Source organism: Ensifer adhaerens (genome assembly GCF_002007205.1).
GTDB lineage: Bacteria > Pseudomonadota > Alphaproteobacteria > Rhizobiales > Rhizobiaceae > Ensifer > Ensifer adhaerens_D.
In genome coordinates this window covers 343,168-400,713 of sequence record NZ_LAZS01000014.1, presented here as the reverse complement: position 1 = coordinate 400,713, position 57,546 = coordinate 343,168, and the positions used below count along the sequence as shown (strand labels likewise).

The following is a 57,546-nucleotide window of genomic DNA, read 5'->3' as shown; positions in this document are numbered from 1 at the left end:
TCAATCCATTCCATAGCCAGCTATCGGAGCCAATACATGCCGACGCCGATCGTGCAATTCGGAACGAGCCGCTTTCTGCAGGCGCATGCCGATCTCTTCGTCAGTGAGGCGCTGACAAAAGGAGAGGCTTTAGGACCGATCACGATCGTGCAAACGACAGGGTCGAGCGAACGGTCCGGACGCCTGGCGGCGCTTGCCCGCCCCGATGGCTTTCCCGTTATCGTCCGGGGCATCCAAGGCGGAGAGCGGATCGACACAATCCAGCGGGTGACCAGCGTGGCGCGGGCACTTTTGACCGCCGAAAGCTGGAGCGCCGTCCGTGAGATTGTTGCCGAGGAGGCCGAGGTCCTGATCTCCAACACCGGTGACACGGGCTACCAAGTCGGCAACGACGATCGGATAACGGACATTCCCCGTTCTTTTCCGGGCAAGCTGCTCCTGCTGCTGCAGGCACGCTTCGACGCCGGCGGGCGTCCCCTGACGATCCTTCCCTGCGAGCTTGTGTCGCGCAATGGCGATGTGCTGAAGGCGGTGATGCTGGGGCTCGCGGCAGAACGGGTAAAAGACAGCGCCTTTGCCGACTGGCTGAACAAGAGTGTCGTCTGGGCAAACACGCTCGTCGACCGCATCGTCTCCGAGCCGCTGGAACCTGCCGGTGCGATTGCCGAACCCTATGCGCTCTGGGCGATCGAAAATCAGCCCGGCTTGCGGCTGCCGTGCATCCATCCCTGCGTGAAACTGGTTGATGAGCTGGCGCCTTACGAGAAACTAAAGCTTCACATCCTCAATCTCGGTCACACGGTGCTGGCCGAACTCTGGCTCAAGGCGGGCCGCGATGCGAACGAGACCGTTCGGGAAATCCTGGCCGATGCCGACCTCTCAGCGCGCCTCGACCGCATCTATCGGTCGGAGGTGATCCCGGCCTTCGCTGCGAAAGGCCTGGAAACTGAAGCGGTAGACTATGTGGCCGCGACGCTGGAGCGCTTCAGAAACCCATTCCTCGACCACCGCCTAGGCGATATCGCCAACCACCACCGCGAAAAAATCGAGCGTCGCATCGGCGATTTCCGGCGCTGGAGCCCGAACGTGGCGATGCCCGAGCTCACGGCGATCTGCGATCAGTAGCCGGATTCCTGTTTTTTCGGAGCCGCAGCAGTCTCGCCGAGAAATTCCTGCCTCAGCGCCGTCGTCGCACGCACGAGCGAGGTAACATCCGTGCCAATCGCCATGAAATCAGAGCCCATCTCGCGATAGTCGCGCGCCTGCTCGAGATCGAGCGTCATGATGCCGCGCGCCTTGCCGGCTTTCTTGATGCGCTCGAATGCGTCGGCGATCGCCGCACGCACCTCCGGGTGGCCCGGCTTTCCGAGATAGCCCATGTCGGCCGCGAGATCGGAGGGGCCGATGAACAGGCCGTCGACGCCATCGAGTGCTGCAATCTCATCGATCGCGGCGAGACCCGCCCGGCTTTCGATCTGCAGGATCAGGCAGATTTCGTCGCCGGCGGTCTGCAGATAATCGCCGATACGGCCGAACTGAGAAGCCCTACCGAGGGCGGCGCCGACGCCGCGAATACCATGCGGCGGATAGCGGGTGGCGCGCACCAGCTGCTGCGCCTGCGCCAGGCTCTCGACCATCGGGATCAAGAGGGTCTGCACGCCGGTATCGAGGATCTGCTTGATCAGCACGGTATCGCCGACTGGCAGCCGAACCATCGGGTGGCTGGCCGATGCCGAGACGGCGCGAAACTGCGCCGACAGCAAAGGAATGTCGTTCGGCGCGTGTTCGCCGTCGATCAGCAGCCAGTCATAGCCGCTGCCGGACACCACTTCGGCCGCATAGGGACTGGCAAGCGCCACCCAGAGCCCAAGCTGGAAGCGGTTTTCGCGGATAGCCGCTTTAAAGGGATTCTTCGGTGCCGGCATGCCTATTCTCCTTAACCACGGTCTCGCCCCTCATCCGCCTGCCGGAACCTTCTCCCCGCAAAATGGGGAGAAGGACGATGCCGCGCCGACCGAAAATTCCCTCTCCCACATGCGGGGAAATGGATCGCGGGGGGCAAACCTCACGCCATCAATAGATTCGACCGCGAAGACTACCGACTTGCCGGCAAAAGAAAACCGGCCAAAGCAATGGCCGGTTTGGTCTAGTCTGGAATTCCGCCTGTTTCAGGCAACGCCGCCAAGGCAGACATATTTGATCTCGGTGAACTCCTCGATGCCGTAGCGAGAGCCCTCGCGGCCGAGACCGGAAAGCTTGACGCCGCCGAACGGTGCTTCCGCCGTGGAGATCAGGCCGGTATTGACGCCGACCATGCCGTATTCCAGCGCTTCGGCGACACGGAACACCCGGGCGAGGTCCTTGGCGTAGAAATAGGAGGCAAGGCCGAATTCGGTGTCGTTTGCCTGCTCGACCACGTCCGCCTCGTCGGTGAAGCGGAAGAGCGGCGCCACCGGCCCGAAGGTTTCTTCGCGCGCGACCGCCATCGCCTGGGTAACATCGGCGAGAACCGTCGCCTCGTAGAAGGTGCCGCCGAGCGTATGCCGCTTGCCGCCCTGGATGACACGCGCGCCCTTCGACGTCGCATCGGCGATATGCTCTTCCACCTTCTCCAGCGCCGCCTTGTCGATCAGCGGCCCGAGGATGACGCCTTCGTCGAGGCCATTGCCGATCTTCAGCTTGGCGACCGCCTTGGCGAGCTTGTCGGAGAAGGCGTCATAGACCTTGTCCTGCACATAGATGCGGTTGGCGCAGACACAGGTCTGGCCATTGTTGCGGAACTTGGCGATCAACGCGCCTTCGACCGCGGCATCGAGGTCGGCATCGTCGAAGACGATGAACGGCGCATTGCCGCCCAGCTCCAGCCCGAGCTTCTTGATGGTGGCAGCGCTCTGGCGATAGAGCTCGGCACCCACCTCGGTCGAGCCGGTGAAGGTGAGCTTGCGCACGACGGGGTTCGAGGTCATCTCGGCACCGATCTCGCGGGCGGAACCGGTGATGACGCTGAAGAGACCCTTCGGCAGGCCGGCGCGTTCGGCCAGAATGGCGATGGCGATTGCCGAGAACGGCGTCTGGGCCGCCGGCTTCAGAACCATGGCGCAGCCGGCCGCGAAGGCCGGGCCGGCCTTGCGGGTGATCATCGCATTCGGGAAGTTCCAGGGCGTGATCGCCGCGACGACGCCGATCGGCTGCTTCATCACAAGGATGCGCTTGTCGGGCTGATGGCCGGGGATCAGGTCGCCGTAGATGCGGCGCGCCTCTTCGGCGAACCACTCGACGAAGCTCGCACCATAGACGATTTCGCCGGTCGCTTCGGCCAGCGGCTTGCCTTGCTCCAGCGTCAGGATGCGGCCGAGATCCTCCTTGTTCTCGATCATCAGCTCGAACCACTTGCGAAGCACACCGGCGCGGTCCTTGGCCGTGCGCGCTGCCCAGCCCTTCTGGGCGACGCGCGCTGCCTCGATCGCGGCCTTGGTTTCCTTGGCGCCAAGCTTCGGCACCCGGCCGATGATCTCACCCGTCGCAGGGTTGTTCACCTCGATCGCGTTTGCCGCGTCCGCCTCGATCCACTCGCCTCCGACGAGGGCTGCCTGGCGAAACAGTGATGGGTCTTTAAACGACATGATCCGTCCTCTCTCGAAATCTACAGAACTTATACAACTTTTTTCTTGGAAACAGCAATGACCCAAGCGGCCGTTTCTGAACTTTCGTTTGTCTGGCCTCGGCAGAGGCGCTCACGTTTCCGTGGCCCCACCCCGTTTCATCGACATCGGTCCTCATGTAGCGTTCGAAACGAATCGGACCATGGGCATGCGGCGGCCGCCGATCCGGCCCAAAGGATTCCGGAGATTTTGCGATACCATTAGAAGAGGCCTGTGCATGACGGCGACCGACAACAGAAAAGCCGACCATCCCATTGATGCCATGTTCATCGAGCGCTGGTCGCCTCGCGCCTTCACCGATGAGGAGATCGAGGAAAAGACGCTGCTTTCCTTCCTCGAAGCCGCCCGCTGGGCGCCCTCCGCCAGCAATCGCCAGCCCTGGCGGTTCGTCTATGCCCGTCGCGGCACGGAACATTTTCCGGTGCTGCTCGATACGCTCGACGAGGGAAATCAGCGCTGGGCGAAGAATGCCGCAGCACTTCTGATCGTGATTTCAAGGACGCATAACCAGGCGCAAAACGGCGAGATGCGGCACGCCTATACCCACGCCTTCGACACGGGCGCTGCCTGGTATAGCCTTGCCCTGCAGGCTTCACTTGCCGGTTGGCACACCCATGGCATGGCGGGCATCGATCGCGACAAGGCGATGCATGCCCTGAACGTTCCCGAACACCATCGGGTCGAGGCCGCCATTGCGATCGGCCGGCTCGCCGATCCCGCGACGCTGCCGGACGATCTGCGCGCACGCGAAATCCCGAGCCAGCGCAAACCGGTCAGCGAATTCGCCTTCGAGGGCCAGTTCAAGGGCGAATGAAGCACCAATAAAAATCCCGGCTCCCAACAAAAATCCCGGCTCAGGGCCGGGATTTTTCTTTTCTCTGCAAAGCCTCGATCAGATGTCGAGGTTGGCGACGCTCAGCGCATTTTCCTGAATGAAATCGCGACGCGGCTCGACCTCGTCACCCATCAGACGCGAGAACAGGCCGTCGGCATCGGTGGCGTCGGTAACCCGGACCTGCAGCAGCGAGCGGACGTTCGGATCGAGCGTCGTTTCCCAGAGCTGTTCGGCGTTCATTTCGCCCAGACCCTTGTAGCGCTGCATCGACAGGCCCTTGCGGCCGGCGGCGAAGATCGCGTCGAGAAGCGCACGCGGGCCGCTGACCTCCTGCGCGCCGTCACGGCGACGCAATACCGGCGGTGCCGAGTAGATCTCTTTCAGCTTTGACGCCAGTTGGTCGATGTAGCGGGCATCGGACGAACCGATCAGCGCCATGTCGAGTACTGCAACTTCCTTGACGCCGCGAACCATGCGTTCGAACCGCAGCCCGCCTTCGGTGGTAACAGTACCAGTCCAGCCGCGCTCGGTTTCCTCGGCGATCACGTCGAGACGACGGGCAATTTCGGCGGCGGTCTTTTCGTACTCGTCGCGCTGCCCGTTGAGCTCGACGTTCAGCGCGCCGGCGATGGCCGCCTGCTCGACGATCGCCCGGTTGTAGCGCGAGTGAAGCCCGTTCATGAGGTTACGCAAGCGCAGCGCGTCGGTGATCACCTCACGCAGGTCCTGGCCGGCGCGGACTTCGCCCGATTCGAGCTGCAGCGTCGCTTCCTCGAGACCCATCGTGATCAGGTAATCTTCGAGCGCCTGCTCGTTCTTGAGATATTGCGCCGACTTACCGCGCGTTACCTTATAGAGCGGCGGCTGGGCGATATAGATATGGCCGCGCTCGATCAGTTCCGGCATCTGGCGGAAGAAGAAGGTGAGCAGCAGGGTGCGGATATGGGCGCCGTCGACATCGGCGTCCGTCATGATGATGATCTTGTGGTAGCGCAGCTTGTCGGCGTTGAACTCGTCCTTGCCGATCGACGTGCCGAGCGCGGTGATCAGCGTACCGATTTCCTGGCTCGACAGCATCTTGTCGAAGCGCGCACGCTCGACGTTGAGGATCTTGCCGCGTAGCGGCAGGATCGCCTGGTTTTCGCGCGACCGGCCCTGCTTGGCCGAACCACCCGCCGAGTCACCTTCCACCAGGAAGACTTCGGATTTGGCCGGGTCACGTTCAGAGCAGTCCGCCAGCTTGCCGGGCAGCGAGGAAATGTCGAGCGCGCCCTTGCGGCGGGTCAGTTCGCGCGCCTTGCGGGCGGCTTCGCGGGCAGCAGCCGCTTCGACAACCTTGCCAACCAGGATCTTCGCTTCGGTCGGATGCTCCTCGAACCACGTGCTGAGCGCCTCGTTAACGAGGCTTTCGACCACCGGTCGCACTTCCGACGACACCAGCTTGTCCTTGGTCTGCGACGAGAACTTCGGATCGGGAACCTTGACCGAGAGCACGGCCGTCAGGCCTTCGCGGCAGTCTTCACCCTGGAGCGTGACCTTTTCTCTTTTCGTGATGCCGGACGTATCGGCATAGGACGTGACCTGCCGGGTCAGCGCGCCGCGGAAGCCCGCCATATGCGTGCCGCCGTCGCGCTGCGGGATGTTGTTCGTGAAGCAGAGCACGTTTTCGTGATAGCTGTCGTTCCACCACATCGCCACTTCGACGGTGATGCCGTCCTTCTCGCCGCGGATCGATACCGGCTTGTGCACCAGCGGCTTCTTCGCGCGGTCGAGATAGGCGACGTAGGCCTCAAGACCGCCCTCGTACATCATCTCGTCCTGGCGGATGTCCGAATGGCGCTTGTCGGTGAGGATGATATGAACGCCTGAGTTCAGGAACGCGAGTTCGCGCAAGCGGTGCTCGAGCGTGTTGTAGTCGAACTCGGTCTTGGTGAAGGTCTCGCTGCTCGGCAGGAACGTCACCTCGGTCCCGGTCGCATCGCCGGCGTCGCCGGTAACGGCGAGAGAGCCGTCAGCGACACCGTGGGTGAAGCTCATCTCGTGGATCTTCCCTGCGCGCCGGATCTTCAGCTTGAGCGAAACCGAAAGCGCATTGACCACCGACACGCCAACTCCGTGGAGGCCGCCCGAAACCTTGTAGGAGTTTTGGTCGAACTTACCGCCGGCGTGCAGCTGGGTCATGATGACCTCGGCCGCCGAGACGCCCTCTTCCTTGTGGATGTCTGTCGGGATGCCGCGACCGTTGTCGGTCACGGTTACGGACCCGTCGGGATTGAGCGTCACCGTGACGATGTCGGCGTGGCCGGCAAGCGCCTCGTCGATCGCGTTGTCCACGACCTCGTACACCATGTGGTGCAGGCCGGAACCGTCGTCGGTGTCGCCGATATACATGCCCGGCCGCTTGCGCACGGCATCCAGGCCCTTCAGCACCTTGATGGAGTCGGCACCATATTCGGCGCTGGCGCCGGTTTCGGTCTCAGGATTGTCGGTCATTCGGCTACGGGTCTTTCCAGGTTCTTCGGACATGGTGATTCGTTGCGAATCACGTCTCGGACGCCTCGTGGACTATAGAAAATTTGTCCAGGGTTCCAAATCCCGGTCCGCCGGGCGGCGGCCGGAAACAAGCGTTCATCCCCTGTCATTATCAGGAAATGTGGCTTTTTCCAAAACATCTTGCAGCTTGCGGATCGTCTCCGGAGACAAAGCGCGAATTTGTTCGCTCAATCGGTTTGCAAACGCCGTGTGCTCCGGCGTCAGACCCGACGTGTCGAGCACCGTTTTTGGCGAGGAGACGTTGGCAATGCGGAACAGATCCTCCGCCTCGTCCCAGATGACGTTGAAGTAACCGGTGACGCGCTGGAGGAAATCGAAGCTCGGCGCGCCGCGCTTTCCGTGCTCGAGCGCGGACAGATAGGCGGCAGAAACGCCGATCGCCTTTGCCATCTCCTTCTGCGACACGCCCTTGCGGCGCCTGAGTTCGCGCAGAGCCTGGCCAAAAGGCGTCATAGCGCGCTACCTCTCACCCGTGCCAGGCGAACATAGAGTGCGCCGTCGCCGCCATGATTACGAGCGGCGGGCTCATAGGACGAGATCAGCGGCCGGAATTCGGGAAGCGAGAACCAGAGCGGCACGGCTCGCTTCAACGCGCCGTCGCTGCCGAACGAGGTGCCCTTGCCGGTAATGACGAGCACATGCCGCAGCCCCCGCTCGTGCGCCCTCAACAGAAACTGCAGAAGAAGACCGTGCGCTTCGCTCTGGATCATGCCGTGAAGGTCGATCCTCCCCTCGAGCACCAGATGCCCCTTGGCCAGCTTGCGCTTGACCGGGCGTTCCAATGGATGATGCACTTTTTCGCCGGGCTTCTTCGTCAGCGCTATGCCGGGCTGCTCGGGGGCCGTTGACGGTTGTTGCCGCTGCTGCTTGCCCTTCGCCTCTTCCGGAGGCTTTGGCTGATCGTCCTCAGCCAGAATGTCCATCAGGTCGGCGAGCCGACCCGGCATCGGTCTCGCCGAACGGGCAACCTTGCCCCAGAGAATGCGATCCTCGGCCGAGAGCTTCTTGTCCTTAGCCATGGCCGTAACGGGCCGCGGCCGCCTTGGGAACGAAGACGTAGAAGTCGGCCGCGTTGCGAACCGCTCCGGCCCTTTCGCCGGCCTCGAAACCGGACCCGGTGAAGATATCGCCGCGCGCCGGGCCGACGATTGCCGAGCCCGTATCGAGCGCCAGCATCAGGCGCTGGAAGGGCTTTCCATCATCGAGGCGCGTCAGGCTCTCGCTCGCGATAAAAAAGGGAACGCCGAAGGTGTGGATCAGACGATCCACCGCCAACGACCGGTCCGGTTCTAGCGAGACCTTGGCGGCGGCAATCGGCCCCAGCCGCTCGTCCTCGACGTCTGCCTCGCGGAAGAAGATAAACGACCGGTTGTGCCAGAGAACCTCATCGACCTCATCGGGATGCGCTTCCAGCCAGTCGCGAATGCTCATCATCGAGACGGTGGCGGCGTCGATCTTGCCACGCTCGATCAGCAATTTGCCGACGGCTGAGAAATAGTGCCCGGTCTTGGCGGCATAGGTGACGCGCCGACGGGCGCCGTCCGGAAACCGGAGCCGGGCCGCACCTTGCACATGAACGAAGAAGACCTCGACCTTGGACTTCGCATAGGCGATCTCCAGGCCACGGCCGGCAAGATAGCCCTGCTCGATCGCTTGCCTGTCCGGATACTCACGGACCCGACCACCCTCGGAAAGTCCGAAGGCGAAATAGGGATCCATGCCATCGGGCCGATTTGCATCGGTGATATCCACCAGCTCATCCGGACGGCGGTACAGCGGGTAACGGTAGATCGCGTCCGCTTCGGCGCGAACATCGATCTCAGGCTCATAGAAGGCGGTGACAAAACCGGAGCCCGTTTCAGTGACGATCCGGAAGGGGACGAAATGTTCTTCGAAGAACGCCCTTGCGTTCTCGCCGCTACCGCCTTGCTGCTCAGAGGCGGAAAAGGCCGGCGAAAGATCGTCGACCGAAATCCCGAGAGAACCCGTGCGATAGGGTTTGACCGTCGAGACATGCTGATGACAGCGGCGCATCGCCTCGATCACCGCGGTCGGATCATCATTCTGCCAGCCCGGAAGCTCGGAGAAACGGGCTGGCTCAAGTCGATAGGACATCGGTACCGCGTCCGCTCAGTTTTCGGATTCGGTGGCGATCAGCTTCCAGTTCGGATCCCGCGAACGAATGTCGCGCGCGAAAGTCCAGAGATCGTTGACCTCCGCAACCGACTCAGCGTCGCCGTCGATCAGACCGCCCTGCTTGTCATAGGTCGCGGAAATCAGCTGGCTGACGATGCGGACGGTGATGTTTTCTTCGCTGTCCTTCACTTCGGCGTGAATGATGTCGGCCTTGTCGATACCGACGAAGGTGGACTTCACCACTTCACCCTTGCGCTCGCGATCGGTGATCGCCGCGTCGAAGCCTTCGTAGACCTCGCGGGACAGCAGATTCTTCAGCGTCTTGCGGTCGCCGTCCGCAAAGGCCATGACGATCATCTCGTAGGCCATCTTGGCGCCGTTGACGAATTCCTTGGGATCGAAACCCTGATCCGCATCGCTCAGCGCCCGCAGCTGGGTGTTCAGCGTCGTTCCAGTCTTGGCGAAGGCATCGATCGTTTCGTAACGGTTCGCCTCTTCGTCCGCAGTCTCGCGGCGCGGCAACTGCACGACCTTGCCCTTGTCGCCGTTATCCGGCCCCTGGCTCATGTCGCGCGGCGAATAGGGATCGAACGGCGGCCGCTCGTTCCCGGTCCGGCGGCCCAAGACGCTGCGCAGTTGCAGGAAGATGACCACCGCGGCGATCAGGAAAAAAAACGTGATGAAGTCGAAAGAGCCCATTTCCACCCGGAACCGCTGTTAGAATTTCTCGTGGTTATTCCATATAGTCCGCAAGAATAGATCATTCAAATGGCGATGTCGCACCCTTAGACGGGGATGTGACACCAAGCTTCATTTTCGGGCAGCATCAATGCGTTCATTTCTTATCCCCCTTGCCATTCTTGGGCTTCCGCTCGCCGAGATCGCCGGTTTCGTCGTCGTCGGTCGAGAGATCGGCCTCCTGATGACGCTGCTGCTGGTACTGCTAAGCGCAGTTGTCGGCGTTATCCTGCTGAGAGTCCAGGGATTTACCGTCATTCGCCGGATGCAGGACGCCACCCGCAACGGCAGCGACCCGGGCCGGGAGGTGCTTGGCGGCGCATTGCTGTTTGTCGCGGCCATCCTGCTCGTGGTGCCGGGCTTCGTCAGCGATGTCATCGGCCTCCTGCTGTTTCTGCCTTTTGTGCGCAATGCAGTTGCCGGTTTCCTGCGCAAGAGAATGACAATCGTGACCGCGGCATCCGGTGCGGGCTGGACACAGTCGCGCGAACCGCGTCCCTCGCCGCGGGTCATCGATCTCGAAGAGGGCGAATTCTCGCGGACCGACGACGAGGATCCGCCGCAGGTCGGCGACCGCCGCCGGCCTTAACTCGATGCATCGATGGGAGAATGCGCGAACGGCACTCTCTCGCCCACATTCCGGAGCATGCTTGCCGCTGTCCGCGCTGGAGCGGAAGCCCGCGCGCCGGCTGGAAAGCGCCGGGCCCGCAGGGTTGTAAGCCCTAGGCCGAAATGCTAGATGGCCTCACCTATTTTTGTCGAGGAACCCTTATGACGACTGATACCGCATCCAACGGCAACGGCAGCGCGCAGCAGAGCCCGACGCTGAACATCCTCGCCCAGTATATCAAGGACCTCTCCTTCGAAAACCCGGGCGCGCCGCGTTCGCTGCAGGCCCGTGACAAGGCGCCGTCGATCAATATCAACGTCAACGTCAATGCCAATCCGCTCGCAGAGAACGACTTCGACGTCGTCCTCTCGCTGAACGCAGAAGCAAAGGATGGCGACCGCGTTCTCTTCAACGTCGAGCTCGCCTATGGCGGCGTATTCCGCGTTGCCGGCTTCCCGCAGGAGCACATGCTGCCGCTGCTCTTCATCGAGTGCCCGCGCCTGCTGTTCCCGTTCGCCCGTCAGATCGTTGCCGACGCGACCCGCAATGGCGGCTTCCCGCCGCTGATGATCGACCCGATCGATTTCGCGCAGATGTTCGCCCAGCGCATGGCCGAAGAAAAGGTCCGCGCACAGGTTTCGAACGAAACCGCAAACTGATCGAATTTCAGATCGCTGAAACGAAAAGCCCGGCCAATGCGCCGGGCTTTTTCGTATCTGCCTTATTCCTGGGGTTCGTATTTTGCCCAGATCGCCTTGGCGCCGATCTTTGCGATCAACGCCGCATGGGCAGCCAGATCCGCCTCCGAGAGCCGGTTCGGCAAGGGGCGCGGCCGCTGGCCGATAAGGATTGGCGCGTCGTCGAGTTCGATTGCCTGGTCGGTCGATTTGCCGTGCACAAGGCCGAGCGCCGCCTGACGGCCGCCGATCATCTCGATGTAGACTTCCGCCAGCAGTTCGGAGTCGAGAAGCGCCCCGTGCTTGGCACGGTGCGAATTGTCGATGCCGTAGCGACGGCAAAGCGCATCGAGCGAGTTCGGCCCCATCGGGTTTTTGCGGCGGGCGAGCGCCAAGGTGTCCGTCACCCGATCAATGGCGATCGGCGGCATGCCCAGACGCGCGAACTCGGCGTTGATGAAACCCATGTCGAAGGTGGCGTTGTGCGCGACCCAACGCGCATCGCCGAAGAACCCGAGGATATCTTCGACCACCTCGGCAAAGGGGGGCTTGTCCTTCAGGAAGTCATCGGTAATCCCGTGGATGGCGAGCGCATCCGGATGAACCTTGCGGCTGCCGGGATTGATGAAGATATGCAGCGTGCGACCGGTCGGAAACTGGTTCTCAAGCTCGACGCCGCCGATTTCGATCACCCGGTCCTCGCGATTGTCGAGGCCCGTCGTTTCCGTATCGAAGATGATCTCACGCATCCGCGTCTCCGTTGCTGGCTGCGAGTTCGTCGACGACGGCCTTCACTTGGGCCCGGGTGACGTCGAAACTGTCGCTGGTATCGATGATGAAGTCGGCGCGTTTACGCTTTTCGCTGTCCGGCACCTGCCGCGCAAGGATCATCGCGAGTTTTTCCTCGGTCATCCCAGGGCGTTTCAACGCGCGCTCTCGCTGCAGTTCGGCCGAACAGGACACGACGACGACGCGGTCGACCCGCTTTTCCGCGCCCGTTTCAAACAGGAGAGGAATGTCGAGGACCACAAACGGCGCGTTGGCGGCACGGTTTTCCGTGAGGAACTCCTGCTCCTTGCCGCGCACCAGCGGATGGACGATCGCCTCAAGTTCACGCAATCGCTCCGGCGCCTGCATCAGCTGGCGCGAGAGTTCCGTGCGATCGACCTTTCCATCTCTCGTGCTTCCGGGAAAGGCCGCCTCGACCGGCGCCACCGCCTCGCCGCCATAGAGCTGATGCACGACCTCGTCGGCGTCGTTCACCGCCACGCCGAAGTCGCGAAACATCTGGGCGGTCGTCGACTTGCCCATGGCGATCGATCCGGTGAGTCCGAGGATAATCATCAGTGCCCGTCCATGTCGTCGATGATGCGTTGTCGAAGATCGGCATCCACCGTCGGCCGACAGCCGAACCAGAGCTCGAAGCCGGGTACCGCCTGATGCAGCAGCATGCCCAAGCCGTCGACGATCGCAAAACCTTGCGCTTCTGCCTGCGCCAGGATCGGCGTCTTCAGCGGAACATAGACAATGTCCGTAACGACGGCGCTGGAAGCCATGACTGAGAAGTCGATCGCCGGTGCTTCGCTACCGTCCATGCCGAGCGAGGTGGTGTTAATAAACAGGCCTGCACCGGTCATCACCTCCTTGAGCGCGCCCATCGGATGAGCTTCGACCGCCGGGCCGAACCGGTCAGCGACTTCCTTCGCGCGCTCGACAGTTCGATTGACGACATGGATCGTCTTGATGCCGCGGTCGCGAACCGCCTGGATGATCGCGCGGCTGGCACCGCCGGCGCCGAGAATGACGGCGGTCGAGGTTCTGTCCCAACCGGCCGTCCGTTCGTCGAGATTGGCAACAAAGCCGCGGCCGTCGGTGTTGGTGGCGTGCACCTTTCCGTCCTGAACCCACAGAGTATTGGCAGCGCCGAGTTCCTGGCTGAGGTCGTCCGGCCGATCGGCCAAGCGACAGGCCGCTTCCTTGTGAGGGATCGTGACATTGCCGCCGCGGAAGCCGGAGGTGCCATCCTTGAGACTGGAAATGAAGGTGGCGAAGTCTTCCGGCTTGACCTCATGGGCGCGGTAGCTGCCGGGCAGACCGAGCTGTTTCAGCCAATAGCCATGGATCAGCGGCGAACGGGAATGCTTGATCGGATAGCCGGTGACAAAGGCGTGGTTAACAAATGTTTCACGTGAATCACGCATCGATCGTTCCCAGTTCACGAAGTTTGGCCAGCAGCGGCAGCATCGGAAGGCCGAGGATGGTGAAATAGTCACCCTCGATCTTTTCGAAGAGTTGAATGCCCTCGCCTTCCAGCTGGTAGGCCCCGACGCTCGATAGAGCCTTTTCGCCTACACGCTGCAAGTGGCGCGCGACGAACTCGGTCGTTAGCGGTCGCACGGTCATGTGGGCGGAAGAAACATGCCGCCAGACGACCTCGTCACCACGCAGGAGCACAATCGCACTGTTTAAACGGTGGGTTCGGCCTGAGAGCGACAGAAGGTGCTGAGCCGCCTCTGCCATATCCTTCGGTTTGTGATAGACCCTTGTGTCCAAAGACATGGTCTGATCCGAGCCGATCACCAGCGCGCCGGCGAAATGCCTGCCAACATCGCGCGCCTTTGCTTCCGCCAGCGCCAGGGCCACGGTTTCAGGTGCAGCACCGGCGTCTTCGAGCGGCTTTTCCAGCGCACGTTCATCAATTTTGGCTGCCTTCGCCTCAAAAGCGAGGCCGGCATTTTCCAGAAGCGCACGGCGAAACGGGCTTGCCGAGGCCAGGACGAGCGAAGCATTCATCACGCAGGTTCCCGTATTGTTCGAATCGGTCTAACGCAGACGCGGACGCAGGGCAACGATGGCCGCCGCGGTTTCCTCGATCGAACGGCGTGTGACGTCGATGACCGGCCAGTTGTTACGCGCGCAAAGCGAGCGGGCATACTTTAGCTCTTCGGTGATCGAAGCCTTGTCCGTGTACTGATCGCCGTGAAACCCTTGCGTCGTTCCAAGCACCCGGTGCTGACGCACCTGCGAGATTCGGTCAGCCGTGGCGATCAGCCCGACGACGAGCGGCTTTGTCGCCTCCATCAGTCGTTCGGGGAGCGGCACGCCCGGGACAATCGGGATGTTGGCGGTCTTGATGCCGCGATTGGCGAGATAGATGCTGGTCGGGGTCTTCGACGTCCTGCTGATGCCGACGAGAACGACATCCGCCTCGTCGAAATCGGCGGGCAACTGTCCGTCGTCATGGTCCATGGTGAAATTGAGCGCGTCGATGCGGGCGAAATACTCCGCATCCATCACGTGCTGGGCACCCGAGCGCCGCCGCGACGGCGATCCCAGATAGGACTGGAAAAGGTCGATGATCGGATCGAGCACCGAGACACAAGGCACGCCCATCTCGCGGCAACGGCGATCGATGATATCGGCAAGGTCTCGATCGACGATCGTATAGAGCACGATGCCCGGTGCGCCGTCGATCGCGTCGAGCACCTGCAGCAGCTGCTTGCGGTTGCGGATCAGCGGATAGACGTGCTCGAGCGCATGCGAGCTCTGAAATTGGGCGGCTGCGGCGCGGCCAGCGGCGATCAGAGTCTCGCCCGTTGAGTCCGAAATCAGGTGAAGGTGGAAGTAGTTTTTCTTGTTCTCCACGCAATTCTCCTGCTGCTGTTGATAAGCCGGGATGAATGACAGCTAACGACGGGGCGCAGACCCAGGCAAGTGGAAAACCGCCGAGTTATTCACAATTGGCGCTGTCGCGGAAAGTCATCCGCGGCAAATGTGGAAAAGACTCGCGGAGACGACAAAGTGTCACGCGTATCAACTGCTTCTCCACAGGCCCACCAAAAACCGGACGCGAACTAAGGATCTGATTCAGAAAGCCTTTTCTTGATTGACCACGGAGTTTTTCCAGAGATCGATCTCATTGTCCTCTCAGATGGACCTGTGATCTGCGATCGTGGACAAGTCGGTGGGTTGTTTTAATCCTTGATACCCACCGACTCTAAGAAATAGAAACCTTCTAAATATCTTTGATTTTAAATTGGGAGAGACGATCCGTGACCGAAACGCGCAGAAAGGTTCTGGAAGTTTTGGCAGGGAAGACGGTATCACCTCCTCCGGTCTGGCTCATGCGCCAGGCAGGCCGTTATCTGCCGGAGTACAGGGCAACGCGCGCCGAGGCCGGGAGCTTCCTCGATCTCTGTTACACACCCGATCTCGCCGTCGAGGTGACGCTGCAGCCGATCCGGCGCTACGCCTTTGACGCTGCCATTCTCTTCTCCGACATCCTGGTCATTCCCGATGCGCTGAAACGCAATGTGCGCTTTGAGGAAGGTCATGGGCCGCGAATGGATCCGATCGACGTCGACGGTATCCGCAGGCTGAAGCCTGAGGGCATCGCTGAGCACCTCCAGCCCGTCTTTGAGACGGTGTCGCGTTTGCGTTCCGAACTGCCCCTCGAAACAACGCTGCTCGGCTTCTGTGGGGCGCCCTGGACGGTTGCGACCTATATGATCGCCGGACAGGGGACGCCGGACCAGGCCCCTGCCCGTCTCTTCGCCTATCGCAATCCTGAAGTCTTCGACCATCTGCTCTCGTTCCTGGCGGATGTGTCGGCCGACTATCTCGTGCGGCAGATCGATGCCGGCGCCGATGCGGTGCAGATCTTCGATTCCTGGGCGGGCGTTCTCGGCGAGGAAGAATTCGCCCGCTACGCCGTCAAGCCGGTGCAGCGGATCATTGCCTCCGTTCGGGCGCAGCGGCCGCAGGCGAAGATCATCGCCTTTGCCAAGGGCGCAGGGCAGCTCTTGAACGGATACCGGCAGGCGACGGGTGCCGACGCCATCGGCCTCGACTGGACCGTTCCCCTGTCCTTCGCAAAGGATCTGCAGAAGGAAGGACCGTTGCAGGGCAATCTCGATCCGATGCGGGTCGTCGCCGGCGGACTGGCGCTGGAACAAGGCATCGACCGTATCCTTGACGCACTCGGCCATGGACCGCTGATCTTCAATCTCGGGCATGGCATCACGCCGCAGGCCGATCCGGAACATGTGTCCGCGCTCGTCGCCCGTGTTCGCGGAGCGCGCTGATGGCTGAAAAGCAGACGGATCAGGCGCCAGGCAACAGGGCGGAGTTGAGAGCGGCGATCGCGATCGGCGCTTTCGCGGCACTGCTTGCCGGTCTGTTCGTCTGGCGGCCGGACGATTTCTATCTCTGGATCAAGGCGCTGCACGTCATCGCGGTGATGTCGTGGATGGCGGCGCTGCTCTACATGCCGCGGCTCTTCATCTACCACACGGATGCGGAACCCGGCTCCCCACAGTCGGAGACCTTCAAGATGATGGAGCTGCGGCTCCTGAAGGTCATCATGAACCCGGCAATGATGATCTCCTGGGTGCTGGGGCTCTACCTCGCGTGGAGCGTCTATGGCTTCCAGGGCGGCTGGCTGCATGCCAAGCTTTTCTTCGTGGTGCTGCTGACGGGCGTCCACATGCGCTTCGGCCGCGCCGTGCGCGCCTTCCAGCGCGACGAAAACAAGCACGACGCGCGTTACTGGCGGTTGATGAACGAGGCCCCTACGCTCTTGATGATCCTCATCGTCATCATGGTCGTTGTGAAGCCATTTTGAATTTAATCGATTTGCGGCTTGCGATAGTCGTTTCTAATTTTCGACAGCCCCTTGCGGGGTTTCACGTGAATCGCTATTTTCTGCCATCTCCTCTTCATGGCTTGTGACAAAGACAAGAGCCTGCCCCTTCCAGCCGCAGCTCCCCAACGAATACTCGCCATCTCCCCACTACCCATACCAAACATGGATCCTTCATGGCTGAAATGAAGCTACAAGAACTCAAGAACAAGACGCCGACCGATCTGCTCGCCTTCGCCGAGGAGCTCGAGGTGGAGAATGCCAGCACGATGCGCAAGCAGGAGCTGATGTTCGCGATCCTCAAGATGCTCGCAGCTCAGGATATCGAGATTATCGGTGAAGGCGTCGTTGAAGTGCTGCAGGACGGCTTCGGCTTTCTCCGCTCGGCGAATGCAAACTACCTCCCGGGCCCGGATGACATCTACATCTCGCCTTCCCAGATCCGCCGCTTCTCGCTGAAGACCGGCGACACGGTCGAGGGCCCGATCCGCGGACCGAAGGAAGGCGAGCGATACTTCGCCCTCCTCAAGGTCAACACCATCAACTTCGACGATCCGGAAAAGATCCGTCACAAGGTTCACTTCGACAACCTGACGCCGCTCTACCCGAACGAGCGCTTCAAGATGGAACTCGACGTCCCGACGTCGAAAGATCTTTCTGCCCGCGTCATCGACCTGGTGGCGCCGCTCGGCAAGGGCCAGCGCGGCCTGATCGTCGCGCCGCCGCGCACCGGTAAGACCGTTCTCCTGCAGAACATCGCCCATTCGATCACCGCCAATCATCCGGAATGTTACCTGATCGTTCTTCTAATCGACGAACGTCCGGAAGAAGTGACGGACATGCAGCGTTCGGTGAAGGGCGAAGTCGTATCCTCGACCTTCGACGAACCGGCGACGCGCCACGTGCAGGTCGCTGAAATGGTGATCGAAAAGGCCAAGCGCCTCGTGGAGCACGGTCGCGACGTCGTCATCCTGCTCGACTCGATCACCCGCCTCGGCCGCGCCTACAACACCGTTGTTCCGTCGTCGGGCAAGGTCTTGACCGGTGGTGTCGACGCTAACGCGCTGCAGCGTCCGAAGCGTTTCTTCGGTGCCGCCCGTAACATCGAAGAGGGCGGCTCGCTGACGATCATCGCGACGGCGCTCATCGATACCGGCAGCCGCATGGACGAAGTCATCTTCGAAGAATTCAAGGGTACCGGTAACTCGGAAATCGTGCTTGACCGCAAGGTCGCTGACAAGCGCATCTTCCCGGCGATGGACATTCTCAAGTCCGGTACGCGTAAGGAAGACCTGCTCGTTCCGCGCCAGGATCTGCAGAAGATCTTCGTGCTGCGCCGTATTCTTGCGCCGATGGGCACGACCGACGCGATCGAGTTCCTCATCGACAAGCTGAAGCAGACGAAGAACAATGGCGATTTCTTCGACTCGATGAACACGTAAGTCGCGTTCATCTGCAAAGTTCCAGAACCGGTCGACGACGCGTCGACCGGTTTTTTCGTTTCCAAACCTTAGCCGGATTCATTCCTGACTTCGATTCGGTTTCGCAACAATCTCCGACTACGTCCGCGATCAGCGCCACACCGCTTCTGCTGATTCACGTGAAACACGCGGTCGTCGGGAACTATGGGGATGCAGCGAGGCCTTGAATTTTCGGCATTCTTTCGGCATAAGCACGCCGACCCTTTGAGATACTGTTCCGCTCCGCGTGAGCGTGCTCCGCGAAACGGAACGATCCGGTCGGGAACTTCGACGATGCCCATTGTTTCGACCATCGAGGCCTCCAGCGCGCCCGCGGTCCTTTCAGGTGAGCCCATGACAGCGACGCACACGATCTATGCGCTTTCCAGCGGCGCCTTGCCCGCCGGCGTCGCAGTCGTGCGTATCAGCGGCGGGCATACAGAGGCAGTACTCCAGACGTTGTGTGGTGGCGTGCCGGCACCACGGACTGCGGCATTGAGATCGATTCGGTCTCGTAACGGTGACGTGATCGATAGCGGCCTTGTTCTTTATTTTCGCGGCCCGGCCTCCTTCACGGGAGAAGATTGCGCCGAGTTCCAGATCCATGGCGGCCGTGCCGCGGTGAACGCCTTGCTCGGGGAGCTCTCCAGGCTGGACGGCCTGCGCCATGCGGAAGCGGGTGAATTTTCGCGACGTGCCTTCCAGAACGGCAAGCTCGATCTGGTCGAGGTCGAGGGCCTTGCCGACCTGATCGTCGCCGAGACTGAAATGCAGCGCCGTCTTGCGGTCGAACATTCCGGCGGCGGACAATCAAAAGTCTATGCCGGCTGGGCGAAGCGCTTGACCCATGCGCGGGCGATGATCGAGGCCGAGCTCGACTTTGCCGACGAAGACGATGTCCCGGGGTCGGTCAGCGAGCGTATCTGGCAGGACATGTCTCTGCTATCCCAGGAGATCGCAGCACATATCGCCGATGCGCCGATCGCGGAGATCATCCGAGATGGGCTGAAGATCGTCATCGCCGGTGAGCCGAATGCCGGCAAGTCGAGCTTGCTCAATGCGCTGGCGCAACGCGACATTGCGATCGTCACCGAAATCGCCGGTACGACCCGCGATGTCCTTTCCGTCGATCTTTCCTTAGCCGGATTCTCCGTGAAGCTCTACGATACGGCCGGCCTGCGGGAAACCAACGAGAAGGTCGAACAGGAAGGTATTCGTCGCGCACGAGAAATTATCGAGCGAGCGGATCTCGTTCTGCTGCTGGCCGACACTCCGGACGGATTTGAGGTCATCTCGGACTTCGCATCCGCGAAGACTCCGGTCTTGCGCGTGGGAACGAAGCTCGATCGCGGCAAAGACTGGCGCAAAGGTTCCGCCGATGTGTTGGTTTCGACGAAAACCGGCGAAGGCATGGAGCGACTGCTGGACGCGATCGCGGCGCACTTGCCGGATCTCAGCGGGCGCACCTCCTTGTCGCTGCCTTCGCGGCGGCGTCATGTGGATAGCTTGCGGCAGGCGCAGCGGGCCATCGCGGACAGTATGGCAAGGCAGGACCTGGGCTTGGATATCCGCGCGGAACTGCTGCGCCTTGCTGGCGACGCAATTGGACGGATAACCGGCCGCGTGGATGTCGAGAACCTTCTCGATGTGATATTTTCTGAATTCTGTATCGGGAAATAACTTATAGACCGCGGTGAATACAACGTGTGCGAGTCCTTCGTTGTGTTTCACGTGAAACGATTCGTGCCGGGGTCAACCCCGGAGAAGAGGCAATGATGCAATTTGACGTAATCGTCATTGGCGGTGGCCATGCCGGCTGCGAGGCCGCCGCGGCGGCTGCGCGTTTGGGCGCCAACACCGCGTTGATCACGCACAAGGCATCGACGATCGGCGTTATGTCCTGCAATCCGGCGATCGGCGGCTTGGGCAAGGGACACCTGGTCCGTGAGATCGACGCGATGGACGGCCTGATGGGACGCGTCGCCGATGCCGGCGGCATTCAGTTTCGTTTGCTCAACCGCCGCAAGGGCCCAGCAGTGCGCGGTCCGCGTACGCAAGCCGACCGCCGCCTCTATCGCGAAGCCATGCAGCGGGAGATCGCTGCCATCGAGAATTTGACGGTTATCGAGGGCGATGCCTTCGACCTGTTGGAAGAACAGGGCCGAATCAACGGTGTCGTCATGAAGGACGGCCGGAGCTTTCAAGCCAAGTCCGTCGTTTTGACGACGGGCACGTTCTTGAAGGGCCTCATTCACATCGGCGACCAGAAAATTCCGGCCGGACGTGTCGGCGAAGAACCGTCCGTGGGGCTCTCCGGAACCTTGCTGCGGTTTGGCTTACGGCTCGGCCGCCTGAAGACCGGAACGCCCGCCCGACTGGATGGTCGCACCATCGACTGGGCGCGTGTCGGCCGCCAAGGCCCGGACGAGGATCCGGCGCCCTTCTCGTTCATGACCGACCGCATCCTCAACCGGCAGATCGACTGCGGCGTGACGCGGACGACGGAAGCGACACATAAGATCATTGCCGATAATATCGGCAAGTCGGCGATGTACTCCGGGCAGATCGAGGGTGTTGGGCCGCGCTATTGTCCATCGATCGAAGACAAGATCGTACGCTTTGGCGAACGTGATGGTCACCAGATCTTCCTGGAACCGGAAGGGCTTGATGACGACACGATCTACCCGAACGGCATTTCGACGTCGCTGCCGGCCGACATCCAGGAAGCCTTCATCAAGACGATCCCCGGATTGGAGAATGTCGCGATCCTGCAGCCAGGCTACGCTATCGAATACGATCACGTCGATCCGCGCGAACTGAATGCGACCCTTGCCGTCAGGAAGATGCCGGGGCTTTTTCTGGCTGGGCAAATCAACGGCACGACTGGCTATGAAGAAGCGGGAGCGCAAGGTCTTGTTGCCGGCCTGAATGCTGCCTTGGTCGCGACCAACCGTCCCGAAATCGTGTTCAGCCGAACGCAGTCCTATATCGGTGTCATGATCGACGACCTGACGTCGCGGGGCATCACCGAGCCCTATCGCATGTTTACCTCCCGCGCGGAGTATCGATTGTCGCTCCGGGCCGACAATGCCGATGCGCGCCTGACTCCGCTTGCGATGGAACTCGGTTGCATCTCGGATGCTCGCCGCGATCGTTTTGCCGATTGGCGTGCGCGTTTCGACGAAGGCCGCGCTCTGCTGAAGAGCCTGTCGGTAACGCCGGCCGAAGGAAACCGTCATGGCCTCAAGCTCAACCAGGATGGCCAACGGCGCACTGCTTTCGAGATCCTGTCCTATCCCGATCAGTCGATTGCCGGCTTAGAGCCACTCTGGCCCGAGCTGTCGTCGATTGGTCCGCGCGTCGTTGAGGCGCTTGAGATCGACGCGGTCTATGCGGTCTATATGGATCGTCAGGCAGCGGATATTGCCGGCATTCAGCGCGAGGAAAACCTGGTCATCCCCGACGGCTTCGATTTTGATGCGCTCTCGGGTCTTTCCAATGAGTTGAAGCAGAAGCTGAAACAGCAGGCGCCGCGCAATCTGGCCCAGGCGATGAAGGTTGACGGTATGACACCGGCAGCCGCGTCGCTGATCCTTGCGTGGTTGAAGCGACAGAACCGATCCGTAGAACGTGAAGAAAAGGCCGGCGTACAATGAAGGCGAGTCCAATCGATGTGTTGAACGGACTGCGTGTTTCACGTGAAACGAATGAACGGCTCGAGCATTTTGCCAAGCTCTTCCAGAAGTGGGCGAAGTCGATCAATCTTGTTGCGCCGTCCACGATCGAAGATCTTTGGCGTCGGCACATTGTCGATAGCTTGCAGCTCGCGAAGTTGTCGCCAGGCCCGAAGACCTGGGTCGATCTCGGCAGCGGTGGCGGCTTTCCAGGTGTCATCACGGCGATCTATCTCGCCGAGTTTGGCGACGGTTGGGTCCATCTTGTCGAAAGCAACAATAAGAAGGCTGCATTCTTGCGTGTCGCATTGGCAGAAACCGGCGCGCGCGGCTCGGTTCACCCGGTTCGAATCGAAGAAGCAGGTGCATTGATTCCCCGCGCGGACGCTGTTTCGGCGCGCGCGCTCGCGGATTTGACCCTGCTGCTCGACTATTCTGCGCCGTGGATGACGGCGAAGGAGCAGAAAGCGGTCGCCTACTTCCATAAAGGGCGGGATTACCAGCGCGAAATCGACAAAGCCGTTGGCCGCTATCAGTTTGATCTGGTAAAACATCCAAGCGTGGTCGAGCCGGATTCTGTCGTGCTCGAGATCGCAAATCTGGCGCGCAGGGCCCAGTGATCGCGAGCGGAAACATGTTTGGTGGCAAAAACCGGATCATCACAATCGCAAATCAGAAAGGCGGCGTCGGCAAAACCACGACCGCCATCAATCTGGCAACCGCATTGGCGGCCATCGGCGAACACGTTCTGATCGTTGATCTGGACCCGCAGGGCAACGCCAGCACCGGCCTGGGCATCCAGCGCCGCGATCGTAACCTGTCATCCTACGAGCTGATGATGGGGTCGCACGGGATCGGTGAGATCGCTCAGCAGACAGCCGTTCCGAACCTCTCGATCATTCCATCGACCATGGACCTTCTCGGTGTCGAGATGGAAATTTCGCAGGAACCGGATCGCGTCTTCCGTTTGCGCAAGGCCTTGGTCAGCCCCGCGGCGATGGAGTATTCCTACGTGCTCGTCGATTGCCCGCCGTCGTTCAATTTGCTGACGATGAACGCGATGGCTGCGGCGCATTCCGTGCTCGTGCCGCTGCAGTGCGAGTTCTTTGCGCTCGAAGGCTTGAGCCAGTTGTTGGAGACCGTGGATCAGATTCGCCGGACCGTGAATCCGAGTCTGGATATCCAGGGCATCGTGCTGACGATGTTCGATTCCCGCAACAACCTCGCACAGCAGGTTGTTAGCGACGTACGGACGCATCTCGGCGATAAGGTTTACCACACCTTGATCCCGCGTAATGTTCGCGTCTCGGAAGCGCCGTCCTATGGCAAGCCGGCCATTCTGTACGATCTGAAGTGCGCCGGCAGCCAGGCCTATCTGCAACTGGCCTCCGAAGTCATTCAACGCGAGCGCCAGCGCAAGGCGGCATAATCATTTCGGTAGCGTAATTTAACTCGGGTGACGATATGAACGACGATAGCTCGAAGAGACGGCTCGGGCGCGGACTGGCCGCGTTGATCGGCGAGATGGATCAACCGTTGCAGACCGGCGCGGCCGCCCCTGCCCCGGTCAATCCGGATCGACGAGTGCCGATCGAGTTCGTATCGCGCAACCCGCGTAACCCGCGTCGGCAATTCGACGAGGCAGAACTGCAGGATCTCGCCAATTCGATCCGGCAGCATGGCATCGTCCAACCCGTCGTCGCGCGGACGATCGGGGTCGATCGCTACGAGATCATCGCCGGTGAGCGTCGCTGGCGGGCAGCGCAGCTGGCCGGATTCACCGAAATCCCGGTCATCATTCGCGACGTCGACGATCGCACGGCGCTTGAAATCGCCATCGTTGAAAACGTCCAGCGTTCCGACCTCAATCCGCTCGATGAAGCGCTCGGCTACGAGCAACTGATTGCCGAGCACGGCTATACGCAGAACGATCTCGGCGAAATCATCGGCAAGAGCCGAAGCCACGTGGCCAACAGCCTGCGCCTGCTCAAACTGCCGGAGCCGGTTCGCGACATGTTGTCGGAAGGTGCGCTTTCGGCTGGACATGCGCGCGCGCTCATTCCGACATCGGATCCGGCCACCCTCGCCCGGACGATCATTGCCAAGGGTCTCTCGGTGCGTGACGCCGAGCGCATCGCGCAGAACGATATTCGCGCGCAGAACGATCCCAACTACGGCAAGACCGCCCGCCGCGACGAGAAGGATGCCGATACGCTGGCGCTCGAGCGCACGCTGTCCGATAGCCTGGGGCTTGAGGTGACCGTGAACCACAAGGCGTCCGGCGGCCATCTGCGCATCGCTTACAAGACGCTCGATCAGCTCGAAGAAATCTGCCGGTTGCTCGAACGGCGATAAAACGCCCCTGAAATTTCACATTCACGTATTGATGGCGCGCCGCCCCTGTGGAGCGGCGCGCCTAATTGTTTGATATAATGATGTTTTCCGGCGGTTCGTTGAGCTTCGGCCGGTGATTGAAGCAGCCAAACGACCTCCGGCAAGCACGCCGAAGACCCGTCGCGGGACCGAACGTTAGGCTGCAAACACGGGAACGAGCCGCGAGAGACAGCTCAGCGGCGGGCCGATTGCACTGCGATCGCCATCAGGTTCTGCAGCACCAGGCTCTCTTCCAGGCTCGCGCGGCTGCGGCTCTGAAAGATGGTCGTCTGCAGTCGGTTGAGTTCACGGCGGATAGCCGGGCTCGACCAATGTTTCAGGGCTGCCTCGACGATCGGCTTGCGGCGAAAGTGCAGGCCGCGTCCGAGCGTTGCGATCACCTGGCTGGCCTGCTGACGGCTTAAATCCATCTCCGCCCGCATCACATCAAGCTGCTGAAACTGTCGCAGGCACGCCTGCAGCACCAGAAAGGCCGGCGTCTTGGAGGTGGTGATCTTCTGCATGGCGTGCAGCAGCCCATCAAGGTCGCCCTTCAGCACGGCATCGACCGCATCGTCGACGGAGATCGCGCTGGCATCGCCGACGATATCGAGAACGTCGCCTTCGTCCACCGTCGACTTGCCTCGGCAATAAAGCGCAAGTTTGCGCAGCTCGTTTCGTGAGGCCAGACGGTCGCCGCCGAGCGCCTCGAGCAGCCGCTGCCGCGCCGCCGGGCTGATGCCGAGCTTCTCGTCGCCAAGTTCCTTGTCTATCAGCGCCTGCAGGCTGCGAGCATCATCGCTGTAGCAGGCGATGCAGGCGACCGACCGGGCGCTTTCACCGACCTTGCGAAGCGCCGCGCCCTTTTTCAGGTCGCCGGCCTCGACGATCACATAGCTTCCAGTCGGTGGCTCGGAGGAAAGGATCTGCAGCGCATCGACCAAGGGCTTTTCGTTGGCCGCGCCACGGACCCAGACGAGCTTTTCTCCGCCGAAGAGGCCGATCGAGTTTACCTCGTCGAGCAGGCGCCCGGGCGATTGGGTCAGCTCGCTGACGTCGAGTTTCAAGAGGGAAAAGGGATCGTCGAGCGGCACGCCGCAACGCGCCGCGATCGCAGAGGCGCGCTCGGAGACGAGCCCGCGATCGGGCCCGTAGAGGATGAAAAGCCGGTAGACCCCGGCGGACTTCTGGAGAAAGGAGTCGAACTCGTGCGACTTGACCTCGCTCATGTCGGCACCGGTTAGCGGCTGAGAGCCGCGGCGATGTCGGCCCGGATCAGTTCGGCCAGTTCCTTGGCCGCGCGGTTTTCACCATCGCGAACGGCCCGCACCTTGGCAAATTCCTGGACCGGGAAGTCGACGAGCGCGACCGCGGTACGGTTGCCGGACTTGATGGTCTCGCCCGTACCGATCTTCGTTAGGTTATAGTCCGCCTTGACGACGATACGGCCGGCGCCCGCCCGGTCCTTGGCCTGGTCGTAGAGCACGCCCATCGACCGGTGCGTAACGTTGAGCGCCAGGTGGTATTGCGGGTTCACGGGCTCGCCCTGGCCGCCTGCAGCCAGGAAGATCAGGGCGTTGCGCACTTCCTGCTCGACACGATCGTCGGCTTCGGAAATCTCGATCGCCGCAAGTGCGGTCGAGGTGCCGACGGGATCGGAATAGAGCGGCCTGACCTGGCAGCCGGCGAGCGCGGTCAACATGAGCACGCCAGCCAGAACCGGAATCGACCGGATACGGAAACCAGCTCTATCAGACAACGACATTGACGATCCTCTGGGGCACGACGATGATTTTCTTGGGGCTGCTGCCGTTGAGTGCGGACTTGACGGCATCGAGCGCCAGGACGGCGCTTTCGATCGCACTCTGATCCGCATCGCGGGCGATTGTCAAATCGGCGCGCTTCTTGCCGTTGATCTGCACCGGCAGGGTGATTTCGTTCTCGACGACCAAGGCAGGGTTGAACGTCGGCCAGCCGCGTTCCGCGATCAGCCCCTCGCCGCCGATTTCGCGCCAGCATTCCTCGGCGAGGTGGGGCATCATCGGTGCAATCAGGTTGATCACGATCACCGTGGCGTCCTTGACAGCACTCGCCAGTGCTGCGTCGGCCTTGCCGGCGGCAACCTGGGTCAGCGGTGCGGCAAGCGTGTTCACGAGCTCATAGATGCGCGCCACGGCCTTGTTGAAGGCGAGCTTGTCATAATCCGCCTCGACCGCGCGCAGCGTCTTGTGCGCCGCCTGAGACACCGAGAGGGCCTCGCCCTCGAGTGCCGGTGCGGCTTCGATCCCGCGCAGCTTTTCGGCCGCTTCACCGATCAGACGCCAGACGCGCTGCACGAAGCGATGCGATCCTTCAACACCCGCTTCCGACCAGATCACGTCTCGATCCGGAGGTGAGTCGGAGAGCACGAAGAAGCGGGCGGTATCGGCGCCGTAGGAGGCGATGATGTCATCCGGATCGACAACGTTCTTCTTCGACTTCGACATCTTCTCGATCGAGCCGATGGTGATGTCCTCACCGGTCTCGATCAGCGTCGCGCGGCGGCGCCCGTCGATCTCCTCGATGCGGATCTCGGCCGGAGTTACCCATTCGCGCTGCGCGCCATCGCCGCGGCTATAGGTCTCGTGCACGACCATGCCCTGGGTGAACAGTCCCTTGAACGGTTCGTCGACGGCGACGTGGCCGGTTTCCTTCATCGCGCGGGTGAAGAAGCGCGAGTAGAGCAGGTGCAGGATCGCGTGCTCGATGCCGCCGATATACTGGTCAACCGGCAGCCAGTGGTTGGCAACCTTGGGATCGGTCGGATTATCTTCCCACGGCGCGGTGAAGCGCGTGAAGTACCAGGACGAATCGACGAAGGTGTCCATCGTGTCCGTCTCGCGGCGGGCGTCCTTGCCGCAATGCGGGCAGGCGACATGGCGCCAGGTCGGATGACGGTCGAGCGGATTGCCAGGCTTGTCGAAGGTGACATCAGGCGGCAGCACGACCGGCAGGTCTGCCTTCGGAACCGGCACGACGCCGCAGTCCTCGCAATGGATGACCGGGATCGGGCAGCCCCAATAGCGCTGGCGCGAGATGCCCCAGTCGCGCAGGCGGAAGTTGACCTTGCGCTCGGCACGCGGCGCGCCAGCGAGCGTTTCCTTCTCGAGCCTGGAGGCAACGGTCTCGAAAGCCTCTTCGGTCGACAGGCCGTCGAGGAAGCGCGAATTGATCATCACGCCGTCGCCGATATAGGCCTCGTCACCGATCGCAAAGGTCGCGGCATCGCCGTCCTTCGGCATGACGACAGGTACGACCGGCAGATCGTATTTGCGGGCGAAGTCGAGGTCGCGCTGGTCGCCGGAGGGGCAGCCGAAGATGGCGCCCGTGCCGTAGTCCATCAGCACGAAGTTTGCGACATAGACCGGCAGCTCCCAGCTCGGATCGAGCGGGTGCTTGGCCCGGATGCCGGTGTCGATGCCCTTCTTTTCAGCCGTTTCGAGCGCGGCGAGCGAGGTGCCGGCGCGGCGGCACTCCTCGCAGAAGGCATCGACCTCCGGATTGGTCGCTGCCACCTGTCTTGCCAGCGGGTGGTCGGCGGCGATCGCGAGGAACGAGGCGCCGAAGAGCGTGTCCGGGCGGGTGGTGTAGACGGTGAGTTCCGTCGCGTCACCGGCGGTACCGTCGACCAGTTCCCAACGCAGCGACAGACCTTCCGAGCGGCCGATCCAGTTCTTCTGCATCAGGCGAACCTTCTCGGGCCACTGATCCAGCGTGTCCAGCGCGTCGAGCAGTTCCTGGCTGAAGTCGGTGATGCGGAAGAACCATTGTGTCAGTTCGCGCTGTTCGACCAGCGCGCCCGAGCGCCAGCCGCGGCCGTCGATCACCTGCTCGTTGGCGAGCACGGTGTTGTCGACCGGATCCCAGTTGACCTTCGACTGCTTGCGATAGACGAGGCCCTTCTCCAGGAAATCCAGGAACAGGTGCTGCTGGCGCTGGTAATAGGCCGGGTCGCAGGTGGCGAATTCGCGGTTCCAGTCGAGCGACAGGCCCATGACCTTCAGCTGCGCCTTCATCGAGGCGATGTTCTGGTAGGTCCAGCTGGCCGGGTGCACGCCACGCTCCATGGCGGCGTTTTCGGCCGGCATGCCAAAGGCGTCCCAACCCATCGGATGCAATACGTTGAAGCCGCGGGCGCGCTTGTAGCGCGCCACCACGTCGCCCATGGTGTAGTTGCGCACGTGGCCCATGTGAATGCGGCCCGACGGATACGGGAACATCTCGAGCACGTAGTACTTTTCGCGCGGATCATCGTTCTCGGTCTGGAAGACCTCGTTCTTTTCCCATTCCTGCTGCCAACGGGGCTCGGCATCACGCGGATTGTATCGTTCGCTAGACATGTCTTTTCGATGTTCCGGAAGTTCTGTGGCGCATAGGGCGCGCCTCATGATAGTTGGGGTGACCTTCACCACGAAACCGCCTGACGGTCAAGTTTTTGAAGGGTTTGCCGCGACACTTTGGCGGATTTGAGCCAGTCCGTGCGGCGGCGGCCTTGGCAATCGGCTCAACTTTGCCTAAGCCGCTCGGTCAGTGGTTTGGAAATCCCGTGTCGGAGAGCAGGTCCATGGAAGTTCAAGAGCGGTTGCAGGATGTCGTGAGCCGGATTCAGGCGGCGGAGAAGTCCGCCCGTCGTGCCAAGGGCTCCGTCACGCTGGTCGCGGTCTCCAAGACCTTCGATGCGGATGCCATCCGACCGGTGATCGCGGCGGGCCAGCGGGTCTTCGGCGAAAACCGCGTCCAGGAAGCGCAGGGCAAGTGGCCGGAGTTGAAGGCGGAGACGTCCGGCCTCGAACTGCATCTGATCGGTCCGCTGCAGTCGAACAAGGCGGCCGAGGCCGTGGCCTTGTTTGACGTCATTGAAACGGTCGATCGCGAGAAGATCGCCCGCGCGCTTGCCGCGGAAATGCAGAAGCAGGGCCGGACCCCGAAACTCTACGTTCAGGTCAATACCGGGCTGGAGCCGCAAAAGGCCGGCATCCCGCCGGAGGAGACGGTCGCCTTCGTCGACCTTTGCCGCAACGAACTGGGTCTTTCGATCGAGGGGCTGATGTGCATTCCGCCGCTCGAGGAAAATCCCGGTCCGCATTTTGCGCTGCTCGCCAAGCTTGCGGCCCTCTGCAAGCTTGAGAAGCTTTCGATGGGCATGTCCGGTGACTTCGAGACTGCCGTCCAGTTCGGCGCCACCAGCGTTCGCGTCGGTTCGGCCATTTTCGGCGCGCGCTGAGGTCCGTTCGTCACATACCGCTTTCGTCGGGGTTCCCCTCATCTCTCATTAGCCTATCCTTGTGCACGAGGAGGCCGGACTTGTCCGGCAACATATGCAGGGAGGAACGGACATGGCGAGCCGCTATGCCGACGTGTACGGGGGCTGGAAAGCGGACCCGCAGAGCTTCTGGTCAAATGCAGCCAATGCAATCGACTGGTTTGAAAGACCGGCACGCGTCTTTGATGCGGACGCCGGCATCTATGGGCACTGGTTCGCCGAAGGCATCACCAATACCTGCTACAATTGCCTGGATCGCCACGTGGCGGCCGGTCGTGGCGAGCAGATCGCCTTCATCTACGACAGCCCGGTCACCGGGCGGGTCGAGCGCATCTCCTATGCGTCGCTGCTTGCCGATGTGGCGGCACTGGCTGCCGTTTATCGCAAGCTTGGTGTCGGCAAGGGCGACCGTATCATCATCTATATGCCGATGATCCCGCAGGCAGCCGTCGCCATGCTGGCGGCCGCGCGCATCGGCGCGGTGCATTCCGTGGTGTTCGGCGGTTTTGCCGCCAACGAACTGGCCGTGCGCATCGACGACTGCCAGGCCAAGCTCATCGTTTCGGCAAGCTGCGGCATCGAACCCGGCAGGGCCGTCGCCTACAAGCCGCTGCTCGATGCGGCGCTCGAAATCGCCACACACAAGCCGGCCCATTGCCTCGTCTTCCAACGCGAGATGGCGGAAGCCGCCATGACGGCGGGACGCGACATCGATTTCGCTGCGGCGCTGGCGGCGGCGAAGCAGGCGGGCGAAGAGGTCGGATGCACGCCGGTCGCGTCCACCGATCCGCTCTACGTGCTCTATACGTCCGGCACGACCGGCCAGCCCAAGGGCGTGGTGCGTGACAATGGCGGCCATATGGTTGCGCTCAAATGGTCCATGGAGAATTTCTTCGGCGTGCAGCCGGGCGAAGTGTTCTGGGCGGCGTCCGATATCGGCTGGGTCGTCGGCCACTCCTATATCGTCTACGGCCCGCTCCTCAACGGCAGCACCTCGATCCTGTTCGAAGGCAAACCCGTCGGCACGCCCGATCCCGGCACCTATTGGCGCATCATTGCAGAGCACGGCGTCGTGGTGATGTTTACCGCGCCGACAGCCCTCAGGGCGATCCGCAAGGAGGATCCGGAGGCCGCTCACGTCAGCCGATACGACCTGTCGAAGTTCCGCGCGCTGTTCCTTGCCGGGGAAAGGGCGGACCCCAACACGATCCAATGGGCCGAAAGGGCGCTCGGCGTGCCCGTCATCGATCACTGGTGGCAGACGGAAACCGGATGGCCTGTCGCGGGAAATCCGATGGGGCTCGGGCTCCTGCCGGTGAAATACGGTTCGCCGGCCGTTCCGCTTCCGGGATACGACGTGCAGATTCTCGACGATGCCGGGCATCCGGTTGGCGCCGGTACGCTCGGCAATGTGGTGGTAAAGCTGCCGCTGCCGCCCGGCTGCCTGCCGACGCTTTGGAATGCTGACCATCGGTTCCGCGCGGCCTATCTCGAGGAGTTTCCCGGCTACTACAAGACGGCGGACGCCGGCTATCTCGACGAGGACGGTTACATCTTCATCATGGCGCGGACGGACGACATCATCAACGTGGCCGGCCATCGGCTGTCGACCGGTGCAATGGAGGAGGTCTGTGCCAGCCATCCCGATGTTGCCGAATGTGCTGTCATCGGCATCGCCGACGAACTGAAGGGTCAGGTTCCGGCCGGCTTCCTCGTCATCAACTCCAATGTTTCCCGTGAAACGTCGGAGATCGAACGCGAGGTCATCAGCCTCGTGCGCGAACGCATCGGACCTGTTGCCGCCTTCCGCCTGGCCATCTGCGTCAAGCGGCTGCCGAAGACGCGGTCCGGCAAAATCCTGCGGGCCACGATCCAGAAGATCGCCGATCGCCAGCCCTGGAAAATGCCAGCGACGATCGATGATCCGGTCATCCTTGACGAGATTACACTGGCGCTGCATGGGCGAGGTATCGGGACGTAGCAGATTTTGTGAGCCGGCTCACGATACTGCTGTAAATCAGCGTTTGATGACGGACACGAACCAATCGCTGAAGGCCGATACCGCCTTGGAGCGCGTCGACTTGGTAATGAGGAAGTAGTTTTCCTCTTCGAGGGTGGCGATATCGGACAGGACCCTCAGGTCTCCGCTCTCGATTTCGCGGCGGAAGACCTCGACCGGGCAAAGGGCGACGCCGTGGCCGGCAATGACGGCCGTAGCGAGCAGATTGAAGTCCTGGAAGATAGGCCCTCGCATGGCTTGTCCCGCTGTCACCCCTGCCGTTGCGAACCAATCGCGCCAGCGTGACACCGTCTCGTCGTGCAGCAGATCGGCGGAGGCGATCGCCTGCGCACTGTTCAGTTCGCCTTTCCGTTCAAGGTAGCGCGGGCTGGCAACGGGTCGATTGATGCGTGAGAACAGCGGATCCGACCGGATCCCGTCGGTTCGGTCGGCGCCGAGCGTGATCAGGATATCGCAGCCGGTCTCGCGCAATCGCTGTTCGGCCATCGCGTAGACGACCTTGACGTCCACCTCGGGGTGGCTGCCGAGAAAATCGCCGAGTGCCGGTATCAGCCAACGGGTGGCGATCGAGGGAATACAGGCGACGCTCATCTGCGCCTTGGCATTCAGCCGCAGCAATTCCGTTTCCGCGGCGATGCGCTCGAAGGCCGATGTCAGCAACGCGGCCAGGCTCTCCGCCTCTGGCGCCAGCCTCACGCCGCGCTTCTCCCGCACGAAAAGCGGCCTACCGAACCATTCCTCCAGCAACCGGATCTGATGGCTGACGGCCGCATGCGTCACGTGCAGCTCGTCCGCGGCGCGCGAGAAACTCGCCTGACGCGCCGCCGCTTCAAAGGCGCGCAGCATGCCGAGCGGTGGCAACATCATGTGTAAGTTTTCCTCGCCTATTCGCTGAGCAATCGTCGTTTGATTGGCAATTGATGTCAACGAATACTGACGCCGTTGCAGGACAGGGCGAGAAGCCCATCCAGAAACATTAGAATTTCTTATAGATGGAGAAGCCCATGTTCGTGCGCAGCCTGCAGGATATCGAAGCCACCGATCATTTCGTCGAATGGGGTAGCGGCACCAGCCACCGCCTGCTCACGGAAAGGGATGGCATGGGCTTTACCGTCTGCCACACCGTGGTGCGCGCCGGAACGGTATCGCTGCTTGAGTACCGCAACCACCTCGAGGCCTGTTACTGCATCGCCGGCCACGGCGAGGTCGAGGATATGCAGGGCAAGGTCTTCCCGATCAACAAGGGCGACATCTACGTTCTCGACCAGCACGACAAGCATTATCTGCGCGGTGGCAAGGATGAGGATCTGATCCTCGTCAGCATCTTCAATCCGCCCCTCACGGGGGACCGAGCGCCACAACCTCAAAGATCCATCCGGTTCGGCCTACTAAGAACCGGCCAACAAAAAAGCCCGGATCGACGATCCGGGCTTTTTTCATCGGGCTGAACGGCGATCAGTACTGATCGTCTTCGTCCTCGTCCTTGCGATCCGACTTCAGCGACTTGAGCTTGGCGAAGACGGCATCGGCGTCGATTTCCTTCTCTTCCTCGCGCTCGTAGCTGAAACCGAGCTTTTCGGTTTCCTGCGCCGCTTCCAGTGTCGCGCCGAGTTCGGCGGCGGTCGGCAGCGGGCGGCCCTTGGAGGCGCGTTCGACTTCGAGATCGAGGTCGATCTGCGAGCAGAGGCCGAGGGTCACCGGATCCATCGGCGTCAGGTTGGCGGAGTTCCAGTGAGTGCGCTCGCGGATCTGCTCGATCGTCGACTTTGTGGTGCCGACGAGGCGCGAAATCTGCGCGTCCTTGAGTTCCGGATGGTTGCGCACCAGCCACAGAATGGCGTTCGGGCGATCCTGGCGCTTGGAAACCGGGGTGTAGCGCGGGCCCTTGCGCTTGCTGTCGGGTACGCGAACCTTCGGCTCGGACAGCTTCAGCTTGTGGTTGGGGTTGCCTTCGGCGCGGGCGATTTCGTCGCGCGAAAGCTGGCCGGTCGCAATCGGGTCGAGGCCCTTGATGCCCTGCGCGGATTCACCGTCGGCGATCGCCTTTACTTCGAGCGGGTGCAGCTTGCAGAACTGCGCGATCTGGTCGAAGGACAGCGCGGTATTGTCAACCAGCCAGACGGCGGTCGCCTTGGGCATAAGCAGTTGCTGAGCCATGGATATAGTCCTTTTGTCCGCCGCGCCGGTGTCGCGGGCCGTGGAGTCTACCACTGATTTCCGGGAAATGTGGGCCTCTATACCGTCGTTGTCGCTAAATTGCAATTCTTCAGTTCCAAATGTCCTTTTGTCTAATTGCGGCGGGCATTTGACCTGCTATGAATGTCCGCGAAACGGGGGAGCCCTAGGAGGGGTGAACCGCACTAGGAATGCGTAGGGAGGAAAATATGTCCGCCAAGATCTATCCGGTGTTGAAGTCTGCCAAGAGCCGGACGCTGCTTGATAACGCCACTTACCTGAAGTGGTACGAGGAGAGCGTTTCGGACCCGGCGAAGTTCTGGGGCAAACACGGCAAGCGGATCGATTGGTTCAAGCCCTATACCAAGGTCAAGAACACCTCCTTCAAGGGCAAGGTCTCGATCAAGTGGTATGAGGACGGTCTCACCAACGTCTCCTACAACTGTATCGACCGCCACCTGAAGACGCATGGTGAGAAGACCGCGATCATCTGGGAAGGCGACAACCCCTATATCGACAAGAAGATCACCTACAACCAGCTATACGAGCAGGTTTGTCGTCTTGCCAACGTCCTGAAGAAGCACGGCGTCAAGAAGGGCGATCGCGTCACCATCTACATGCCGATGATCCCGGAAGCATCCTATGCGATGCTCGCCTGCGCCCGCATCGGCGCCATCCATTCGGTCGTCTTCGGCGGCTTCTCGCCGGACGCACTTGCCGGCCGTATCGTCGACTGTGAGTCCACCTTCGTCATCACCTGCGACGAGGGCGTGCGCGGCGGCAAGCCGGTCCCGCTCAAGGAAAACACCGATACGGCGATCGACATCGCCGCCAAGCAGCACGTCATCGTCAACAAGGTTCTGGTCGTGCGCCGCACCGGCGGCAAGACCGCCTGGGCACCGGGCCGTGACCTCTGGTACCACCAGGAAATCGCGACGGTGAAGCCGCATTGCGAGCCGGCGAAGATGAAGGCGGAAGATCCGCTGTTCATCCTCTATACGTCGGGCTCGACCGGCAAGCCGAAGGGCGTGCTGCACACGACCGGCGGTTACCTCGTCTATGCGTCGATGACGCACGAATATGTCTTCGACTACCGCGACGGCGAAGTCTACTGGTGCACGGCGGATGTGGGCTGGGTCACCGGCCACTCCTATATCGTCTACGGTCCGCTTGCGAATGCGGCGACGACCGTGATGTTCGAAGGCGTGCCGAATTTCCCGGATGCCGGGCGTTTCTGGGAAGTCGTCGACAAGCACAAGGTCAACGTCTTCTACACGGCGCCGACGGCGATCCGCTCGCTGATGGGTGCCGGTGACGACTTCGTCAAGCGCGCGTCTCGTTCGTCGCTGCGCCTGCTCGGTTCGGTCGGCGAGCCGATCAACCCGGAAGCCTGGGAGTGGTACTACAACGTCGTCGGCGAGCAGAGATCGCCGATCGTCGATACCTGGTGGCAGACGGAGACCGGCGGCATCCTGATCACCCCGCTGCCGGGCGCGACCGACCTGAAACCCGGCTCGGCAACGCGGCCGTTCTTCGGCGTCCAGCCGCAGCTCGTCGACAATGAAGGCAACGTGCTTGAGGGTGCCGCCGACGGCAACCTCTGCATCGTCGACAGCTGGCCGGGCCAGATGCGCACGATCTACGGAGACCATGCGCGTTTCGGCCAGACCTATTTTGCCACCTACAAGGGCAAGTACTTCACCGGTGACGGTTGCCGCCGCGATGAGGACGGCTACTACTGGATCACCGGCCGCGTCGACGACGTGCTCAACGTTTCCGGCCACCGTCTCGGCACCGCCGAAGTGGAATCGGCGCTCGTGTCGCATCACCTGGTCTCGGAAGCGGCCGTTGTCGGCTATCCGCACCCGATCAAGGGCCAGGGTATCTACTGCTATGTCTCGCTGATGGCTGGTGAAATCGGCAATGACGAACTGCGCGCGGCCCTGGTGAAGCACGTCCGTTCGGAAATCGGTCCGATCGCGACGCCGGACAAGATCCAGTTCGCACCGGGCCTGCCGAAGACCCGATCGGGCAAGATCATGCGCCGCATCCTGCGCAAGATCGCCGAGGACGATTTCGGCGCGCTCGGCGATACCTCGACGCTCGCCGATCCGGCTGTCGTCGACGATCTCATCGCCAACCGCCAGAACAAGGCCTGACCCTTGAAAGCCGCCGTGCATTGGATGCGCGGCGGTTCTCCTCTTGCGACTGAAATGTAAGAATTTCGGTGCCGTCCATGCGGCGCCTGTTTCCGCGCCCCGACAATTTCGTGAGCCGGATTCAGATCGCGCTTGCGACCAACCCGAGCTTAGAAGTCGATCGCGCGACCCTTGATCTCCCAATCGCCGTAGCGGGCCGGATCTTCGCCGCCGCGCCCGCCGATCTCCGGCGGCAGCTCCTTCTTGATCTCCGCCTGACGCCGCTCTTCCGCTTCCTTCAGTGCCCGCAACGCGGCGGGCGGCAGCGGTTTTTTGGGGCGGTCAGTGGCGTTGTCATTGTCGTTCTGCATCTGAACGGTATCCGGATTCGAGCATCAATATTGAAGAATTGGGTGTTTGCACCCATCATATAGGATGTCGTTCCCCGAACGGGAACCCTGATTCACGTGAAACGTTGACGACCCGGAGCCTCCCGATGAACCTTGTCCGTACCGCCATGCTGCTCGCAGTCATGACCGCCCTGTTCATGGCGGTGGGCTTTGCCATCGGCGGACGCGGCGGCATGATGATCGCCTTCGTCATGGCCGCGGGCATGAACTTCTTCTCCTACTGGAATTCGGACAAGATGGTGCTGCGCATGTATCGCGCGCAGGAGGTCGACGAGCGCAGTGCCCCGGAATATTACGGCATCGTGCGTGATCTTGCCCGCAATGCCGGCCTGCCGATGCCGCGCGTCTATGTGATCGACAGCCCGCAGCCGAACGCATTTGCCACCGGCCGCAATCCGGAGAATGCCGCGGTCGCCGCGTCAACCGGGCTGCTTCACACTCTCAACTATGACGAGGTCGCCGGTGTGATGGCGCATGAGCTCGCCCACGTGCAGAACCGCGATACACTGACGATGACGCTGACGGCAACGCTTGCCGGCGCGATCTCGATGCTCGGCAACTTCGCCTTCTTCTTCAGCGGCAACCGTGAAAACAACAATCCGCTCGGCTTCATCGGCACGCTGGTGGCGATGATCGTGGCGCCGATGGCGGCGATGCTGGTGCAGATGGCGATCAGCCGGACGCGCGAATACTCGGCCGACCGTCGCGGCGCCGAGATTTGCGGCAAGCCCCTGGCGCTGGCTTCGGCGCTGCAAAAGATCGCCGGCGCGGCGCACCAGATTCACAATGACGATGCCGAGCGCAATCCGGCAACGGCCCATATGTTCATCATCAATCCGCTCTCCGGCGAGCGCATGGACAATCTGTTTTCGACCCATCCCAACACTGAAAACCGCATCGCTGCCCTGCAGCAGATGGCCCAGGACATGTCTTCGGCCTCGACGCCGCCGGTTCGTGCTGATAATCCCGTGCGCAAATCGCGCTCTGTGCCCTCTACCGGTTGGGGTCGCGGTGGTTCCGAACCGCCCAAAGGTCCCTGGTCCTGATGTCCGCAGAAAACAACAACGATTCACGCCCGAAACGATCACACCGAAATGGTGCCGCAGCAAAACCGAAGAAGCCCGGCCCGGCACCCCGTGGTCCGGAAAAGGCTGGCCTGAGAGCACGTCAGGCCGCCGCAAAAATTCTGGCGGCTGTCATCGACCGCAAGACGTCGCTCGATGGCATGCTCGACAGCGAGCACGGCAATCCGGCCTATCGCGAGCTCAATGAGGCAGACCGCGCCCTGGTTCGGGCAATTCTCAATTCTGCCCTTCGCCATCTTCCGCGCGTGCAGGCTGCGATCAATTCTCTGCTGCAGACGCCCTTGCCGGACGGTGCGCGGGCGCTGGAACATGTGCTTGCCGTGGCAGCGGCACAGATCCTCTATCTCGACGTGCCGGATCATTCCGCCGTCGATCTCGCCGTCGAACAGGCGCAGAACGATCCGCGCAACCGTCGTTTTGCCAATCTCGTGAATGCGGTGCTGCGGCGGCTGTCGCGGGAGAAGGAAGCCATCCTCGAAAGCACCCGGCATATCCCGGCGATGCCGGAATGGTTCTTCAAGCGCCTGGTTAGCCATTATGGTGCGGCAACAGCCGAGCAGATCGTTGAGGCGCAGCTGACGCCGGCGGCAATCGATCTCTCCGTCAAGTCCGAGCCGGCGGTTTGGGCCGAGCGACTTGGTGGCACTGTCCTACCGACCGGATCTGTGCGGCTCGGCGCATTCTCCGGCTCCATCCCTTCCTTAGCCGGATTCGACGATGGTGCCTGGTGGGTTCAGGATGCGGCCGCATCGATCCCGGCGCGGTTGTTTGGCGACCTCAAGGGCAAGCGGACCGTCGATCTCTGTGCCGCACCGGGCGGCAAAACGGCGCAACTCATCCTCGCCGGCGCCGAAGTGACCGCGCTCGACCAGTCCGGCAGCCGGTTGCGCCGGCTGAAGGGCAATCTCAAGCGGCTGGGGCTCGAGGCAGAGACCAGGGAAGTCAACATGGCGGACTTCCAGCCGGAGACGCTGTTCGATGCCGCCCTGCTTGACGCCCCCTGCTCCTCGACCGGAACGACCCGACGCCATCCCGACGTGTTGTGGACCAAGGGACCGGAGGACATCGAAAAGCTCGCCGACCTGCAGGAAAGGCTGCTGCGTCATGCGCTGACGGTGGTCAAGCCCGGCGGCACGGTCGTCTTCTCCAACTGTTCGCTCGACCCGCGCGAAGGCGAAGAGGTCGTGGCCCGGGTCATCGGTTCCGGGGATAGCTACGAGCGCGTGCCGATTTCGGCTGCCGATTGGCCAGGGCTCGAGGGCGCGATCACACCGGTCGGCGAAATGCGGACCACGCCGGCCATGCTACCGCTCGATGCGCCCTTCGCGAGCGGGCTCGATGGTTTCTACGCAGCGGTGATTCGCCGCAAATAGCAGCCGCCACCGGTTCTCAGCTGCCGGAACAGGGCCTCAAGGCCCTGTTTTGCCGCGTCATTTGACGCTTTCGACCGGGAAGCCTATCAAAGATGGCAGGATTGATAAAAGTTTAATGGTCTTCGCGTCACCATGCGGGCGCTGGCGCGAAGTCCTGGCCCGCTCCGATGACGTGAGTGATCGTGCCAGAAATGAGGTAACCGGCGGCGTTGATGTTGTTTTCCGGCAGGCGAAGGCTTTCCTACCTGTACATGCGTGAAGGCTGGCGCCGTGTGTCGCGTCGCCTGTCGATCGGGCGCGTCTCCACTCTGCGCTTCACCGGCTCCACCCCCAATCGCCTGATCGTTGCGCCGACGGACCTCCGAGCCGTCGACCCCTTTGTCGCCGAAGAAATTCTCGCCGGACGTTTCCCGCTTGCCGGCCGCGTGCTCGACACGGAGGGCGAGTCGCCGTTCGAGATCGATCTGCCGTCGCGCGAATTTGCCGCCCGGCTGCATTCGTTCGGCTGGCTGCGGCACCTCAGGGCGATCCGCGAGGATGCCGGCTTCGTCCGGCTGCGGCAGATCGTCGACGACTGGATCGGCACCCATGGGCGCGAACTCGGCGGTATTGCCTGGGATGCGGATATCATGGCGCAGCGCATCATCGCCTGGTTGTCCCATTCGCCGGTGGTGCTGCGCAATGCGGAGCATGGCTTCTATCGCCGGTTCCTGAAGAGCCTGGCGCTGCAGGTGCGCTATCTCAGGCATATCGCCGATACGGTGCGCGACGGCGAGCAGAGGCTCAGGGTGCGGCTGGCGCTCGCCATGGCGTCGGTTTCCATGCCGGCATCGCCCAGCGCCATCCGCAAGGCATCGCGCCACCTCGATCTCGAACTCGACCGTCAGATCCTGCCCGACGGCAGCCACTTCTCACGCAGTCCGCGCGCCGGCCTAGAGCTGCTGCTCGACCTGCTGCCGCTTCGCCAGACCTACGTCAATCTCGGACATGACGTGCCGTCGCGTCTCATTCCCTGCATCGACCGGATGTACCCGGCCCTGCGCTTTTTCCGTCACCAGGGCGGAGAGCTTGCGCTGTTCAACGGCGCCACCTCGGTTTTGGCGCATGAGCTGGCGTCGGTGCTGCGCTACGACGAGACGGCCGGCGAACCTTTCCGCTCGCTGCCGCACGCGCACTACGAACGCCTGGCGATGGAAAACACCGTCGTCATCATGGATACCGGCCGGCCGCTTTCCGTCGACCTGTCGCGCAGCGCCCATGCCGGCTGCCTGTCCTTCGAAATGTCCTCGGGCAAGACACGCTTCGTCGTCAATTCGGGCGCGCCGAAGTTTGCCGGGGAGCGGTTCCGCCAGATGGCGCGGTTGACGGCTGCGCATTCGACCGTGACCGTCAATGACACGTCGTCATCGCGTTTCTCCCAATCGCGTTTTCTCGGGCCGATCATGACGTCGGGCGTCAGGGAGGTGACGGCGAACCGCAAGGACGAGCCGGGTGGGCTTGAGTCGGTGACGGCCAGCCACGACGGCTATCTTGCGGCCTTTGGCCTGATGCACGAGCGTGGCATCGGTGTCCTGAATGGTGGCCGCATGATCCGCGGTCGCGACCGGCTGTCGCGCGCCGACGGCAGCGACCCGGAGGAAAGCGATACGGCGGTCGCCGTCGCGCGTTTCCACATTCACCCGGCGGTCGCCATTCGCCAGAACAGTGCGCGCGAAATCTTTCTGACCGCGCCGGACGGCGAGATCTGGCTGTTTGCCTGCCAGGACGGCGAACTCGCCGTCGAGGAGGACATCTTTTTCGCCGATCCTTCCGGTATCCGGGCCTCGTCGCAGCTGACCGTGACCTTTGCGATCGGGCGCCAGCCGGAGATCCAGTGGACGTTTTCGCGCGCGAACTGAGCTGCTTGTAAAAGCGCCTGGCGTTTTCCGCTCGCGTATCTGGAGCGATCATCGATGACTTTGGATCGATCCGATCCAAAATCATCGCGATCTTCGGGGCCGGCGAGGTTCCTTCGCCCGGCAAGCTATGCTAACGGGCAGCCATCTCAACCGCCGGAGCTTCCTCCCGGGGCGTCCGGCGCCGCCAAAGGAGCATGGTTGTGGCTGTCGCCTCCAAGAAAATCCCCGCCCCGAACGAGGTTACGGTCCGCACCGCCCTCCTCTCCGTCTCCGACAAGACGGGTGTCGTCGAGCTCGCGCGCGCCCTTCACGAAAAGGGCATCAGGCTCGTTTCGACCGGCGGCACGCACAAGGCACTCTCGGAGGCCGGCCTTCCGGTGAGCGACGTTTCCGAACTGACCGGCTTCCCCGAGGTCATGGACGGCCGCGTCAAGACGCTGCATCCGAGCGTTCACGGCGGCCTGCTGGCGATCCGCGACGATGCCGATCACGTTGCCGCCATGTCGACGCATGGCATCACCGCCATCGATCTCGCGATCATCAATCTCTATCCCTTCGAGGAAGTCCGCGCGCAGGGCGGCGATTACCCGACGACGGTCGAAAACATCGACATCGGCGGCCCGGCCATGATCCGCGCCTCGGCCAAGAACCATGCCTATGTGACGATCGTCACCGACCCGGCCGACTATCCGGTGCTGCTCGAAGAGCTTGCCTCGGGCAAGACGACCTATGCCTTCCGCCAGAAGATGGCCGCCAAGGCCTATGCCCGCACCGCGGCCTACGACGCAGCCATCTCCAACTGGTTTGCCGAAGCGCTCGACACCCCGATGCCGCGTCACCGGGTGATCGGCGGCGTCTTGAAGGAAGAAATGCGCTACGGCGAAAACCCGCATCAGAAGGCCGGATTCTATCTGACGGGCGAGAACCGTCCGGGCGTCGCCACCGCCACCCTGCTTCAGGGCAAGCAGCTTTCCTACAACAACATCAACGACACGGATGCCGCTTTCGAGCTCGTCGGCGAGTTCCTGCCTGAGAAGGCACCGGCGGTCGCGATCATCAAGCATGCCAACCCCTGCGGCGTTGCGACTGCACCGACGCTTGCCGAAGCCTATCGCCGGGCGCTCGCCTGCGATTCCACCTCGGCCTTCGGCGGCATCATTGCGCTCAACCAGGAGCTCGATGCGGAAACGGCCGAAGAGATCGTCAAGCTCTTTACCGAAGTGATCATTGCTCCCTCGGTCAGCGACGCGGCCAAGGCCGTAATCGCCCGCAAGCCGAACCTGCGCCTGCTTGCGACCGGCGGCCTGCCGGATCCGCGCATCCCGGGCCTTGCGGCCAAGACCGTCTCGGGCGGCCTGCTGGTGCAGACGCGCGACAACGGCATGGTCGAGGACCTCGAGCTTAAGGTCGTCACCAAGCGTGCGCCGACGGCCCAGGAACTCGAAGACATGAAGTTCGCCTTCAAGGTGGCCAAGCACGTGAAGTCGAATGCGATCGTCTACGCCAAGGACGGCCAGACGGCCGGCATCGGCGCCGGCCAGATGAGCCGCGTCGATTCCGCCCGCATCGCGGCGATCAAGGCCGAAGAAGCGGCGAAGGCGCTGGGTCTCGCAACGCCGCTCACCAAGGGATCCGCTGTTGCCTCCGAAGCCTTCCTGCCGTTTGCCGATGGTCTGCTCTCGGCGATCGCCGCCGGCGCCACCGCCGTCATCCAGCCAGGGGGCTCGATGCGCGATGAAGAAGTGATTGCCGCTGCCGACGAACATGGTGTCGCCATGGTCTTCACCGGCATGCGCCACTTCCGGCACTGATATCGTTCGGGGCTGGCTCAGGCGCCTGTCCCGGATTAGGCACGGACAGTCAGAAGCCGTCGCGTCCGAAGGATGCGGCGGCTTTTTTGCGGCCGTCGTCTGCCGGATAGGGCGTGCGCAACAGGATCAGCAGGCCGATCACCAGAAAGGCGATGAGCGCCATCATGCCGATCCTCGCCGAGCCCGTGGCAAGGGTGATCGTGGCGACCGATGCGGGGGCGAGGAACGAAGTGGCACGGCCGGACAGCGCATAGAGGCCGAAGTAGCGCCCGGCTTCGTCCAGGCTAACGCTGCGGGCGAGATAGGAGCGCGACGAGGCCTGCACCGGGCCGAAGGCGATGCCGACCAGGAGGCCATAGAGGATATAGGCCTTTTCGGCAGCCGTGCCGAACAGGGCGCCGGAATCCTCCGTTGACAGCGGCATGAGGCCGAAAAGCGTGAAGCCCGGCCCTGTCGAGACGATACCGATCGTCGCCAGGATCAGGCAGATCAGGCTGGCGGTGACGATCCTCTTGGAGCCAAGATGGGCATCGAGCCAGCTTGCGCAGAGGCAGCCGCCGATCGCGACGACGTTGAGGATGATGCCGTATATGCCGAGCTCCAGCGTCCTCCAGCCAAACATGGCGGCGGCGAAGGTGCCGCCGAGAGCCAAGAGCCCGTTGACACCATCCTGGAAGACCATACGCGCGATCAGGAAGCGCAGGATGCCGGACCGCTGCTTCAGTTCGACGAGCGTGCCCTTGAGCTCCCTGAGGCCCGTTGTGGTGGCCTTGCCGAGGGACATGGTCGCCTTGGCCGCATCCGGGGTGAACAGGAACATCGGCAGGATGAAGACGAGGTACCAAATGGCGGAGATCGGTCCGGTGATGCGCGCATCCTCTCCCGTTGCCGGATCGAGACCGAATAGCGGGTCGATGCCGGCCGCCGTCTTTCCGTCTTCGGGACTGCCGGCCAGCAGCGCCACGACGGCGATCAGCACGAGCATGCCGCCGAGGTAACCGAGGCCCCAGGCGATGTTGGAAATGCGCCCCACGTCCTTCTCCGGCACAAGGCGGGGCATCATCGAATCGTTGAAGACGATCGAGAACTCCGCTGCGACCGTCGCCAGGATCATGAAGATCGCGGGATAGAGGATCGGCGAGCCGGGGGCAGCAAACCAGAGCATAGCCAGCGATACGATCTTGATGACCGCGAAGAAGGCGATCCAGGGTTTTCGCGGCCCGGTCGCGTCGGCGATCGAGCCGAGCACGGGAGAGAGGACCGCGATGATGATGCCGGAAACGGTGAGCGTATAGCCCCACATCGCCTGGCCGAGCGCGTGATCCTCGGTCAGCCTAGAGACGAAATAGGGACCGAAGATGAAGGTGGTGATGACCGTGAAGAAGGGTTGCGCCGCCCAGTCGAACAGCATCCAGCCGGCTATGCCCGCGCGTGACGCGCGCGGTTGGTCCTCAGTCTTTTCGGCCGAAATCTGCAAGGTCCCCTCCCGAAACGACTGCGCCGCGCGTCCCCTCGAACGCGCGGCGCAGCCTATCTTCAATTGAACCGATTCCGAAAGGTCTGGAACCGGATGCGGGCGAAAAATGCCCGCATCTTTTTTCGTCCTGTTACTTCGCCCTTCCGCGCGCGAGGTCGTTGAGCAGCCCCGCAGCAACGGTGATCTTGGCGAGCGTGGTTTCACCCTTCTCGGTCAGGAGCCGCAGCTGGCCGGTCGCCTGGGCGACACGAACGCGTTCGCTTTCTTCCCAGGCGGCAACCGGATTGCGCTCCTTCTTCTGCTCGCGCAGGGCTGCCGCGGTGATATCCCGCCGTGCGGCGGCGATATCGGATACGGCGCGCGACAGAGCCATCGCCTCGAACTGCTCGGTTGCCGGAACGCGATCGGACGCAGCTAGCAACCGGTTGATGCGGAGCGTATCGGTGACGGCGAAGTAACCCTGCGCCGTGCGGCTCAACGTCTCGCCGGTTTCGGAGGCAATCTGCATGATCTCGGGTACCAGCGTCATCAGCGCCAGTTCCGAAATCTCCTCGGCGAGCTTGGCCGGGACGCCACCCTCGACGAAGGCTGCTGTCTTCAGCCGGGCTTCTTCGGCGCTCTCGCCGGAGACTGCGGTGCGCATGGTCGCACGCAGCTTCTGCAGGCCGTCACCGAGGCGCGAAACGGCCTCGGAGACCGAGCCGGTCGCCGCATGGGTGCGCAGCGCCCGCTCGGTGACGAGCGTGAAGATGCGGCCGACCTCCTGGTAGAGGACGTTTTGCAGGCCGCCGCCGATCTTGTTGTCGAGCGCGTCGATCTCGTCATAGATCCGCGGCAGGTCGAAGCCGTCGAGCGCCAGAACCGCGGCCTTGACGACGTCGGCCGACAGGAAGCCGGTGGCATCCGTCAGGGTCGAGACGAAGGCCGGGCCACCGCGATTGATGACCTCGTTGGCGAGGATCGTCGCGATGATTTCGCGGCGCAGGCGGTGACCGTGGATGTCGCCGGCATAGGACTTGCGCATCTTGCCCGGGAAGTAACGCTCGAGCGTTGCCGTGAAGTACGGATCGTCGGGCAGTTCGCTCGCAATCAGCTCATCGAAGAGAACGAGCTTGGAGTAGGAGACGAGCACGCCGATCTCGGCGCGGGTCAAGGGTTTGCCCGCCTGGTAGCGCTCGGTCATCGCCTGGTCGGTCGGCAGAGTCTCGACCTTGCGGTTGAGATGGCCGTCGGCCTCGAGCCGGGTCATGAGCCGGCCAAGCGTCGTGCGGTTGCCGAGGCCCTGCATGGCGGTCAGCGAGATCGCCAGCGATTGCTCGTAGTTGTTGCGCAGCACCAGATGGCCGACTTCCTCGGTCATCGAGGCCAGCAGCGTGTTGCGCTTCGGCCGCGTCAGGCGGCCGTCGCGCATGGCGGACGCAAGCGCGATCTTGATGTTGACCTCGACGTCGGAGGAGTTGACGCCGGCCGAGTTGTCGATGGCATCCGAGTTGCAGCGGCCGCCGTTGAGGCCGAAGCCGATGCGGCCCTTCTGGGTGACGCCGAGGTTGGCGCCTTCACCGATGACGCGGGCGCGAACTTCTTCGGCCGCGACGCGGATGGCGTCGTTGGCGCGGTCGCCCACTTCCGCATCCGTCTCGTTGCTGCCGCGCACATAGGTGCCGATACCGCCGAACCAGAGCAGGTCGACCTGGCTCTTCAGGATCGCATTCATGATCTCGAAGGGCGTCGCCTTCGCCTTGTCGAGGCCGATCGCGGCCATCGCCTCAGGCGTCAGCGTCACCGACTTTTCGGCGCGCGAGATGATCATCGCGCCCGCGGAAAGCGTCTTGCGGTCATAGTCCTGCCAACTCGAGCGCGGCAGGTCGAACATGCGCTTGCGCTCGGCGAAGGAGGCATCGATATCCGGATTCGGGTCGATGATGATGTCGCGGTGGTCAAAGGCCGCAATCAGGCGGATCTTTTCCGAGAGCAGCATGCCGTTGCCGAAGACGTCGCCGGACATGTCGCCGACGCCGGCAACCGTGAAGGGCGTCGTCTGGATGTCGATGTCCATCTCGCGGAAGTGGCGCTTGACGGTCTCCCAGGCGCCGCGGGCGGTGATGCCCATCTTCTTATGGTCATAGCCGGCGGAACCGCCCGAAGCGAACGCGTCGTCGAGCCAGAAGCCCGCTTCCTGCGCCAGGCCGTTGGCCGTGTCGGAGAAGGTCGCAGTGCCCTTGTCGGCGGCAACGACGAAGTAGGGATCGTCGCCGTCGTGGCGCAGCGTGTCGGCCGGCGGCACGACGTCCTGGCCGACGATGTTGTCAGTGACCGACAGCAGCGTGCGAATGAAGGTCTTGTAGGCCTCGGTGCCGGCCTTGAACACTTCGTCGCGGGTGCCGCCCACCGGAAGCAGCTTCGGATAGAAACCGCCCTTGGCGCCCACGGGCACGATAACGGCGTTCTTCACCTGCTGGGCCTTCACGAGGCCGAGCACTTCCGTGCGGTAGTCCTGGGCGCGGTCCGACCAGCGCAGGCCGCCGCGGGCGACCTTGCCGAAGCGCAGGTGCACGCCTTCGACCTCGGTGCCGTAGACGAAGATTTCGCGGAACGGGTGCGGTTCCGGCAGGCCGTCGAGTGCCTTCGGGTCGAGCTTGAAGGCGAGGACCGCGCGCGGCTTGCCGTCGGCGTCATGCTGGAAGTAGTTGGTCCGGAGCGTCGCTTCGATCGCGTTGACGTAGCGGCGGAGAATCCGGTCTTCGTCGAGGCTCGGAACGGCTGACAGCGCGTCCTCGATCGCCGAAAGCAGGGCGTTGCACTTCTTGGCGCGCGGCTTTTCCTCGAGCTTCGGATCCATGCGGGTCACGAAGAGCTTGAAGATATCGGCGGCAATCGCCGGATACTTGTTCAGCGTGTCGGCGATATAGCCTTGAGAATAGGTGATCCCGGCCTGGCGCAGATAGCGGGCATAGGCGCGCAGCACCGTCACTTCGCGGGCATTGAGGCCCGCAAGCAGGATCAGCCGATTGAAGTTGTCGTCCTCGATGGTGCCGTTCCAGGCAGCGAGGAAGGCTTCCTCAAGAGCCTGACCGCTCTTGTCGAGGTTCAGCGCGTGGCCGTCACGGTGGATCAGCTCCATGTCGTGCAACACGACCTTGCGCTGCTCTTCGCCGTGAGCGTTGACGCCGATGTCGTAGGTCTGTTCGCTGATCACCCGGAAGCCGAGGTTTTCGAGCAGCGGCACGCGGCGCGACAGCGACACGGGCTCGCCGGCATGGAAGATCTTGAGTTCCGCCGTATCCGGGCGGGTGACGGCGCGCGGATAGTTGTAGAACGAGATCCGGATCGGATCCGGGCCCTTGCAGGCGGCGATATCCGAGAGGTCTGCATAGGCTTCCGCCGGCGTGAAGAACGACTGGTAGGCGTTGTCGACGTCGAGTTCGATGCCGTCCTTGCGGGCGAGCAGGTCGAACCGGTCGATCCAGCGGGTGACGATGCCGCGAACCGCTTCTTCGAGCTTGGCCTGCGGAATGCGCGGCGTCTTGCCGGCGGAGCGGCCGATGATGAAGTGGACGCGGGCAAGGCCGCCCTCCGGGAAGGCCGGGTAGTAGGCGGAGACGCGGCCGTCATAGACCGTCTTCAGGTAATCGCCGATCTTCTCGCGCACATCCGAATCGTACTGTTCGCGCGGCACGAAGACGATGACCGAGACGAAGCGGTCGAAATGGTCGATGCGCGGCAGCACGCGGATGCGCGGCCGATCGCCGAGCTCGTTGATCTGTTCGCAGAAGGCGGCAAGCAGGCCGACGTCGATCTGGAAGAGATCGTCGCGCGGATAGGATTCCAGCGTGTTGTCCAGCATCTTGCCGGAATGGCTCTGCGGATCGTAGCCGAAGTGATCGACGATCTTCTCGATCTTGTGGCGCAAAAGCGGGATCTCGGCCGCCTGGCGGGTATAGGCCGAGGAGGTGAACAGGCCGACGATGCGCAGTTCGCCGGCGACGTTGCCATCGGCGTCGAAACGCTTGACGCCGATATAGTCCATGTAGGCGCGGCGATGGACGACCGATTTGACGTTGGCCTTGGTGACGATCAGGAAATCCGGGCTTTCGAGGAAGGCGAGAATTTCCGGCGTGGTCAGCACCGCGTCCTTGCCCTGGCGCAGCACGCGCACATCGGGATTGGAGAGCATGCCGAGGCCTCTGCCCTTGCCGCGCTCGACCATCGCCTTTCCGCCCTTGCCGGAATAGGTGTATTCGCGCATGCCGAGGAAGGTGAAGTTGTTGTCGCGCAGCCAGCGGAGGAAGGCGAGCGCCTCGTCGCGGTCGCTCTTCTTGCGCGAGGCGTTATAGGCCTCCAGCTCCTGCATCGCATGATCGAGCAGCGCGGTCATCGCTGGCCAGTCGTGCACGGCCTGGTGCACCTGCTCCAGCACGTCGCGAATGCGGTTGCTGAGCTGTTCGGCCTCGACGGGGGCCAGCTTCGTCAGGTGGATCTGGATATGGCTGACGCGGTGCGACGGATCGCTTTCCTCTTCGGGATCGAAGAGCTTTGCCGGCTTGCCCGGTTCCTTGACCAGGATCGGGTGGATCGCAAGATGAATGTCGCGGTGGGTGCTCGTTATTTCCCCCATGACCGAATCATAGAGGAACGGCATGTTGCGTTCGGTGACCGCGATGATCGACACCTCGGTGCCGCCAGGTGCTACGCCGGCGACGGTTTCGACGGAAACCTGCGGCTTGCCGCCATCCCAGCGGGCGAGTTCCTGATAGGCATGGGCGGCCGTCAGCGCCAGCATGTCCGCCGAATAAAGATCGAGGTCATCGTTGCTGGCCCCACCGAAGAGGATTTCCGGCGCAAGCGCCTCGACGCCCAGTTTGATGGCGGCCGCCTTCGCTGCGTCGATGTGTCTGTCCCGCTTCGGATTGTATTTCACGCCCATGAAGTCTCTCCCATTCATGATAGGCCAAACCCTATCAGAACCATGGCTAATGGCGACCGCTTTTTACGCCGATTTCGGCAAAATCGAGCCCAAAATCGGAGAATTTCACGTGAAAACAGCTTAAATCCATTTAAATCGAAGGTAATTTCGCGAAAATTGCTCGAAAATCGAAGAAAAAGCACGAAAACGCCAGAGGCTTCCACGGAGCCGATCTGCCATCGCCTGTTGACAGGGCAGTGACAGTCGGGTGAACAGAGTTTTAAGATCGTAGGATTGGACTGGTCGATGCCCGAAATGCCTTCCCTGCCCGGCGCCGTCATCGTCATCTCGAGCCATGTCGTGCGCGGCAAGGTCGGCAACCGGGCCGTGGTCTTCGCGCTGGAGACATTGGGGCATCCGGTCTGGGCGCTTCCGACCGTCATACTCCCCTGGCACCCCGGCCATGGGCGCTCGACGCGGGTCGCCATTTCCGACCAGGACTTCGGTTCGGTGATCGATGATCTCATTGCAGCACCCTGGGTTGGCGAGGTGCGTGCGGTGCTTTCCGGCTATCTCGGCTCGACTGGTCAGGCCGAAGGCGTGGCCCGACTGGTGACGGCGCTCAAGGAGCGCAACCCGAAACTGATCTACGCCTGCGATCCCGTGATCGGAGACGCCGGCGGCCTCTATGTTCCGGAAGCCACGGCCTTTGCCATTCGCGACCAGTTGCTGCCACTTGCAAATCTCGCGACGCCGAACCGCTACGAGCTTGCCTGGCTCTCGGGCGCGACGCTGGAAACGAATACGGCGATCCTTGACGCTGCCCTCGGCCTCGGCCCGTCCCGCGTGCTGGTAACGTCTGCCGTGCCGATGATGAGCGGCGGGACCGGTAATCTTTTTCTCTCGGGAAACTACGCATTGCTCGCCGAACATAGGCTGGTCGAAAACCCGCCGAACGGCACGGGCGACCTGTTGGCGGCGGTGTTTCTCGCCCGGATCCTTGAAGGACTTTCAGAGGAACGCGCCTTGCAGATGGCGACGGCGAGCGTATTTGAGATCATCGCGCGGAGCGTCAAGCGCGGCGCGGATGAATTGACCATCGAGCAGGACGCATCGAGCCTATCGACGCCAATGGCGATGGTGCAGATGCGCCGGCTGGTTCATCCGAATCAGATGCGGCGCAAGTGAAGAAGCTGTTCACGGACCGCCACCCCTATGGCATCGTGGATTGAATTTTAGATCGCGATCATTTTCATGACGGAGGCGCAGGTGGGCGAAAGCCGGCCATGCCGCCCTGAAGCACGAGCGGAGCAATCGATGGACAAGCAGCAGCAGCGTTTTCCGGACTATCTTCTGAACGGCTACCACAACTTCATGAACGGTCGCTTCAGCGAGCAGCAGAAACGCTACAAGGCGCTGGCGGAAACCGGTCAAAAGCCGAAGACGATGGTGATTGCCTGTTGCGACTCGCGCGCTGCGCCGGAAACGATCTTCGACAGCGGCCCGGGCGAACTCTTCGTCGTGCGCAACGTTGCCAATCTCATGCCGCCCTACGAGCCGGATGGTCATTACCACTCCACTTCGGCGGCCCTGGAGTTCGCCGTTCAGTCGCTGCGCGTCAGCGATATCGTCGTCATGGGCCATGGCCGCTGTGGCGGTATCAAGGCGGCGCTCGATCCGGATGCCGAGCCCCTGTCGCCGGGCGATTTCATCGGGCGCTGGATGCACCTTCTGAAGCCGGCGGCCGAACAGATCCAGAGCAACGACGTCATGACCCAGGCGGAGCGCCAGCGTGCGCTCGAGCGCGTTTCGATCCGCAACTCGCTTGCCAATCTGCGCACCTTCCCCTGCGTTCAGATTCTTGAGGCCAAGGGCAAGCTGCAGCTGCACGGCGCCTGGTTCGACATCTCGACCGGCGAACTCTGGGTCATGGATCCCACGACCGGCGACTTCTCCCGGCCGGGCATGTAGCCAGCAAAAAGCCCGGTTCCTGAGAACCGGGCTTTATAGTTTGCGAAGTCTCGCGCGTCAGGGAGATGCGCGGATCGTGTTTGGATCAGAGACCGTCGATCTCGGCGCCGATGATGGCGATCGCCTGCTGGTAGACGGATGCGGCGTTCCAGCCCTGGATCGCGCCGAAGTTCGCCTGGCCCTGCTGATAGCCGGCGCCCGGCTGCCAGCCATGGCCGCGCAGGAAGTTGGCGGTGGACGCCAGCGCGTCGGCCTTGGAGCGAACCATGTCGACATGGCCGTTGCCGTCGCCGTCGACGCCGTATTTCAGCACGTTGGCCGGCAGGAACTGGGTCTGGCCGATCTCGCCGTGCGCCGCGCCGCGCGCATCCGGGCTCAGGTCGCCGCGCTGTACGAGCTGCAGGGCCGCATAGAGCTGGTTGGTAAAGTAGTCCGAGCGACGGCAGTCATAAGCGAGCGTCGAAACGGCCGAAAGCGTGTGCTCCTTGCCCATGAAGCCGCCGAAACCGGTCTCCATGCCCCAGATGGCGATCAGCGGGCCGGCCGGCACGCCGAAGCGGCGCTCGATGCTGGCAAAGAGTGCGGCGTTCTGCTGCTTCATCTTCTTGCCGCGGGAAATGATCACCTGGCCGCCGCGCTTCTGCATGAACTGGTCGAGCGACAGCTTGAAGCTCTTCTGGCCGCGGTCGGCGCGGATCGTCGCCTTGTTGTAGGAGACGTTCGACAGCGCCCGGTCGAGGACAGCAGGGCTGATACCGTTGCCGGAGGCCTGTTGCTTGAAGTTCTGCACCCAGGCTTCAAAGCCGCTTCCGTCATTGCCGCATTGGGCGGCCGATGCCACCGCCGGAAAAACTGCAGTCGAAATCAGGGCAACAAGCCCCACTGCTGCGCACTTCGCCCTGTGCATGAAATACCCCGTCATAGCCCGAATCTCGTTGCTCTTAAAAATGCCAGCCTTCGCCGGCCGTGTCACCTACCGCAAGCGGCAGGTAACTTTATCGTGGTTTCACGTGAATCCGGAAACAATCGGCCCTTCGCGAAACAGGAAACCCGCCAGACCCGGAAGAGCCTGGCGGGGGTGAATTGTTCAACTGCCGTTTTCAGGCGGCCTGCTTGCGCGGCTTGATGAGGCCACGGTTGACCAGTAGCTCGGCAATCTGGATCGCGTTCAGAGCGGCACCCTTGCGCAGGTTGTCGGAGACGACCCACAGGTTGAGGCCGTTCTCGACGGTCGCGTCCTCGCGGATGCGGGAGATGTAGGTCGCATCTTCGCCGGCGCATTCGTAAGGGGTGACGTAGCCGCCGTTCTCGTGCTTGTCGACGACCAGGCAGCCCGGCGCCTCGCGCAGGATGTCGCGCGCCTCGTCAGCGGTGATCTCGTTCTCGAACTCGATGTTGACCGATTCCGAGTGGCCGATGAAGACGGGAACGCGCACGGCGGTGCAGGTCACCTTGATCTTCGGGTCGAGCATCTTCTTGGTCTCGGCCAGAACCTTCCACTCTTCCTTGGTGTAGCCGTCTTCCATGAACACGTCGATGTGCGGGATGACGTTGAAGGCGATGCGCTTGGTGAACTTCTTCGATTCGATCGGATCGGCGACGAAGACCGCGCGGGTCTGGTTGAACAGTTCGTCCATGCCGTCCTTGCCGGCGCCGGAAACCGACTGGTAGGTCGAGACGACGACGCGCTTGATCTTGGCGTGGTCGTGCAGCGGCTTCAGGGCGACGACGAGCTGAGCCGTCGAGCAATTCGGGTTGGCGATGATGTTCTTCTTGGTGAACTGCGCGATCGCGTCCGGGTTCACTTCCGGCACGATCAGCGGCACTTCCGCGTCGTAGCGCCAGGCCGAAGAGTTGTCGATGACGACGCAGCCCTGCTGACCGATCTTCGGCGAATACTTGAGCGATACCGCGCCGCCGGCCGACATCAGGCAGATATCGGTGTCGGAGAAATCGTAGTTTTCGAGGTTCTTGACCTTGAGGGTCTTGTCGCCAAAGGAAACTTCCGTGCCCTGGGAGCGGGCGGAAGCAAGGGCGACCACTTCATCCGCGGGAAAGCCGCGTTCGGAAAGGATGTTCAGCATCTCCCGGCCGACATTGCCGGTGGCGCCTGCGACTGCAATCTTGAAACCCATGATCTAAGCTCTCTTTTTTGTCTCTCCTCGTCGGGTGAGGGGGAAACCGCGCGACCTGCCGCGAGGGTTCCTGTCCCCGGCCAAACCGGGGAGAGAGCGGAGGGCCAGAGACGTCAGACGGTTTTCGTCGTCGTTTTGGCCGTTGTTTTGCAAGCGAACGAAAAATCGACATCCTGCCCCGCGGCAAGAGCCGGCAGGATCAAAGCAGCGATGGCTGGACCGATCGGTCGCATGGTGGTGATTTCCTCGTTCGTCGCTGCTCTTACGCGGTTTTGGGGAAGAGTCAAGACATTGCCGCGCGCCGGCACGCTCCCTGTCCTGCCCGCGATCGATCGCCGCATTAGACGAAAGTCATAAGTCGAAAGCATCTCTGCCTGCAGCGGTCCTTTTCTGACATCCTCTTATCAGGCGCACCACGTCCGGCCATTCTCGGGAGGAATGCCGGACCAGCCAATGGGCGCTCCAACAGGCTGTTTTGGAGTGGAGGATAAACAAAATGGCAAATGTCGCGACAGCGGACGACGCAAAAACGCGTCCGATGACCGGCGAGGAGAAGAAGGTCATCTTCGCCTCGTCGCTCGGTACCGTCTTCGAATGGTACGATTTCTATCTCTACGGTTCGCTCGCCGTCTACATCGGCGCGACCTTCTTCAGCTCCTATCCGGAAACGACGCGAAACATCTTCGCGCTTCTGGCCTTTGCCGCGGGCTTCCTGGTTCGACCGTTCGGCGCGCTGGTCTTCGGTCGCCTGGGCGACCTCGTCGGCCGCAAGTACACCTTCCTTGTCACCATCCTGATCATGGGTCTTTCGACCTTCCTGGTCGGCATCCTGCCGGGTGCAGCCTCGATCGGCATCGCTGCGCCGATCCTGCTCATCGTGCTGCGCATGCTGCAGGGCCTGGCGCTCGGCGGTGAATATGGCGGTGCCGCAACCTACGTGGCCGAACACGCGCCGAACGGGCGCCGCGGCTACTTCACCTCATGGATCCAGACGACGGCAACGCTCGGCCTGTTCCTGTCGCTCGTGGTCATCCTGCTCGTGCAGTTCGCGCTCGGCAAGGAAGCCTTTGCCGCCTGGGGCTGGCGCATTCCGTTCCTGCTCTCCTGCGTGCTGCTCGGCATTTCCGTCTGGATCCGCCTGAAGATGAACGAGTCGCCGGCCTTCAAGAAGATGAAGGAAGAGGGCAAGACCTCCAAGGCGCCGCTGTCGGAAGCCTTCGGCCAGTGGAAGAACGCCAAGATCGCGCTTCTGGCCCTGTTCGGCGCCGTCGTCGGCCAGGCGGTCGTCTGGTATTCCGGCCAGTTCTACGCGCTGTTCTTCCTGACCGGCGTGCTCAAGGTGGATGCGCAGTCGGCCAACATCATGGTCGCCGCCTCGCTCATTCTCGGCACGGGCTTCTTCGTGCTCTTCGGCTGGCTCTCCGACAAGATCGGCCGCAAGCCGATCATCATGGCCGGCCTGCTGCTTGCGATGCTGACCTACTTCCCGCTTTTCAAGGCGTTGACGTGGGCCGGCAACCCGGCACTCGCTCAAGCCCAGGCGACCGTTCGCGCAACGGTGACCGCGGCTCCCGGCGACTGCAAGTTCCAGTTCAACCCGACGGGCACGGCGAAGTTCACGACCTCGTGCGACATCGCAACCGCGTTCCTCACCAAGAACTCGGTTCCCTATGACGTCGTGACGACGGCTGCTGCCGGTACGCCGGCGACGGTGAAGGTCGGCGACACCACGATCAACAGCTACGACGCCGTCGCTGCAGGCGATGGTGCCAAGGCTGCCAATGCCGCCTTCGAAAAGCAGACCAACATGGCGCTCCACACTGCCGGCTACCCGCTGGTCCGTGGTGCCGCCAAGGTTCCGGAATCCAAGCTCGACGGCTTCGTTGCCGCCAACCCGGAACTGTCGCTCGACGCGGCCGCTGTCCGCGGTGGCGAAAAGGCCACGGTTCCGGCCGAAAAGCTGATCGCCGACAAGCTGCTGACGAAGGATGAAGTTGGCGCCGCCACGGAAATGGCCGTCTACACGATTGCCGGCGGTGGTACCTACGCGATGGTCGCGGACCCGGCCAACGTCAACTGGACGACGATCATTGCGGTTCTCACCGTGCTCGTCATCTACGTGACGATGGTCTATGGCCCGATCGCAGCCCTGCTGGTCGAACTCTTCCCGACCCGCATCCGCTACACCGGCATGTCGCTGCCCTACCATATCGGCAACGGCTGGTTCGGCGGTCTGCTTCCGGCAACGGCCTTCGCGATGAGCGCGGCCCAGGGCGATATCTACTATGGTCTCTGGTACCCGATCGTCTTTGCCGGCATCACGCTGGTCATCGGCATGCTGTTCCTTCCGGAAACGAAGGATCGCGACATCCACGCGATGGATTAAGCCTTGTGCTCCCGGAGAGATCCGGGAGCACCCCAATCTTCCCCGAGCTATCACGGCTCTCCTGACTCCGGCGCGGCCTTCCGCGCCGGCTTTTTTATTGGGTCGGCTCGCTGCGTCCGGCAAGCGGCCACCCACCCGGGCCGAGACGAAACAGGCGGCCGTATTTGGCGAAGACAAAGGCCATCATCACGGATGTCCATAGGCCGAGCAGCAGGCCGGCGGCGACGTCGCTCGGATAATGGGCGCCGACGATGACGCGAGAAACGCCGATCGTCAGCGCCAGGACCAGAAAGAGCGGCCTCAGCTTCGGCAACAGCATGGCGAAGACGCCGAAGAAGGCGCCGGCCGCGGTCGAGTGACCGGACGGAAAGCTCTCGTAGAGATCACTGGCGGCGAACGGTGTCAGGCTGTAGGCGCCGAGCTCGGCAAAGAGTTCCGGCCGTGCCCGCCCGATCAGCAACTTCAGCATATGCACCAGCGCGCTGGCCGTGCCGATCGTCAAGAGGAAATAGGCGGCGAGATTGCGGGCGGTGCGTGCCTTGTTCTGAAGGGGGCCCTGGCTTGCCGCCCGGCGCAGCACGAAGGCTGCCGCAAGAACGGCGCCGGAGAGATAGATCATCCAGCCAAAGGTGCCGAAATCGGTGATCCGTTCATTGAATTTGACGATGCTGTCCGGCAGGCCCTGCGCGCGCTGCGACAGAAACGGATCGAGCGGGACGAGCGCGAAGACGAGCACGGCTGTCGTCAGCATGATCCATCCGGTGGCCGCGAGTGGTCGGTTCATGTAACTCCCGTTCTGCCGCGCTCACTTGCCAGTCGCGCGGCATCGCTTGTTTTTGCCAGTTGCCGCGCCAAATGGCCCTGGCCGTTCTTCTCCCGATGTGTCGGTTCTTTTGTCAAATTCAAGGCCGTGAAACGCAAAACACCTCCGGATGCGCTCCGGAGGTGTTTGTCTTTGAGGGTGCCTGTCGGCGTCGGCGTGACGCCTTCAGGTGGCGATTGTCGCTTACGCCGACAGCGCCTTGAATTCGGCGAGGATGGCGTCGCCCATTTCGGTGGTGCCGACCTTCCTGGCGCCGTCGGCCATGATGTCGCCGGTGCGGATGCCCTGGTCGAGCACGTTGGCGATCGCCTTCTCCAGGTTGTCGGCTTCCTTGACGAGGTTGAAGGAGTAACGCAGGCACATGGCGAAAGAAGCGATCATGGCGATCGGGTTGGCAATGCCCTTGCCGGCAATATCCGGCGCCGAGCCATGCACCGGCTCGTAGAGCGCCTTGCGCTTGCCGGTGACGCCGTCCGGCGCACCGAGAGAGGCCGAGGGCAGCATGCCGAGCGAACCGGTGAGCATCGCCGCCACGTCCGACAGCATGTCGCCGAACAGGTTGTCGGTGACGATGACGTCGAACTGCTTGGGCTGGCGCACCAGCTGCATGCCGCCGGCGTCGGCCAGCATGTGCTCGAGCTGGACGTCGGCATACTTCGCCTTGTGCGTCTCGGTCACCACCTGGTTCCAGAGCACGCCCGACTTCATGACGTTGCGCTTTTCCATCGAGCAGACGCGGTTCTGACGGGTGCGGGCGAGCTCGAAGGCGACGCCTGAGATGCGCTCGATCTCGTAGGTGTCGTAAACCTGGGTGTCGATGCCGCGCTTCTGGCCGTTGCCGAGATCGATGATCTCCTTCGGTTCACCGAAATAGACGCCACCGGTGAGCTCACGCACAATCAGGATGTCGAGACCTTCCACCAGTTCGGGCTTGAGCGACGAAGCGGCGGCCAGCGCCGGGTAGCAGATCGCCGGGCGCAGGTTGGCGAAAAGTTCGAGATCCTTGCGCAGGCGCAAAAGGCCGGCTTCGGGGCGCACCTCATAGGGCACCGCATCCCACTTCGGACCGCCGACGGCGCCGAACAGCACCGCGTCGGCGGCGAGCGCCTTTGCCATGTCCTCTTCCGAAATCGCCTGGCCATGGGCGTCATAGGCCGAACCGCCGACCAGACCCTCGTCGGTCACGAAGCCGGCAGAAAGCTCGGCGTTCATGTAGGCGATGATCTTGCGGACTTCCGCCATGGCTTCCGGACCGATGCCGTCGCCGGGCAGAAGGAAGA

General features: G+C 62.4%; 48 protein-coding genes and 1 pseudogene (2 of these 49 cut by a window edge). 24 read left to right on the top strand and 25 right to left on the bottom strand.

The features are described from left to right. Both XB14_RS32040 and XB14_RS32035 read left to right on the top strand, forming a co-directional pair. A protein-coding gene (locus XB14_RS32040; RefSeq protein ID WP_077968566.1) for a GntR family transcriptional regulator crosses the window boundary here: on the top strand, nt 1-16 show its end. Its footprint begins 863 nt before the window's first position; only the last 16 of its 879 coding nucleotides appear in the window; the start codon falls outside the window, past its left edge; the stop codon is at nt 14-16. Between the two features lie 20 nt (nt 17-36). Beyond that, on the top strand, nt 37-1,125 hold the full coding sequence (locus XB14_RS32035; RefSeq protein ID WP_077968564.1) for a D-mannonate oxidoreductase: 1,089 nt from the start codon (nt 37-39) through the stop codon (nt 1,123-1,125). On the opposite strand, the gene XB14_RS32030 is transcribed toward XB14_RS32035, so the two are convergent. Both XB14_RS32030 and gabD read right to left on the bottom strand, forming a co-directional pair. Further along, the gene (locus XB14_RS32030; RefSeq protein WP_077968562.1) at nt 1,119-1,925 is read right to left on the bottom strand and encodes an aldolase/citrate lyase family protein; all 807 of its coding nucleotides are present in this window, start codon (nt 1,923-1,925) and stop codon (nt 1,119-1,121) included. The genes XB14_RS32035 and XB14_RS32030 overlap by 7 nt on opposite strands. Nucleotides 1,926-2,168: 243 nt before the next feature. Beyond that, nucleotides 2,169-3,623, bottom strand: a complete 1,455-nt coding sequence (gene gabD, locus XB14_RS32025) for an NADP-dependent succinate-semialdehyde dehydrogenase (protein WP_077968560.1) — start codon at nt 3,621-3,623, stop codon at nt 2,169-2,171. Between the two features lie 256 nt (nt 3,624-3,879). Here gabD and XB14_RS32020 point away from each other — a divergent pair, with 256 nt between their 5' ends. Then, entirely contained in the window at nt 3,880-4,476 is a 597-nt protein-coding gene (locus XB14_RS32020; protein WP_077968558.1) for a nitroreductase family protein, read from the top strand. Between the two features lie 78 nt (nt 4,477-4,554). On the opposite strand, the gene gyrB is transcribed toward XB14_RS32020, so the two are convergent. The 5 genes from gyrB to XB14_RS31995 all read right to left on the bottom strand — a co-directional run bounded on the left by gyrB (nt 4,555) and on the right by XB14_RS31995 (nt 9,885). After that, a complete protein-coding gene (gene gyrB, locus XB14_RS32015; RefSeq protein ID WP_419178653.1) occupies nt 4,555-7,023 on the bottom strand; it encodes a DNA topoisomerase (ATP-hydrolyzing) subunit B in 2,469 nt (822 codons plus the stop codon). Between the two features lie 102 nt (nt 7,024-7,125). Further along, entirely contained in the window at nt 7,126-7,503 is a 378-nt protein-coding gene (locus XB14_RS32010) for a helix-turn-helix domain-containing protein (RefSeq protein WP_077968548.1), read from the bottom strand. Next, nucleotides 7,500-8,069 (bottom strand): Smr/MutS family protein, encoded by a 570-nt coding sequence (locus XB14_RS32005; protein WP_077968527.1) that lies wholly within the window; start codon nt 8,067-8,069, stop codon nt 7,500-7,502. The genes XB14_RS32010 and XB14_RS32005 overlap by 4 nt, the downstream gene beginning before the upstream one ends. Beyond that, nucleotides 8,062-9,165: a murein transglycosylase A gene (locus XB14_RS32000; RefSeq protein ID WP_077968526.1), complete on the bottom strand. Its 1,104-nt coding sequence runs from the start codon at nt 9,163-9,165 to the stop codon at nt 8,062-8,064. The genes XB14_RS32005 and XB14_RS32000 overlap by 8 nt, the downstream gene beginning before the upstream one ends. Before the next feature lie 15 nt (nt 9,166-9,180). Then, nucleotides 9,181-9,885, bottom strand: coding sequence for a Tim44/TimA family putative adaptor protein (locus tag XB14_RS31995; RefSeq protein ID WP_077968525.1), 705 nt, complete (start codon nt 9,883-9,885; stop codon nt 9,181-9,183). Nucleotides 9,886-10,015: 130 nt separating this feature from the next. Here XB14_RS31995 and XB14_RS31990 point away from each other — a divergent pair, with 130 nt between their 5' ends. Next, nucleotides 10,016-10,513 (top strand): FxsA family protein, encoded by a 498-nt coding sequence (locus XB14_RS31990; protein ID WP_077968524.1) that lies wholly within the window; start codon nt 10,016-10,018, stop codon nt 10,511-10,513. 182 nt (nt 10,514-10,695) lie between these two features. Then, on the top strand, nt 10,696-11,193 hold the full coding sequence (gene secB, locus XB14_RS31985; RefSeq protein WP_060521526.1) for a protein-export chaperone SecB: 498 nt from the start codon (nt 10,696-10,698) through the stop codon (nt 11,191-11,193). 62 nt (nt 11,194-11,255) lie between these two features. Here secB and dnaQ read toward each other — a convergent pair whose 3' ends face one another. From dnaQ to XB14_RS31960, 5 genes are read right to left on the bottom strand one after another with little or no spacing between them, the layout of a single operon-like run. After that, nucleotides 11,256-11,960, bottom strand: coding sequence for a DNA polymerase III subunit epsilon (dnaQ, locus tag XB14_RS31980; protein WP_077968523.1), 705 nt, complete (start codon nt 11,958-11,960; stop codon nt 11,256-11,258). Next, nucleotides 11,953-12,555: a dephospho-CoA kinase gene (gene coaE / locus XB14_RS31975; protein ID WP_077968522.1), complete on the bottom strand. Its 603-nt coding sequence runs from the start codon at nt 12,553-12,555 to the stop codon at nt 11,953-11,955. Before coaE ends, dnaQ begins: the two co-directional genes overlap by 8 nt. Then, the gene (locus XB14_RS31970) at nt 12,555-13,412 is read right to left on the bottom strand and encodes a shikimate dehydrogenase (RefSeq protein ID WP_077968521.1); all 858 of its coding nucleotides are present in this window, start codon (nt 13,410-13,412) and stop codon (nt 12,555-12,557) included. Before XB14_RS31970 ends, coaE begins: the two co-directional genes overlap by 1 nt. Next, entirely contained in the window at nt 13,405-14,004 is a 600-nt protein-coding gene (locus XB14_RS31965) for a Maf-like protein (RefSeq protein WP_077968520.1), read from the bottom strand. Before XB14_RS31965 ends, XB14_RS31970 begins: the two co-directional genes overlap by 8 nt. A 30-nt stretch (nt 14,005-14,034) precedes the next feature. Beyond that, nucleotides 14,035-14,856: a pyruvate, water dikinase regulatory protein gene (locus tag XB14_RS31960; protein WP_077968519.1), complete on the bottom strand. Its 822-nt coding sequence runs from the start codon at nt 14,854-14,856 to the stop codon at nt 14,035-14,037. A 407-nt stretch (nt 14,857-15,263) separates the two neighbouring features. On the opposite strand from XB14_RS31960, the gene hemE reads away from it, so the two are divergent. The 8 genes from hemE (at nt 15,264) to XB14_RS31915 (ending at nt 24,341) form a co-directional block, all read left to right on the top strand. Then, nucleotides 15,264-16,295, top strand: coding sequence for a uroporphyrinogen decarboxylase (hemE, locus tag XB14_RS31955; RefSeq protein ID WP_077968518.1), 1,032 nt, complete (start codon nt 15,264-15,266; stop codon nt 16,293-16,295). Next, the gene (gene hemJ / locus XB14_RS31950) at nt 16,292-16,834 is read left to right on the top strand and encodes a protoporphyrinogen oxidase HemJ (RefSeq protein WP_143348637.1); all 543 of its coding nucleotides are present in this window, start codon (nt 16,292-16,294) and stop codon (nt 16,832-16,834) included. Before hemE ends, hemJ begins: the two co-directional genes overlap by 4 nt. Before the next feature lie 194 nt (nt 16,835-17,028). Continuing rightward, nucleotides 17,029-18,294, top strand: coding sequence for a transcription termination factor Rho (gene rho, locus XB14_RS31940; protein ID WP_089044254.1), 1,266 nt, complete (start codon nt 17,029-17,031; stop codon nt 18,292-18,294). Nucleotides 18,295-18,666: 372 nt separating this feature from the next. Then, a complete protein-coding gene (gene mnmE / locus XB14_RS31935; protein WP_077968710.1) occupies nt 18,667-19,992 on the top strand; it encodes a tRNA uridine-5-carboxymethylaminomethyl(34) synthesis GTPase MnmE in 1,326 nt (441 codons plus the stop codon). A gap of 92 nt (nt 19,993-20,084) precedes the next feature. Then, complete coding sequence (mnmG, locus tag XB14_RS31930) at nt 20,085-21,968, top strand: tRNA uridine-5-carboxymethylaminomethyl(34) synthesis enzyme MnmG (RefSeq protein ID WP_077968506.1); 1,884 nt, start codon at nt 20,085-20,087, stop codon at nt 21,966-21,968. Then, entirely contained in the window at nt 21,965-22,606 is a 642-nt protein-coding gene (gene rsmG, locus XB14_RS31925) for a 16S rRNA (guanine(527)-N(7))-methyltransferase RsmG (protein WP_077968505.1), read from the top strand. The genes mnmG and rsmG overlap by 4 nt, the downstream gene beginning before the upstream one ends. A gap of 14 nt (nt 22,607-22,620) precedes the next feature. After that, on the top strand, nt 22,621-23,415 hold the full coding sequence (locus tag XB14_RS31920; protein ID WP_060521519.1) for a ParA family protein: 795 nt from the start codon (nt 22,621-22,623) through the stop codon (nt 23,413-23,415). A 35-nt stretch (nt 23,416-23,450) separates the two neighbouring features. After that, complete coding sequence (locus tag XB14_RS31915; RefSeq protein WP_077968504.1) at nt 23,451-24,341, top strand: ParB/RepB/Spo0J family partition protein; 891 nt, start codon at nt 23,451-23,453, stop codon at nt 24,339-24,341. A gap of 212 nt (nt 24,342-24,553) precedes the next feature. Here XB14_RS31915 and holA read toward each other — a convergent pair whose 3' ends face one another. From holA to leuS, 3 genes are read right to left on the bottom strand one after another with little or no spacing between them, the layout of a single operon-like run. Further along, nucleotides 24,554-25,588 carry a DNA polymerase III subunit delta gene (gene holA, locus XB14_RS31910; RefSeq protein WP_077968503.1) on the bottom strand — a complete coding sequence of 345 codons (1,035 nt, stop codon included), beginning with the start codon at nt 25,586-25,588 and terminating at the stop codon, nt 24,554-24,556. Between the two features lie 11 nt (nt 25,589-25,599). Further along, the gene (locus tag XB14_RS31905; RefSeq protein ID WP_077968502.1) at nt 25,600-26,124 is read right to left on the bottom strand and encodes an LPS assembly lipoprotein LptE; all 525 of its coding nucleotides are present in this window, start codon (nt 26,122-26,124) and stop codon (nt 25,600-25,602) included. Further along, a complete protein-coding gene (leuS, locus tag XB14_RS31900; RefSeq protein ID WP_077968501.1) occupies nt 26,111-28,738 on the bottom strand; it encodes a leucine--tRNA ligase in 2,628 nt (875 codons plus the stop codon). The genes XB14_RS31905 and leuS overlap by 14 nt, the downstream gene beginning before the upstream one ends. Before the next feature lie 224 nt (nt 28,739-28,962). Between leuS and XB14_RS31895 the strand changes: the two genes are divergently transcribed. Beyond that, nucleotides 28,963-29,622 carry a YggS family pyridoxal phosphate-dependent enzyme gene (locus tag XB14_RS31895; protein WP_077968500.1) on the top strand — a complete coding sequence of 220 codons (660 nt, stop codon included), beginning with the start codon at nt 28,963-28,965 and terminating at the stop codon, nt 29,620-29,622. A 112-nt stretch (nt 29,623-29,734) separates the two neighbouring features. Beyond that, nucleotides 29,735-31,642, top strand: a complete 1,908-nt coding sequence (locus tag XB14_RS31890; RefSeq protein WP_077968498.1) for an AMP-binding protein — start codon at nt 29,735-29,737, stop codon at nt 31,640-31,642. Nucleotides 31,643-31,678: 36 nt separating this feature from the next. Here XB14_RS31890 and XB14_RS31885 read toward each other — a convergent pair whose 3' ends face one another. Continuing rightward, nucleotides 31,679-32,548, bottom strand: coding sequence for a LysR substrate-binding domain-containing protein (locus XB14_RS31885; RefSeq protein ID WP_179119719.1), 870 nt, complete (start codon nt 32,546-32,548; stop codon nt 31,679-31,681). Nucleotides 32,549-32,685: 137 nt separating this feature from the next. Between XB14_RS31885 and XB14_RS31880 the strand changes: the two are divergent. Then, a pseudogene (locus XB14_RS31880) lies at nt 32,686-33,073 on the top strand (ectoine synthase). 63 nt (nt 33,074-33,136) lie between these two features. Here the strand turns inward: XB14_RS31880 and XB14_RS31875 are convergent. Beyond that, complete coding sequence (locus XB14_RS31875) at nt 33,137-33,838, bottom strand: DUF1013 domain-containing protein (protein WP_077968496.1); 702 nt, start codon at nt 33,836-33,838, stop codon at nt 33,137-33,139. Between the two features lie 227 nt (nt 33,839-34,065). On the opposite strand from XB14_RS31875, the gene acs reads away from it, so the two are divergent. Continuing rightward, complete coding sequence (gene acs / locus XB14_RS31870; RefSeq protein ID WP_077968494.1) at nt 34,066-36,015, top strand: acetate--CoA ligase; 1,950 nt, start codon at nt 34,066-34,068, stop codon at nt 36,013-36,015. 149 nt (nt 36,016-36,164) lie between these two features. Here acs and XB14_RS31865 read toward each other — a convergent pair whose 3' ends face one another. Next, on the bottom strand, nt 36,165-36,365 hold the full coding sequence (locus tag XB14_RS31865) for a DUF1674 domain-containing protein (RefSeq protein WP_077968493.1): 201 nt from the start codon (nt 36,363-36,365) through the stop codon (nt 36,165-36,167). Between the two features lie 125 nt (nt 36,366-36,490). Here XB14_RS31865 and htpX point away from each other — a divergent pair, with 125 nt between their 5' ends. The 4 genes from htpX (at nt 36,491) to purH (ending at nt 42,571) form a co-directional block, all read left to right on the top strand. After that, the gene (htpX, locus tag XB14_RS31860; RefSeq protein WP_077968491.1) at nt 36,491-37,450 is read left to right on the top strand and encodes a zinc metalloprotease HtpX; all 960 of its coding nucleotides are present in this window, start codon (nt 36,491-36,493) and stop codon (nt 37,448-37,450) included. Then, nucleotides 37,450-38,862 carry an RsmB/NOP family class I SAM-dependent RNA methyltransferase gene (locus XB14_RS31855; RefSeq protein ID WP_077968488.1) on the top strand — a complete coding sequence of 471 codons (1,413 nt, stop codon included), beginning with the start codon at nt 37,450-37,452 and terminating at the stop codon, nt 38,860-38,862. The genes htpX and XB14_RS31855 overlap by 1 nt, the downstream gene beginning before the upstream one ends. A gap of 212 nt (nt 38,863-39,074) precedes the next feature. Beyond that, entirely contained in the window at nt 39,075-40,760 is a 1,686-nt protein-coding gene (locus tag XB14_RS31850) for a heparinase II/III family protein (RefSeq protein WP_077968486.1), read from the top strand. A 200-nt stretch (nt 40,761-40,960) separates the two neighbouring features. Further along, a complete protein-coding gene (gene purH, locus XB14_RS31845; RefSeq protein WP_077968484.1) occupies nt 40,961-42,571 on the top strand; it encodes a bifunctional phosphoribosylaminoimidazolecarboxamide formyltransferase/IMP cyclohydrolase in 1,611 nt (536 codons plus the stop codon). A 49-nt stretch (nt 42,572-42,620) separates the two neighbouring features. Here the strand turns inward: purH and XB14_RS31840 are convergent, their stop codons facing one another. Then, the gene (locus XB14_RS31840; RefSeq protein ID WP_419178655.1) at nt 42,621-43,982 is read right to left on the bottom strand and encodes an MFS transporter; all 1,362 of its coding nucleotides are present in this window, start codon (nt 43,980-43,982) and stop codon (nt 42,621-42,623) included. A gap of 196 nt (nt 43,983-44,178) precedes the next feature. Beyond that, nucleotides 44,179-48,972 carry an NAD-glutamate dehydrogenase gene (locus tag XB14_RS31835; RefSeq protein ID WP_077968480.1) on the bottom strand — a complete coding sequence of 1,598 codons (4,794 nt, stop codon included), beginning with the start codon at nt 48,970-48,972 and terminating at the stop codon, nt 44,179-44,181. 285 nt (nt 48,973-49,257) lie between these two features. Between XB14_RS31835 and pdxY the strand changes: the two genes are divergently transcribed. Next, complete coding sequence (gene pdxY, locus XB14_RS31830) at nt 49,258-50,139, top strand: pyridoxal kinase PdxY (RefSeq protein WP_077968479.1); 882 nt, start codon at nt 49,258-49,260, stop codon at nt 50,137-50,139. Between the two features lie 129 nt (nt 50,140-50,268). Beyond that, nucleotides 50,269-50,922, top strand: coding sequence for a carbonic anhydrase (locus XB14_RS31825; RefSeq protein ID WP_077968476.1), 654 nt, complete (start codon nt 50,269-50,271; stop codon nt 50,920-50,922). Between the two features lie 85 nt (nt 50,923-51,007). On the opposite strand, the gene XB14_RS31820 is transcribed toward XB14_RS31825, so the two are convergent. From XB14_RS31820 to XB14_RS31810, 3 genes are all read right to left on the bottom strand, one after another. After that, the gene (locus XB14_RS31820; protein WP_077968706.1) at nt 51,008-51,829 is read right to left on the bottom strand and encodes a lytic murein transglycosylase; all 822 of its coding nucleotides are present in this window, start codon (nt 51,827-51,829) and stop codon (nt 51,008-51,010) included. A gap of 193 nt (nt 51,830-52,022) precedes the next feature. Further along, nucleotides 52,023-53,057: an aspartate-semialdehyde dehydrogenase gene (locus XB14_RS31815; RefSeq protein ID WP_034800169.1), complete on the bottom strand. Its 1,035-nt coding sequence runs from the start codon at nt 53,055-53,057 to the stop codon at nt 52,023-52,025. A 113-nt stretch (nt 53,058-53,170) separates the two neighbouring features. Further along, nucleotides 53,171-53,365 carry a hypothetical protein gene (locus XB14_RS31810; protein WP_034800171.1) on the bottom strand — a complete coding sequence of 65 codons (195 nt, stop codon included), beginning with the start codon at nt 53,363-53,365 and terminating at the stop codon, nt 53,171-53,173. Between the two features lie 188 nt (nt 53,366-53,553). Here XB14_RS31810 and XB14_RS31805 point away from each other — a divergent pair, with 188 nt between their 5' ends. Continuing rightward, on the top strand, nt 53,554-55,443 hold the full coding sequence (locus tag XB14_RS31805; protein WP_077968474.1) for an MFS transporter: 1,890 nt from the start codon (nt 53,554-53,556) through the stop codon (nt 55,441-55,443). 94 nt (nt 55,444-55,537) lie between these two features. Here the strand turns inward: XB14_RS31805 and XB14_RS31800 are convergent, their stop codons facing one another. Both XB14_RS31800 and leuB read right to left on the bottom strand, forming a co-directional pair. After that, a complete protein-coding gene (locus tag XB14_RS31800) occupies nt 55,538-56,227 on the bottom strand; it encodes a phosphatase PAP2 family protein (RefSeq protein ID WP_077968472.1) in 690 nt (229 codons plus the stop codon). A 222-nt stretch (nt 56,228-56,449) separates the two neighbouring features. After that, nucleotides 56,450-57,546, bottom strand: the 3' portion of a protein-coding gene (gene leuB / locus XB14_RS31795) for a 3-isopropylmalate dehydrogenase (protein WP_077968469.1). The gene runs 16 nt beyond the window's last position; the window shows 1,097 of its 1,113 coding nt (coding positions 17-1,113); the start codon falls outside the window, past its right edge; it ends in the stop codon at nt 56,450-56,452.

What these genes read in the sequence shown, in the direction of transcription:
- XB14_RS31865 (WP_077968493.1), bottom strand. Translation starts at nt 36,365, where the DNA reads ATGCAGAACGACAATGACAACGCCACTGACCGCCCCAAAAAACCGCTG.
- XB14_RS31855 (WP_077968488.1), top strand. Translation starts at nt 37,450, where the DNA reads ATGTCCGCAGAAAACAACAACGATTCACGCCCGAAACGATCACACCGA.
- XB14_RS31885 (WP_179119719.1), bottom strand. Translation starts at nt 32,548, where the DNA reads ATGATGTTGCCACCGCTCGGCATGCTGCGCGCCTTTGAAGCGGCGGCG.
- XB14_RS31840 (WP_419178655.1), bottom strand. Translation starts at nt 43,982, where the DNA reads ATGCTGTTCGACTGGGCGGCGCAACCCTTCTTCACGGTCATCACCACC.
- XB14_RS31850 (WP_077968486.1), top strand. Translation starts at nt 39,075, where the DNA reads ATGTTGTTTTCCGGCAGGCGAAGGCTTTCCTACCTGTACATGCGTGAA.
- XB14_RS31990 (WP_077968524.1), top strand. Translation starts at nt 10,016, where the DNA reads ATGCGTTCATTTCTTATCCCCCTTGCCATTCTTGGGCTTCCGCTCGCC.
- XB14_RS31805 (WP_077968474.1), top strand. Translation starts at nt 53,554, where the DNA reads ATGGCAAATGTCGCGACAGCGGACGACGCAAAAACGCGTCCGATGACC.
- holA (WP_077968503.1), bottom strand. Translation starts at nt 25,588, where the DNA reads ATGAGCGAGGTCAAGTCGCACGAGTTCGACTCCTTTCTCCAGAAGTCC.
- XB14_RS31890 (WP_077968498.1), top strand. Translation starts at nt 29,735, where the DNA reads ATGGCGAGCCGCTATGCCGACGTGTACGGGGGCTGGAAAGCGGACCCG.
- mnmG (WP_077968506.1), top strand. Translation starts at nt 20,085, where the DNA reads ATGATGCAATTTGACGTAATCGTCATTGGCGGTGGCCATGCCGGCTGC.
- mnmE (WP_077968710.1), top strand. Translation starts at nt 18,667, where the DNA reads ATGACAGCGACGCACACGATCTATGCGCTTTCCAGCGGCGCCTTGCCC.
- XB14_RS31995 (WP_077968525.1), bottom strand. Translation starts at nt 9,885, where the DNA reads ATGGGCTCTTTCGACTTCATCACGTTTTTTTTCCTGATCGCCGCGGTG.
- XB14_RS32005 (WP_077968527.1), bottom strand. Translation starts at nt 8,069, where the DNA reads ATGGCTAAGGACAAGAAGCTCTCGGCCGAGGATCGCATTCTCTGGGGC.
- XB14_RS31800 (WP_077968472.1), bottom strand. Translation starts at nt 56,227, where the DNA reads ATGAACCGACCACTCGCGGCCACCGGATGGATCATGCTGACGACAGCC.
- XB14_RS32035 (WP_077968564.1), top strand. Translation starts at nt 37, where the DNA reads ATGCCGACGCCGATCGTGCAATTCGGAACGAGCCGCTTTCTGCAGGCG.
- secB (WP_060521526.1), top strand. Translation starts at nt 10,696, where the DNA reads ATGACGACTGATACCGCATCCAACGGCAACGGCAGCGCGCAGCAGAGC.
- XB14_RS31905 (WP_077968502.1), bottom strand. Translation starts at nt 26,124, where the DNA reads ATGTCGTTGTCTGATAGAGCTGGTTTCCGTATCCGGTCGATTCCGGTT.
- gyrB (WP_419178653.1), bottom strand. Translation starts at nt 7,023, where the DNA reads ATGTCCGAAGAACCTGGAAAGACCCGTAGCCGAATGACCGACAATCCT.
- dnaQ (WP_077968523.1), bottom strand. Translation starts at nt 11,960, where the DNA reads ATGCGTGAGATCATCTTCGATACGGAAACGACGGGCCTCGACAATCGC.
- XB14_RS32020 (WP_077968558.1), top strand. Translation starts at nt 3,880, where the DNA reads ATGACGGCGACCGACAACAGAAAAGCCGACCATCCCATTGATGCCATG.
- gabD (WP_077968560.1), bottom strand. Translation starts at nt 3,623, where the DNA reads ATGTCGTTTAAAGACCCATCACTGTTTCGCCAGGCAGCCCTCGTCGGA.
- coaE (WP_077968522.1), bottom strand. Translation starts at nt 12,555, where the DNA reads ATGATTATCCTCGGACTCACCGGATCGATCGCCATGGGCAAGTCGACG.
- XB14_RS31835 (WP_077968480.1), bottom strand. Translation starts at nt 48,972, where the DNA reads ATGGGCGTGAAATACAATCCGAAGCGGGACAGACACATCGACGCAGCG.
- XB14_RS31815 (WP_034800169.1), bottom strand. Translation starts at nt 53,057, where the DNA reads ATGGGTTTCAAGATTGCAGTCGCAGGCGCCACCGGCAATGTCGGCCGG.
- XB14_RS32010 (WP_077968548.1), bottom strand. Translation starts at nt 7,503, where the DNA reads ATGACGCCTTTTGGCCAGGCTCTGCGCGAACTCAGGCGCCGCAAGGGC.
- XB14_RS32000 (WP_077968526.1), bottom strand. Translation starts at nt 9,165, where the DNA reads ATGTCCTATCGACTTGAGCCAGCCCGTTTCTCCGAGCTTCCGGGCTGG.
- XB14_RS31820 (WP_077968706.1), bottom strand. Translation starts at nt 51,829, where the DNA reads ATGCACAGGGCGAAGTGCGCAGCAGTGGGGCTTGTTGCCCTGATTTCG.
- XB14_RS32030 (WP_077968562.1), bottom strand. Translation starts at nt 1,925, where the DNA reads ATGCCGGCACCGAAGAATCCCTTTAAAGCGGCTATCCGCGAAAACCGC.
- XB14_RS31915 (WP_077968504.1), top strand. Translation starts at nt 23,451, where the DNA reads ATGAACGACGATAGCTCGAAGAGACGGCTCGGGCGCGGACTGGCCGCG.
- XB14_RS31875 (WP_077968496.1), bottom strand. Translation starts at nt 33,838, where the DNA reads ATGGCTCAGCAACTGCTTATGCCCAAGGCGACCGCCGTCTGGCTGGTT.
- XB14_RS31825 (WP_077968476.1), top strand. Translation starts at nt 50,269, where the DNA reads ATGGACAAGCAGCAGCAGCGTTTTCCGGACTATCTTCTGAACGGCTAC.
- XB14_RS31965 (WP_077968520.1), bottom strand. Translation starts at nt 14,004, where the DNA reads ATGAATGCTTCGCTCGTCCTGGCCTCGGCAAGCCCGTTTCGCCGTGCG.
- rho (WP_089044254.1), top strand. Translation starts at nt 17,029, where the DNA reads ATGGCTGAAATGAAGCTACAAGAACTCAAGAACAAGACGCCGACCGAT.
- pdxY (WP_077968479.1), top strand. Translation starts at nt 49,258, where the DNA reads ATGCCCGAAATGCCTTCCCTGCCCGGCGCCGTCATCGTCATCTCGAGC.
- leuS (WP_077968501.1), bottom strand. Translation starts at nt 28,738, where the DNA reads ATGTCTAGCGAACGATACAATCCGCGTGATGCCGAGCCCCGTTGGCAG.
- rsmG (WP_077968505.1), top strand. Translation starts at nt 21,965, where the DNA reads ATGAAGGCGAGTCCAATCGATGTGTTGAACGGACTGCGTGTTTCACGT.
- XB14_RS31970 (WP_077968521.1), bottom strand. Translation starts at nt 13,412, where the DNA reads ATGCGTGATTCACGTGAAACATTTGTTAACCACGCCTTTGTCACCGGC.
- XB14_RS31895 (WP_077968500.1), top strand. Translation starts at nt 28,963, where the DNA reads ATGGAAGTTCAAGAGCGGTTGCAGGATGTCGTGAGCCGGATTCAGGCG.
- htpX (WP_077968491.1), top strand. Translation starts at nt 36,491, where the DNA reads ATGAACCTTGTCCGTACCGCCATGCTGCTCGCAGTCATGACCGCCCTG.
- XB14_RS31920 (WP_060521519.1), top strand. Translation starts at nt 22,621, where the DNA reads ATGTTTGGTGGCAAAAACCGGATCATCACAATCGCAAATCAGAAAGGC.
- acs (WP_077968494.1), top strand. Translation starts at nt 34,066, where the DNA reads ATGTCCGCCAAGATCTATCCGGTGTTGAAGTCTGCCAAGAGCCGGACG.